Origin of the sequence: Microbacterium sp. B19(2022), assembly GCF_012030385.1 — a bacterium.
GTDB lineage: Bacteria > Actinomycetota > Actinomycetes > Actinomycetales > Microbacteriaceae > Microbacterium > Microbacterium oxydans_B.
Genome location: NZ_JAAUVO010000005.1, coordinates 55,847 through 113,517, shown reverse-complemented (window position 1 = coordinate 113,517; position 57,671 = coordinate 55,847). Strand labels below are relative to the sequence as shown.

48 protein-coding genes (2 of these 48 running past the window's edge) are annotated in these 57,671 nt (G+C 68.7%); 12 read left to right on the top strand and 36 right to left on the bottom strand.

The window, feature by feature from the left end:
- The 5 genes from HCX50_RS05990 to HCX50_RS05970 form a co-directional block, all read right to left on the bottom strand.
- Nucleotides 1-1,428 carry the 5' portion of a peptidoglycan D,D-transpeptidase FtsI family protein gene (locus tag HCX50_RS05990; RefSeq protein WP_091037320.1) on the bottom strand. Its footprint begins 342 nt before the window's first position, so 1,428 of the gene's 1,770 nt are visible here — the first part of the coding sequence; the start codon lies at nucleotides 1,426-1,428; the stop codon falls past the left edge of the window.
- A gap of 25 nt (nucleotides 1,429-1,453) precedes the next feature.
- The gene (locus HCX50_RS05985) at nucleotides 1,454-2,020 is read right to left on the bottom strand and encodes a hypothetical protein (RefSeq protein ID WP_167633327.1); all 567 of its coding nucleotides are present in this window, start codon (nucleotides 2,018-2,020) and stop codon (nucleotides 1,454-1,456) included.
- Nucleotides 2,017-2,955: a 16S rRNA (cytosine(1402)-N(4))-methyltransferase RsmH gene (rsmH, locus tag HCX50_RS05980; RefSeq protein WP_029261554.1), complete on the bottom strand. Its 939-nt coding sequence runs from the start codon at nucleotides 2,953-2,955 to the stop codon at nucleotides 2,017-2,019. Before rsmH ends, HCX50_RS05985 begins: the two co-directional genes overlap by 4 nt.
- A gap of 102 nt (nucleotides 2,956-3,057) precedes the next feature.
- Complete coding sequence (mraZ, locus tag HCX50_RS05975) at nucleotides 3,058-3,489, bottom strand: division/cell wall cluster transcriptional repressor MraZ (protein ID WP_029261553.1); 432 nt, start codon at nucleotides 3,487-3,489, stop codon at nucleotides 3,058-3,060.
- Between the two features lie 243 nt (nucleotides 3,490-3,732).
- Nucleotides 3,733-4,107 (bottom strand): DUF3040 domain-containing protein, encoded by a 375-nt coding sequence (locus HCX50_RS05970; protein ID WP_029261552.1) that lies wholly within the window; start codon nucleotides 4,105-4,107, stop codon nucleotides 3,733-3,735.
- Between the two features lie 97 nt (nucleotides 4,108-4,204).
- Between HCX50_RS05970 and HCX50_RS05965 the strand changes: the two genes are divergently transcribed.
- Nucleotides 4,205-5,293 carry a polyprenyl synthetase family protein gene (locus HCX50_RS05965; RefSeq protein WP_337749001.1) on the top strand — a complete coding sequence of 363 codons (1,089 nt, stop codon included), beginning with the start codon at nucleotides 4,205-4,207 and terminating at the stop codon, nucleotides 5,291-5,293.
- Nucleotides 5,294-5,306: 13 nt separating this feature from the next.
- Here the strand turns inward: HCX50_RS05965 and HCX50_RS05960 are convergent, their stop codons facing one another.
- A complete protein-coding gene (locus HCX50_RS05960; RefSeq protein ID WP_337749000.1) occupies nucleotides 5,307-5,675 on the bottom strand; it encodes an Rv2175c family DNA-binding protein in 369 nt (122 codons plus the stop codon).
- A 121-nt stretch (nucleotides 5,676-5,796) separates the two neighbouring features.
- On the opposite strand from HCX50_RS05960, the gene HCX50_RS05955 reads away from it, so the two are divergent.
- Together HCX50_RS05955 and pknB are read left to right on the top strand one after the other, a co-directional pair.
- Entirely contained in the window at nucleotides 5,797-7,005 is a 1,209-nt protein-coding gene (locus HCX50_RS05955; RefSeq protein ID WP_237682370.1) for a LysM peptidoglycan-binding domain-containing protein, read from the top strand.
- A gap of 77 nt (nucleotides 7,006-7,082) precedes the next feature.
- On the top strand, nucleotides 7,083-9,038 hold the full coding sequence (gene pknB, locus HCX50_RS05950; protein WP_167633325.1) for a Stk1 family PASTA domain-containing Ser/Thr kinase: 1,956 nt from the start codon (nucleotides 7,083-7,085) through the stop codon (nucleotides 9,036-9,038).
- A gap of 59 nt (nucleotides 9,039-9,097) precedes the next feature.
- On the opposite strand, the gene HCX50_RS05945 is transcribed toward pknB, so the two are convergent.
- Nucleotides 9,098-10,438, bottom strand: coding sequence for a class II 3-deoxy-7-phosphoheptulonate synthase (locus HCX50_RS05945; RefSeq protein WP_091037330.1), 1,341 nt, complete (start codon nucleotides 10,436-10,438; stop codon nucleotides 9,098-9,100).
- A gap of 48 nt (nucleotides 10,439-10,486) precedes the next feature.
- Nucleotides 10,487-11,176, bottom strand: coding sequence for a lysophospholipid acyltransferase family protein (locus HCX50_RS05940; protein WP_029261546.1), 690 nt, complete (start codon nucleotides 11,174-11,176; stop codon nucleotides 10,487-10,489).
- A gap of 150 nt (nucleotides 11,177-11,326) precedes the next feature.
- On the opposite strand from HCX50_RS05940, the gene HCX50_RS05935 reads away from it, so the two are divergent.
- Nucleotides 11,327-13,159, top strand: coding sequence for an AMP-binding protein (locus tag HCX50_RS05935; protein WP_167633324.1), 1,833 nt, complete (start codon nucleotides 11,327-11,329; stop codon nucleotides 13,157-13,159).
- 53 nt (nucleotides 13,160-13,212) lie between these two features.
- Here HCX50_RS05935 and def read toward each other — a convergent pair whose 3' ends face one another.
- The 3 genes from def to HCX50_RS05920 form a co-directional block, all read right to left on the bottom strand.
- Entirely contained in the window at nucleotides 13,213-13,704 is a 492-nt protein-coding gene (gene def, locus HCX50_RS05930) for a peptide deformylase (protein WP_091037337.1), read from the bottom strand.
- Nucleotides 13,704-15,551, bottom strand: a complete 1,848-nt coding sequence (locus tag HCX50_RS05925; RefSeq protein ID WP_167633323.1) for a nucleotide-binding protein — start codon at nucleotides 15,549-15,551, stop codon at nucleotides 13,704-13,706. Before HCX50_RS05925 ends, def begins: the two co-directional genes overlap by 1 nt.
- A gap of 67 nt (nucleotides 15,552-15,618) precedes the next feature.
- Nucleotides 15,619-19,026, bottom strand: coding sequence for a pyruvate carboxylase (locus HCX50_RS05920; RefSeq protein WP_167633322.1), 3,408 nt, complete (start codon nucleotides 19,024-19,026; stop codon nucleotides 15,619-15,621).
- A gap of 93 nt (nucleotides 19,027-19,119) precedes the next feature.
- Between HCX50_RS05920 and HCX50_RS05915 the strand changes: the two genes are divergently transcribed.
- Nucleotides 19,120-19,932, top strand: a complete 813-nt coding sequence (locus tag HCX50_RS05915) for a ParA family protein (RefSeq protein ID WP_029261541.1) — start codon at nucleotides 19,120-19,122, stop codon at nucleotides 19,930-19,932.
- Between the two features lie 74 nt (nucleotides 19,933-20,006).
- Here HCX50_RS05915 and HCX50_RS05910 read toward each other — a convergent pair whose 3' ends face one another.
- From HCX50_RS05910 to HCX50_RS05900, 3 genes are all read right to left on the bottom strand, one after another.
- Nucleotides 20,007-20,552, bottom strand: coding sequence for a MerR family transcriptional regulator (locus HCX50_RS05910; RefSeq protein WP_167633321.1), 546 nt, complete (start codon nucleotides 20,550-20,552; stop codon nucleotides 20,007-20,009).
- A gap of 100 nt (nucleotides 20,553-20,652) precedes the next feature.
- Nucleotides 20,653-21,339, bottom strand: a complete 687-nt coding sequence (gene ftsR / locus HCX50_RS05905; RefSeq protein ID WP_091037347.1) for a transcriptional regulator FtsR — start codon at nucleotides 21,337-21,339, stop codon at nucleotides 20,653-20,655.
- Nucleotides 21,339-21,824, bottom strand: coding sequence for an FHA domain-containing protein (locus HCX50_RS05900; protein WP_091037349.1), 486 nt, complete (start codon nucleotides 21,822-21,824; stop codon nucleotides 21,339-21,341). The genes ftsR and HCX50_RS05900 overlap by 1 nt, the downstream gene beginning before the upstream one ends.
- Before the next feature lie 101 nt (nucleotides 21,825-21,925).
- Between HCX50_RS05900 and HCX50_RS05895 the strand changes: the two genes are divergently transcribed.
- Together HCX50_RS05895 and lpdA are read left to right on the top strand one after the other, a co-directional pair.
- Nucleotides 21,926-22,576: a copper resistance protein CopC gene (locus HCX50_RS05895; RefSeq protein WP_167633320.1), complete on the top strand. Its 651-nt coding sequence runs from the start codon at nucleotides 21,926-21,928 to the stop codon at nucleotides 22,574-22,576.
- A gap of 9 nt (nucleotides 22,577-22,585) precedes the next feature.
- The gene (gene lpdA / locus HCX50_RS05890) at nucleotides 22,586-23,983 is read left to right on the top strand and encodes a dihydrolipoyl dehydrogenase (protein ID WP_091037369.1); all 1,398 of its coding nucleotides are present in this window, start codon (nucleotides 22,586-22,588) and stop codon (nucleotides 23,981-23,983) included.
- Between the two features lie 96 nt (nucleotides 23,984-24,079).
- On the opposite strand, the gene HCX50_RS05885 is transcribed toward lpdA, so the two are convergent.
- The 6 genes from HCX50_RS05885 to HCX50_RS05860 form a co-directional block, all read right to left on the bottom strand.
- Nucleotides 24,080-25,201 carry an FAD-dependent monooxygenase gene (locus HCX50_RS05885; RefSeq protein WP_167633319.1) on the bottom strand — a complete coding sequence of 374 codons (1,122 nt, stop codon included), beginning with the start codon at nucleotides 25,199-25,201 and terminating at the stop codon, nucleotides 24,080-24,082.
- Nucleotides 25,188-25,913, bottom strand: coding sequence for a methyltransferase domain-containing protein (locus HCX50_RS05880; RefSeq protein ID WP_167633318.1), 726 nt, complete (start codon nucleotides 25,911-25,913; stop codon nucleotides 25,188-25,190). The genes HCX50_RS05885 and HCX50_RS05880 overlap by 14 nt, the downstream gene beginning before the upstream one ends.
- Nucleotides 25,910-27,070 carry a type III polyketide synthase gene (locus HCX50_RS05875; RefSeq protein ID WP_167633317.1) on the bottom strand — a complete coding sequence of 387 codons (1,161 nt, stop codon included), beginning with the start codon at nucleotides 27,068-27,070 and terminating at the stop codon, nucleotides 25,910-25,912. The genes HCX50_RS05880 and HCX50_RS05875 overlap by 4 nt, the downstream gene beginning before the upstream one ends.
- 63 nt (nucleotides 27,071-27,133) lie before the next feature.
- Nucleotides 27,134-27,748, bottom strand: coding sequence for a CYTH domain-containing protein (locus HCX50_RS05870; protein ID WP_091037382.1), 615 nt, complete (start codon nucleotides 27,746-27,748; stop codon nucleotides 27,134-27,136).
- Nucleotides 27,741-27,956: a hypothetical protein gene (locus HCX50_RS05865; protein ID WP_029261531.1), complete on the bottom strand. Its 216-nt coding sequence runs from the start codon at nucleotides 27,954-27,956 to the stop codon at nucleotides 27,741-27,743. The genes HCX50_RS05870 and HCX50_RS05865 overlap by 8 nt, the downstream gene beginning before the upstream one ends.
- A 51-nt stretch (nucleotides 27,957-28,007) precedes the next feature.
- The gene (locus tag HCX50_RS05860) at nucleotides 28,008-28,478 is read right to left on the bottom strand and encodes a prepilin peptidase (protein ID WP_167633316.1); all 471 of its coding nucleotides are present in this window, start codon (nucleotides 28,476-28,478) and stop codon (nucleotides 28,008-28,010) included.
- 131 nt (nucleotides 28,479-28,609) lie between these two features.
- On the opposite strand from HCX50_RS05860, the gene HCX50_RS05855 reads away from it, so the two are divergent.
- From HCX50_RS05855 to HCX50_RS05845, 3 genes are read left to right on the top strand one after another with little or no spacing between them, the layout of a single operon-like run.
- Nucleotides 28,610-29,392, top strand: coding sequence for a hypothetical protein (locus HCX50_RS05855; protein ID WP_167633315.1), 783 nt, complete (start codon nucleotides 28,610-28,612; stop codon nucleotides 29,390-29,392).
- Complete coding sequence (locus tag HCX50_RS05850) at nucleotides 29,389-30,927, top strand: DNA polymerase Y family protein (RefSeq protein WP_167633314.1); 1,539 nt, start codon at nucleotides 29,389-29,391, stop codon at nucleotides 30,925-30,927. The genes HCX50_RS05855 and HCX50_RS05850 overlap by 4 nt, the downstream gene beginning before the upstream one ends.
- Nucleotides 30,927-34,391, top strand: coding sequence for an error-prone DNA polymerase (locus HCX50_RS05845; protein ID WP_167633313.1), 3,465 nt, complete (start codon nucleotides 30,927-30,929; stop codon nucleotides 34,389-34,391). The genes HCX50_RS05850 and HCX50_RS05845 overlap by 1 nt, the downstream gene beginning before the upstream one ends.
- Nucleotides 34,392-34,407: 16 nt before the next feature.
- Here the strand turns inward: HCX50_RS05845 and HCX50_RS05840 are convergent, their stop codons facing one another.
- The 3 genes from HCX50_RS05840 to HCX50_RS05830 form a co-directional block, all read right to left on the bottom strand.
- Entirely contained in the window at nucleotides 34,408-34,791 is a 384-nt protein-coding gene (locus tag HCX50_RS05840; RefSeq protein ID WP_091037394.1) for a hypothetical protein, read from the bottom strand.
- A gap of 297 nt (nucleotides 34,792-35,088) precedes the next feature.
- A complete protein-coding gene (locus HCX50_RS05835) occupies nucleotides 35,089-35,463 on the bottom strand; it encodes a DUF2255 family protein (RefSeq protein ID WP_167633312.1) in 375 nt (124 codons plus the stop codon).
- Between the two features lie 23 nt (nucleotides 35,464-35,486).
- Nucleotides 35,487-36,071, bottom strand: a complete 585-nt coding sequence (locus HCX50_RS05830) for an NADPH-dependent FMN reductase (RefSeq protein ID WP_091037401.1) — start codon at nucleotides 36,069-36,071, stop codon at nucleotides 35,487-35,489.
- A gap of 162 nt (nucleotides 36,072-36,233) precedes the next feature.
- Here HCX50_RS05830 and helR point away from each other — a divergent pair, with 162 nt between their 5' ends.
- A complete protein-coding gene (gene helR, locus HCX50_RS05825; RefSeq protein ID WP_167633311.1) occupies nucleotides 36,234-38,366 on the top strand; it encodes an RNA polymerase recycling motor ATPase HelR in 2,133 nt (710 codons plus the stop codon).
- Nucleotides 38,367-38,384: 18 nt separating this feature from the next.
- Here the strand turns inward: helR and HCX50_RS05820 are convergent, their stop codons facing one another.
- Nucleotides 38,385-39,053, bottom strand: a complete 669-nt coding sequence (locus tag HCX50_RS05820; protein ID WP_167633310.1) for a FadR/GntR family transcriptional regulator — start codon at nucleotides 39,051-39,053, stop codon at nucleotides 38,385-38,387.
- A 275-nt stretch (nucleotides 39,054-39,328) separates the two neighbouring features.
- Between HCX50_RS05820 and HCX50_RS05815 the strand changes: the two genes are divergently transcribed.
- A complete protein-coding gene (locus tag HCX50_RS05815; protein WP_237682369.1) occupies nucleotides 39,329-41,032 on the top strand; it encodes a 2-isopropylmalate synthase in 1,704 nt (567 codons plus the stop codon).
- A gap of 60 nt (nucleotides 41,033-41,092) precedes the next feature.
- Here HCX50_RS05815 and HCX50_RS05810 read toward each other — a convergent pair whose 3' ends face one another.
- The 12 genes from HCX50_RS05810 to HCX50_RS05755 form a co-directional block, all read right to left on the bottom strand.
- Entirely contained in the window at nucleotides 41,093-42,193 is a 1,101-nt protein-coding gene (locus HCX50_RS05810) for an ATP-binding protein (protein WP_237682368.1), read from the bottom strand.
- Between the two features lie 128 nt (nucleotides 42,194-42,321).
- Nucleotides 42,322-44,652 carry a discoidin domain-containing protein gene (locus HCX50_RS20155; protein ID WP_167633308.1) on the bottom strand — a complete coding sequence of 777 codons (2,331 nt, stop codon included), beginning with the start codon at nucleotides 44,650-44,652 and terminating at the stop codon, nucleotides 42,322-42,324.
- Nucleotides 44,649-46,157, bottom strand: a complete 1,509-nt coding sequence (locus tag HCX50_RS05800; RefSeq protein ID WP_140403386.1) for a glycosyl hydrolase family 28-related protein — start codon at nucleotides 46,155-46,157, stop codon at nucleotides 44,649-44,651. The genes HCX50_RS20155 and HCX50_RS05800 overlap by 4 nt, the downstream gene beginning before the upstream one ends.
- A gap of 73 nt (nucleotides 46,158-46,230) precedes the next feature.
- The gene (locus HCX50_RS05795) at nucleotides 46,231-47,361 is read right to left on the bottom strand and encodes a GDSL-type esterase/lipase family protein (RefSeq protein ID WP_237682378.1); all 1,131 of its coding nucleotides are present in this window, start codon (nucleotides 47,359-47,361) and stop codon (nucleotides 46,231-46,233) included.
- A complete protein-coding gene (locus tag HCX50_RS05790) occupies nucleotides 47,354-49,996 on the bottom strand; it encodes an alpha-L-rhamnosidase (protein WP_167633306.1) in 2,643 nt (880 codons plus the stop codon). The genes HCX50_RS05795 and HCX50_RS05790 overlap by 8 nt, the downstream gene beginning before the upstream one ends.
- Nucleotides 49,993-52,596 (bottom strand): alpha-L-rhamnosidase, encoded by a 2,604-nt coding sequence (locus tag HCX50_RS05785; protein ID WP_167633305.1) that lies wholly within the window; start codon nucleotides 52,594-52,596, stop codon nucleotides 49,993-49,995. The genes HCX50_RS05790 and HCX50_RS05785 overlap by 4 nt, the downstream gene beginning before the upstream one ends.
- Nucleotides 52,593-53,393, bottom strand: coding sequence for a class II aldolase/adducin family protein (locus HCX50_RS05780; protein ID WP_091037426.1), 801 nt, complete (start codon nucleotides 53,391-53,393; stop codon nucleotides 52,593-52,595). Before HCX50_RS05780 ends, HCX50_RS05785 begins: the two co-directional genes overlap by 4 nt.
- A gap of 32 nt (nucleotides 53,394-53,425) precedes the next feature.
- Nucleotides 53,426-54,817: a rhamnulokinase gene (locus HCX50_RS05775; RefSeq protein WP_337748993.1), complete on the bottom strand. Its 1,392-nt coding sequence runs from the start codon at nucleotides 54,815-54,817 to the stop codon at nucleotides 53,426-53,428.
- A 37-nt stretch (nucleotides 54,818-54,854) separates the two neighbouring features.
- Nucleotides 54,855-55,418: an RpiB/LacA/LacB family sugar-phosphate isomerase gene (locus tag HCX50_RS05770; protein WP_167633303.1), complete on the bottom strand. Its 564-nt coding sequence runs from the start codon at nucleotides 55,416-55,418 to the stop codon at nucleotides 54,855-54,857.
- Nucleotides 55,419-55,489: 71 nt separating this feature from the next.
- Nucleotides 55,490-56,323 carry a carbohydrate ABC transporter permease gene (locus HCX50_RS05765; RefSeq protein ID WP_091037430.1) on the bottom strand — a complete coding sequence of 278 codons (834 nt, stop codon included), beginning with the start codon at nucleotides 56,321-56,323 and terminating at the stop codon, nucleotides 55,490-55,492.
- Nucleotides 56,320-57,249, bottom strand: a complete 930-nt coding sequence (locus tag HCX50_RS05760) for a carbohydrate ABC transporter permease (RefSeq protein WP_140403387.1) — start codon at nucleotides 57,247-57,249, stop codon at nucleotides 56,320-56,322. Before HCX50_RS05760 ends, HCX50_RS05765 begins: the two co-directional genes overlap by 4 nt.
- 88 nt (nucleotides 57,250-57,337) lie before the next feature.
- Nucleotides 57,338-57,671, bottom strand: the 3' end of a protein-coding gene (locus HCX50_RS05755; protein WP_091037436.1) for an ABC transporter substrate-binding protein. The gene runs 992 nt beyond the window's last position; 334 of the gene's 1,326 nt are visible here — the last part of the coding sequence; the start codon falls outside the window, past its right edge; its stop codon occupies nucleotides 57,338-57,340.

The following is a 57,671-nucleotide window of genomic DNA, read 5'->3' as shown; positions in this document are numbered from 1 at the left end:
GGCTGCGGTCTGCTTCTCGATGATCTGCTCGTGCTTCGGCTTGTCAGGCGTGGCGACGGTGCCGTCCGCCTTCGTGCAGGACTCGACCAGGGAGAGATCGATCTTCTCGCCGCCGTTGGCGATCGCCTGATAGGCGCCGGCGAGCTGTGCGGCGGTGACCGTGTAGTACTGGCCGAAGGTCGTCGTGTAGAGCGACTGGCTGTCCCATTCGCTGACCGGGTGCAGTGTTCCCCCGACCTCGGAGGGGAAGTCGATCGTCTTGTCGCCGACCCCGAACCGCTCCAGGTAGTCGTAGCGCACCTCGGGACTCACCTTGGTGCCGAACTTCGACAGCGCCACGTTCGAGGAGTCGATGAGTCCACCGGCGAGGGTGTAGTTGTACGCCGGGTGGTTGAACGCATCGTTGATCACGGCGCCGTTGGGGAACGTCTCCCGCGACGACGCGGTGACCGTGCTCAGGGGCGTCAGTCCCGCGCCCTCGATGACGGCGGCGGCGGTGATGGCTTTGAACGTCGATCCCGGCTCGAAGTCCCGGTGGAAGATCTGGCTGTATCGCGTCTCGGGCGTCGAGGAGTCGAGGTCGTTAGGGTCCAGGGACGGCCACTCCGCCGCCGCTCGGATCTTCCCCGTCTTCGCCTCGACGACGGTGACGGTGCCACCCTTCGCTCCTTGCTTGCGCGCCTCTTCGCCCACCATCTGCTGCAGGTACCACTGCAGATCACTGTTGATGGTCAACTGCACCGAGCCGCCGTCGACGGCATCCACCGTGCGCTCGCTTCCCGGGATCACGACGCCGTTCGCGCCGCGGCGATAGGACTCCTCGCCGTCGATCGGCGCCAGGCACCCTTCGCCCAGCTGCTCGACACCGGCCTGCGCCGTTCCCGAACCGTCGAGGAAGCCGAGGATGTTGCCGGCGACCGCGCCGTTCGGGTAGACCCGGGTCTCCCGTCCCTCCATGTGGAGGTAGGCGAGCTTCAGGTCGCGCAGCTCGATGTACTGCTCGGTGGTGAGGGACTTCTTCAGCGGTGCGTACTGACTCTGCGAATCCTTCGCGAGTGCATCGGCGACGAGCGCGCGGACCTCGTCGCCGGTCTGCCCGGTGATCGCCGCGATCTTCTCGGACGCTTCCGCCCAGGGAACCTTCGGGTCCTTCTCCTCGAACTGGTTGATGACGAGCGGGCTGAGTTGCGCGTCGTACACGAGCACGCTCGAGGCGAGGACCGTTCCACCGGCGTCGACGACCGATCCGCGCTGACCGGGGATCTTGTCGCCCGCGCCGATCTTGGTGAGCGACTGAGCGACGTGCTCGTCAGCGCTCACGACCTGGATGTCGACCAGACGCACCACGAAGGCGGCCAGCACGGACAGGATGACGGCGAGGGCGACGACGGTGCGTCGCCGCGGTCCGCGGGTGGCTCGTGTCGTCATGCGTCTCTCCGTCGATCGTGGGCGTTCAGCGTGTGGTGGGGCTCGGGAGTCCGTCGGTGATCGCCGGCGGCAGATCTTGAGCGACCTCGCCCGACGCGCCGGCATCCGTCGTCGTCTTCGTCTCCGGTGGCGAGGGCTTGACGATCAGCGAGTTGCTCACGGCACCCGCTCCGCCCGGGTTGACGGTCGACGTCCAGTCCGCTCCGGCCCCGGTGCCGAACACCGCGCCATCGCTGAGGCGCAGGTACGACGGCGATCCCGCCACCACCATGCCGAGCCCCGCAGCACTGTTGGCGAGCACCTGCGGCGAGCTCAGACCGGTGAGCTCCTCCTGGAGAGCGTGCGTCTGCAGACTCAGCTCACGCTGCTGGGACGAGAGACCGGCGAGTGTGAACGAGTCCTGCGTGATCGCGAGCGACAGCGCGACCTGGGCCGCGCCGATCGCCAGCGCACCCCCCAATGCGACGAGTGCGTAGGCGAGCTTGGGCTTGCGGCGGACGGCAGGCGAGCTGACGGGCTGAAGTCTCCGCTGCGGCTCGCGGGCGGGTGCGACCGGCTGGACCGGTTTGCGGACGACGGCGTTCAGGCTCATGCGCTCTCCCGCAGCTTCTCGGCGGCGCGGAGCCGCACCGGTATCGCCCGCGGGTTGCGCGCGCGTTCTTCGTCGGAGGCGAGCTCTGCCCCCTTGGTGAGGATGCGGAACTTCGGAGCATGCTCGGGAAGCTCGACGGGGAGCCCTGCCGGAGCAGTCGAGGCTGCGGCAGCGGCGAACGCCTGCTTGACCAGGCGGTCCTCGAGCGACTGGTACGACATCACGACGATGCGTCCGCCGACGCCGAGCGCATCCATCGCGGACGGGATGGCATCGGCGAGCACGTTGAGCTCGGTGTTCACCTCGATGCGCAGGGCCTGGAACACACGCTTGGCCGGGTGCCCGGCGCGCTGAGCGGCTGCCGGAGTCGCGGCGATCAGGATCTCGACCAGCTGGCCGGAGCGGGTGATCGGCTGCTTCTGCCGGGCATCGATGATGAAGCGCGCATAACGGCCGGCGAGCTTCTCCTCGCCGTACCGCTCGAAGATGCGACGAAGGTTGCCCTCGTTGTACGTCGCGATCACGTCGGCCGCCGTGACGCCCTTGGTCTGATCCATACGCATGTCGAGCGGAGCATCCTTCGAGTACGCGAATCCTCGCTCGGCCTCATCCAGCTGCAGCGAGGAGACGCCGAGGTCGAAGAGGATGCCCGCGGCCCCCTGGGCGTGCAGGCCGATCTCGTCGTACACCGTATGCACGAGCGTCACGCGGTCTTTGAAGCGCGCGAGCCGCTCCCCCGCGATACGCAGGGCGTCGGTGTCGCGGTCGAGGCCGACGAGGCGGATGTTCGGGAAGCGCTCGAGAAGCGCCTCCGAGTGGCCGCCCATGCCGAGCGTGGCATCGACGAGCACCGCGCCGTCCGCCTGGAGGGCGGGAGCGAGCAGCTCGACGCAGCGGTCGAGCAGTACGGGGGTGTGAATGTCTCGGAGGTTCATGATCTTTCTCGGGGTGACCTTCGGCTCTGATCCCCCTCCGCTTCTCGACCCGGCACCGGGGAAGTGTGTCGGGGCGGGAGCGGCGGGGCATCACAGCCGTGGTCAGAAGAGTCCCGGAATCACCTCCTGCTCGAGGTCCGAGTAGGTCTCCTCGCCGGCGGCGAGGTAGGTGTTCCAGCTCTCGGCATCCCAGATCTCGGCGTGTGCGCCGACTCCGGTGACGATGAGCTCTTTCTGCAGACCTGCGTACTGACGCAGGTGCGCGGGGATGGTGATGCGGTTCTGGCTGTCGGGCATCTCCGCACTCGCACCGGAGAGGAACAGTCGCATGAAGTCACGCGCCTGCTTGTTGGCGAGCGGGGCCTGACGGATCCGCTCGTGCATCGCCTCGAACTCGGCCGTGCTGAACACGTAGAGGCAGCGTTCCTGGCCTCGGGTGACGACGATGCCGCCGCCGAGGTCTTCGCGGAACTTCGCAGGAAGGATGACCCGTCCCTTGTCGTCCAGCTTGGGTGAGTGCGTACCCAGCAGCATCGGCCACCACCCCCTCTCCGTCCGGCCAACTCGAGGTGCGCCCCACTTTACTCCACTTTCCTCCACATACCTACGACCAATCCGCAGATATCGCGCCATCGGCCCGAAGGGCGCGCCGAAGAACCGCGGAATTCCGCGGTGGAGGAAGGTGGAGGCTCAGTGGAGGAGCAGAGCGGCGCGCGCGTTAACGACAGAAGCCCGGATGCTCAGCATCCGGGCTTCTGTCGTGAAAATCTGTGGGGGTCAGTGACCGTCCTGGCGCCGATCCCAGCGATCGTTCATACGGTCCATGAACGAGGCGGAATCCTGACGCTTCGGGGCGGAACGCTCTCGCGGCTCGGCGGGAGTCGCTCGACGCACGGGTGTGACGGCGACCATGACTCCGGCGAGCATCGCCGCGAATCCGATCACACCGACCACGATGCCCCACACGCCGCCGAGGATGACGCCGGCCACGAGGCCGCCGACTCCGGCGAGCAGGAGAAGAGCTCCGTAGACCAGATTTCGGTAGCTCAGTGCACGGTCGCCGGACGGCGCGGTGACCACGTCGGCATCGTTGTGAAGGAGATGGCGTTCCATCTCGTCGAGCAGACGCTGCTCCTGTTCGGAGAGTGGCATTTCGTCCCCCTCGGGTATCGTGCGTTCCATTCTACGCGCGCCCGGGCGTCGGGGGCTAGCAGTTCGACGTCCCCTTGCTTTACGTATGCTGGGAGTCGTGCCGTCTTCCTCCCCCGTTCCCGGTGCGGTCGCCGCACGTCTCGACCGATTCCTCACCCGTATGCGCGAGGAATCCACGGAGTACGGCCCGGATGCCGCCTCCTTCCTCGATGCCGCTGCCGGCACGCTCGAAGGCGGGAAGCGATTGCGTGCCCGGTTTTGTCACGCCGGTTGGCGCGCCGTCACCCGGTTCAGCGATCGCACCGCGACCGAGACGGATGCCCTCTGGGACATCTGCACCGCGCTGGAGATCTTCCAGTCGGCCGCACTCGTCCACGACGATCTGATCGACAACTCGGACACGCGCCGAGGGCGCCCGGCCGCCCATCGCGCCCTCGAGACGTCGCATCGCTCTGCCGGCTGGTCTGGAGACGCCGAGGCCTTCGGACGCGCCTCGGCCATCCTCCTAGGCGATCTCCTCGTCGCCTGGAGCGACGACCTGCTCGAGTCCGCCCTCGAGGGGCTCCCACACGCACGCGACGTGCGCTCCGAATACGCCAGGATGCGCCGCGACGTGACCACGGGCCAGTTCCTCGACATCGCCGAGGAGTCGGCCTGGAGCGTCAACGACGGGCGGCTCCATGCCGAGCGAGCGTTGCGCGTGGCGTCACTCAAGTCCGCCAGGTACAGCATCGAGCAGCCGCTGATCCTGGGCGCAGCCCTCGCCGGCGCCCAGTCGGATCAGACGGCGGCACTGCGTCGCTTCGGCCACCCGATCGGCATGGCCTTCCAGCTCCGCGACGACGTGCTCGGGGTCTTCGGAGACGCGTCCGTCACGGGCAAACCGGCCGGGGATGATCTTCGAGAGGGAAAGCGCACCGTTCTCATCGCCCTCACCCGACAGGCCCTGGACCCGTCGGCGCGGAATCTTCTCGACGAGATGCTCGGCGACCCGGAGCTGACGGCGCAGCAGGTGTCATTCCTGCAGGCCACTATCACCGACTCCGGTGCGCTGGACCAGGTGGAGGCGATGATCGCCGACTATGCACGCGAAGCAGATCGCGCCCTGTCGGGTGCACGGCTCGACAACGCCGCCGTCGGCGAGCTGCGCGAGCTGGCGCGAGCCGCCACCGTCCGCTCCGCCTGACGCGGGATTCGTCTCAGGCGAGGGTACGCGCGAGTCGCCGGACCGCGCTCTTGTGCCCGGCCAGCAGCGCATCCATCGGCGATCGGCCGAGGGACTCCTCCTCCGTGAGGAGCCAATCGATGAGCTCATCGTCGGAGAAGCCGGCGTCCTGCAGCACGATGATCGTTCCCCGCAGCGAGCTGAGCGGATGCCCGTCGACGATGAACACCGCCGGCACCGCGAAGGCCCCACTGCGGCGCGACCCGACCAGATAGTGGTCGTCGATCAGACGGCGGACACGACCGAGGGACTCGTCGAGCACCTCGACGAGATCGGGCATGGTCAGCCACTCGACATCAGCGGCGGCAGGGGTTCCAGCAACGTTCTCAGACACGTTGCCCACTATCTCATCTCTGCACGGGCATCGCATGTCGCCTCTCCAGTCACATCCTTCACTTGCGTCACTTCTGTTGACTTCCGTTTACATCCGTGTCAGCGTGAAGTGCTCGAAAAGGGGGCAAGCCTTGAGAACCAAGACCGCCACGCGTCGCACGCGAAACCTGCAGTTCGGAGTGCCCGCCGCCGTGCTCGGCGCTCTCGCCGCCACTCTCACCGCCGCGCCAGCCGAAGCCGCCGCGACGACCACCGATCTCGCTCCGGTCGAGCGCCAGCGCAGCACGCCCGTGCGCGTGGTACCCGCCCAGGCCGCACCGGCGAACTATGTCGTGCGCCCGGGCGACACCGTCTCGTCCATCGCCTCGAGGTTCGGACTCCGTACCGTCGACGTGCTCACCTGGAATCGTCTCTCCTGGCGCTCGGTGATCTACCCCGGCCAGACTCTGACGCTGCGGACGGCAGCCACGGCGCCCGCTCCTGCTCCTGCTGCTGCTCCTGCTCCTGCTCCCGCTGCCTCGCACAAGGTGGTTGCGGGCGACACCGTGTACGCCATCGCGCAGAAGTACGGAACCACCGTCGATGCGGTCCTGGCCGCGAACGGACTCACGCGCGCATCGGTGATCTACCCCGGTCAGAGCCTGTCGGTGGCCGGATCGGCTGCGCCCGCCGCCGCACCGACGTCAGCGCCGGCACCAGCACCGGCGGCGGCGCCCGCGCCTGCCCCCGCGGCATCGCACACCGTCGTCGCCGGCGACACCGTGTTCGGGATCGCCCAGAAGTACGGCACCACGACGCAGACGGTGTTCGCCCTGAACGGACTGGGCCCGTCTTCGATCATCTACCCCGGGCAGAAGCTCGCCGTCCGTGCGGCACCGACTGCCGCACCTCCCGCGGCGGCAGCAGCCACGACGGGCGGACAGCGGTCCGCGACCCTCGACAGCGAGCAGGCGGCGAACGCGTCGCTCATCATCCGCGTCGGTCGAGAGCTCGGCGTCCCCGATCGGGCGATCGCCCTCGCACTCGCGACCGGCATGGTGGAATCGGGACTCCGCAACCTCGACTGGGGCGACCGCGATTCGCTCGGCATCTTCCAGCAGCGTCCGAGCACCGGGTGGGGAACGCCGGCGCAGATCATGGACGCCGACCGGAGCACCCGCGTCTTCTACGGCGGCCGGAACGACCCCAACGGACATGTGACGCGCGGCTTGCTCGACGTCGCCGGATGGGAGAGCATGCCGTTCACATCCGCCGCTCAGGCCGTGCAGATATCCGCCTATCCGGACAAATACGGGCAGTGGGAGACGCAGGCCTACAGCTGGCTCGCCCTCCACGGCTGACCACTTCCATAAAATCCGCAGGGCCGAGAGGTGAGCCGCTCCCCTGTCTTTCAGGCAGTTCTCAATAGAATTCTGACGTGACGACCAATCAGCAGGCCGACCCCCTCATCGGGCGGCTTGTCGACGGTCGCTACCGAGTCCGCGCTCGGATCGCACGGGGAGGGATGGCGACGGTCTACGTCGCCACCGACCTCCGCCTCGAGCGGCGCATCGCGCTCAAGGTCATGCACGCGCACCTCAGCGACGACTCGGCCTTCCAGAGCCGCTTCATCCAGGAGGCCCGCGCAGCCGCCAGGCTGGCGGATCCGCACGTCGTCAACGTCTTCGATCAGGGGCAGGACGGCGAGCTCGCCTACCTCGTGATGGAGTATCTGCCCGGCATCACCCTGCGCGAGCTCCTGCGCGAGCAGAAGCGACTCACCATCCCGCAGACGATCACGATCATGGATGCGATCCTCGCCGGACTCTCGGCAGCGCACCGCGCCGGCATCGTGCATCGAGACGTCAAGCCCGAGAACGTGCTCCTCGCGGAGGACGGCCGCATCAAGATCGGCGACTTCGGACTGGCCAGAGCGACCACGGCGAACACGGCGACCGGGCAGCAGCTGCTCGGGACGATCGCCTACCTCGCCCCCGAGCTGGTGACCCGCGGGACCGCCGACGCCCGCAGCGACATCTATGCCCTGGGCATCATGCTCTACGAGATGCTCGTCGGCGAACAGCCGTACAAGGGCGAGCAGCCCATGCAGATCGCGTTCCAGCACGCCACCGAATCGGTGCCGCGTCCGAGCGTGCGCAACCCCTCCGTGCCGGAACAGCTCGACGAACTCGTGCTGTGGGCGACCGAGAAGTCTCCCGACGAGCGCCCGGACGACGCCCAGCAGATGCTCGAGCGCCTGCGGGCGATCGAGCGTGAACTCGGCGTCACCCCGACTGCGGCGAGAGCGACCGCTCCGCAACACAGCCAGGCCGACTCCGGCGACCTCACCAAGGTGATGCCGGGGACGATGGTCATCCCGGATCCGACCGCGCCGGTTCCCGCCGAGATCGACAACGCGACGCTCCTTCGCCGACGAGCCTCGAAGCGGCGCGCCCGCGGAGCGTTCCTGCTCACCCTGGTGCTGCTGTTGGCGGTGCTCGCCGGCGGCGTGGGCTGGTGGTTCGGATCCGGCCCCGGCTCACTCATCGCCGTGCCGGGCGTCGCGGGCAAGACCTACGATGAAGCCGCCGCCCTCCTGGTCGACGCGGGCTTCGTCCCTACTCAGAAGGACGAGTCGTCCGTAGATGTCGAGGCCGGGGCGGTGATCGAGACCGACCCCGAAGAAGGTGCGCGCCTTGACAAGGGGACCACGGTCACGGTCGTCGTGTCGTCGGGGCCGGCGTCCCACGACATCGCCCCGGTCGCCGGCGTGGCGTCCGACGACGTCCGCGCCGCGCTGCAGGCAGCCAACCTCGAACTCACGGACGACGAGGAATACTTCGGTGACCTCGACGACGGCAAGGTCATCAACGTCCGCATAACACCGCGCGACGGCGGAGACGCATTCGGCTGCGCCGAGGGCTGCACGGTACATGAGACCGACACGGCGACGATCCAGGTGTCGCGCGGCGCGGTCCCCGATGTCAGCGACCTCAGCGTCGCCCAGGCCACGGACGCGCTCACGGGCAAGGGGCTGAAGGTCAACCCGGACAGCCTCTACCAGACCAGCGACGGCATCGGGAAGGACCGGGTCATCGGGATCGCCGACCGGCCGACGGAGGGCGCCTGGCGCCCCGGCGAGACCGTGCAACTCATCATCTCCGAGGGTCCCCCGCTGTTCGACGTGCCCGATGTGTCCGGAAAGACCCGCGACGAGGCGACGCGCGCGCTGAACGACGCCGGCTTCAAGTGGTCGTACACGAGCGGCACCGGACTCCCGGATTCGGTGTGGGACCTCTTCGCCAACGAGAACACGAAGGTCGAGTCGTACAGCCCGACCGACGCCCAGCGCAAGGGGACGACCATCACCCTCACGATGAGCTTCTCCGGCTGAGGCCGGACACACGAAGAGGGGGCCGGAATACGATTCCGGCCCCCTCTTCGTCTACAGCGTCAGCGCTTCTCGAGCTCCTCGGCCACGAGGAACGCCAGCTCCAGCGACTGCATGTGGTTCAGGCGCGGGTCGCACAGGCTCTCGTAACGGGTCGCCAGCGCGGCCTCGTCGATCTGCTCCGACCCGCCGAGGCACTCTGTGACGTCATCGCCGGTGAGCTCGACGTGGATTCCGCCGGGGAACGTACCGACCGCACGGTGCGCCTCGAAGAAGCCGCGCACCTCGTCGACGACGTCGTCGAAGCGACGGGTCTTGTATCCGGTCGGAGTGGTGATGCCGTTGCCGTGCATCGGGTCGGTGACCCACAGCGGCTGTGCGCCGGAGTCACGGACCGCCTCGAGCAGCGGCGGCAGCGCGTCGCGGATCTTGCCCGCACCCATCCGCGTGATGAAGGTGAGCCGACCCGGCTCGCGCTCGGGGTCGAGCTTGTCGATCAGGGCCAGAGCAGTCTCGGGCGTCGTCGACGGCCCGAGCTTCACTCCGATCGGGTTGCGGATCTTGGAGAAGTAGTCGACGTGCGCGCCGTCGAGCTCACGCGTGCGCTCGCCGATCCAGAGGAAGTGCGCGGAGGTGTTGTACGGGGTGTCGGTGCGCGAGTCGATGCGCGTCATCGGGCGCTCGTAGTCCATCAGCAGACCCTCGTGGCCGGTGAAGAACTCGACCCGCTTGAGCTCGTCGAAGTCGGCGCCCGCGGCCTCCATGAACTTGATCGCACGGTCGATCTCGGCCGCCATGCGCTCGTAACGCTGGTTGGCCGGGTTCTGCGCGAAGCCCTTGTTCCACGAGTGCACCTCGCGAAGGTCGGCGAATCCACCCTGCGTGAACGCGCGGATCAGGTTCAGCGTGGACGCCGCCGTGTGGTACCCCTGCAGCAGGCGAGCAGGGTCGGCCGTGCGGGAACCCTCGGTGAAGTCGTAGCCATTGACGATGTCGCCGCGGTACGCGGGCAGGGTGACCTCGCCACGCGTCTCGTTGTCGCTGGAGCGCGGCTTCGCGAACTGACCGGCCATGCGGCCCATCTTGACGATGGGCATCGACGCGCCGTAGGTCAGCACCACAGCCATCTGCAGCACCGTCTTGATTCGGTTGCGGATCTGCTCGGCAGTCGCTCCCGCGAAGGTCTCGGCGCAGTCTCCGCCCTGCAGGAGGAACGCCTGCCCGGAGGCCGCGCGCGCGAGCCGGTCGCGGAGGTTGTCGACCTCACCCGCGAACACCAGCGGCGGGAGGCCCGCGATCTGACGGGAGACGTCGGCGACGCGGTCCGCGTCGGGCCACTGCGGCTGCTGCTTGATGGGAAGCGAGCGCCATGCATCAAGGGCTTCGATGTGGTGCGGGAGCATGCGTTCCAGCCTAGTGGTCGCGCGTACCGCCCAGACGCGCGCCGAGGGCTATGTGACGCGGGTCGGGAGGCGGTCTTTGACCGTCGACGCGTAGACGTCCTCGTAGGTCTGCTCGCCGAGCCGCTGCAGGGCCACCATGATCTCGTCGGTGACCGATCGGAGGATGTAGCGGTCGTTCTCCATGCCCGCGTACCGGGAGAAGTCGAGCGGCTCCCCGATCACGATGCCGACGCGGACGATGCGCGGCAGGCGCCTGCCGATCGGCATGGCCGTGTCGGTGTCGACCATGATCACGGGGACCACAGGGACCTTCGCCTCGAGCGCCATCCGGGCGATCCCCGTTCGACCGCGATATAGCTTGCCGTCGGGGCTGCGCGTGCCCTCGGGGTAGATACCCAGCAGGTCGCCACCGCCGAGGACCTGAAGCCCCGTGTTCAGGGAGGCCTCAGAGGCCTTGCCGCCGGATCGGTCGATCGGGATCTGGCCGGTGGCCTTCATGAAGAACTTCGTCGCCCAGCCTTTGAGGCCGCGACCGGTGAAGTAGTCGCTCTTCGCGAGGAATGACATCGAACGGTCGATGACCAGCGGCAGGAAGATGGAATCGGCGAAGGAGAGGTGGTTGCTCGCGAGGATCGCCGCACCGTTCGCGGGCACGTTGTTCCGCCCCACGATCCAGGGGCGGAAGACACCCTTGACCACGGGGCCGATAACGACGTACTTCATCAGCCAGTAGAACATCGAGGTGAAGTCTAGCGCCGCCGTGCCCCGCGCCTGGAAGTTCTCGACTTCTCCGCCGCAGGAGCGACTGAGTCTCACCTCGGGCGCGACTCGATTCCATGCCCTACACTCGAAGGACACCCGTGCCCGACCGGTACCGAAGGAGCTGCCGTGGTCCAGTTTGAAGTCCCCGCGATCGTCCCCGCCGATCCCGACGCGAACGTCGCCGACCTGCTGGTGAAGCGCGTCGAAGCCACTCCGGATCGTGCGCTCTTCTCCGTGCCCGACGGCGACGGCTGGCGCGACATCTCCGCAGCCGACTTCCAGACGGCCGTCGTCGCTCTGGCGAAGGGCTTCGCCGCGGCCGGCATCCAGCCCGGCGAGAAGGTCGGCTTCCTCGCACGCACGACGTACGAGTGGACGCTCGTGGATTTCGCGCTCTTCTACGCCGGCGCGGTGATGGTGCCGATCTACGAGACCAGCTCACCGTCGCAGATCCAGTGGATCCTCGAAGACTCCGGTGCGATCGCTCTGATCGTGGAGACCTCCGAGCACTTCGCCCGCGTCGATGAGGTGCGCGGGGACCTGCCGCTGCTCCGCGAGGTCTGGCAGCTGCACCTCGGGGCCATCGACACCCTGACCGCCCAGGGCGCCTCGGTGACCGATGCAGAGATCGACCGACGCCGCACCCTCGCCGTCGGTTCCGACATCGCGACACTCATCTATACCTCCGGCTCGACCGGGCGGCCGAAGGGGTGCGTGCTCACGCACAGCAACTTCGTCGAGCTGTCCCGCAACTCGGCCAAGGCGCTCGATGCCGTCGTACAGACCCCCGGCGCTTCCACGCTGCTCTTCATCACCACGGCGCACGTGTTCGCGCGCTTCATCTCGATCCTCGACATCCACGCCGGGGTGCGCACCGGTCACCAGCCGGATACGCGCCAGCTCCTGCCCGCGCTCGGGTCGTTCAAGCCGACCTTCCTCCTCGCCGTGCCCCGCGTGTTCGAGAAGGTTTACAACTCCGCCGAACAGAAGGCCGAGGCCGGAGGCAAGGGCAAGATCTTCCGCGCCGCGGCCGACGTCGCCATCGAGCACTCGAAGCTGCTGGAGGCCGGCAAGAAGATCCCGTTCGGGATGAAGCTCAAGTTCGCCCTCTTCAACAAGCTCGTCTACAGCAAGCTCCGCGAGGCGATGGGCGGCAACGTCGTGTACGCCGTCTCGGGCTCCGCTCCCCTGGGCTCGCGCCTCGGCCACTTCTTCCACAGCCTCGGCGTGGTCATCCTCGAGGGATACGGTCTGACCGAGACGACGGCACCCGCGACGGTGAACCTGGCGGACAAGTCGAAGATCGGCACCGTCGGCCCTGCGCTCCCGGGTGTGGGCGTGCGCCTCGCCGACGACGGCGAGATCGAAGTGCGCGGCATCAACGTGTTCAAGGAGTACTGGAACAACCCCGAGGCGACGGCGGAGGCCTTCAGCGAGGGCGGCTGGTTCCACACCGGCGACATCGGCAGCTTCGACTCCGAGGGCTTCCTCACGATCACCGGACGCAAGAAGGAGATCATCGTCACGGCCGGCGGCAAGAACGTCGCTCCCGCCGCGCTCGAGGACCCGATCCGCGCCAACCCGATCATCGGTCAGGTCGTCGTGGTGGGCGACCAGCGTCCGTTCATCTCGGCGCTCATCACCCTCGACCCCGAGATGCTCCCGACCTGGCTCGCGAACAACGGTCTCGAGGCGAAGATGTCGCTCGAGGACGCGTCGAAGAACGCCGCTGTCCGCGCCGAGGTGCAGCGAGCGGTGGACATCGCGAACGCCCACGTCTCGCGTGCAGAGTCGATCCGGAAGTTCACGATCCTCGACTCGGAGTGGACGGAGGCTTCCGGCCACCTGACGCCGAAGCTCTCGATCAAGCGCAACGTCATCATGAACGACTTCGCCGACGAGATCATCGCGATCTACGACGAGCCCGTCGCCACGACGAACGTGGCAATCGGCGGCTGACACTCCGACGCACGAAGAAGGGCCCCGCTCGCGCGGGGCCCTTCTTCGTGCGTTCAGAACCAGGCGCTCTCGCGGACCTCTCGCATGGCGAGCTTGCGGGTCTCCGGGTCGAGCCGGGTCAGGAACAGCTTGCCATCGAGGTGATCGGTCTCGTGCTGCAGCGCCTGGGCGAGTAGACCCTCACCCTCGAGCACCACCGGCTCGCCGTCGAGGTCGATGCCCTCGACGCGGGCCCACGGGTAGCGCTGGGCATCATGCCAGAGTCCGGGAACCGAGAGGCATCCCTCCCCCGTCGGCTGGGGCTCACCACGAACCTCGGTGAGGACGGGGTTGAGAACGTATCCGATGTCGCCGTCGATGTTGTAGCTGAAGGCGCGGAGCGCGACACCGATCTGCGGCGCGGCGACGCCTGCACGTCCGGGGAGCTCGACGGTGTCGACGAGGTCGGCCACGAGGGCCCGCACACCGTCGTCGATCTCGTCTATCGGCGCGCAGACGCTGCGCAGAACCGGGTCGCCGAAGATGCGGATCTCACGTACCGCCATCAGGCAGCCTTCGCCCGCAGGCCCTCGACCAGGAGTGCTGCCAACTCACGGGCCGCGATCCGGGTCTCCGGGAGCAGGTTCGCGAACACGATCGTGCCTCCGCCGGCGATCTGCGGGTCGTAGGGGACGCGGACGACGCTGCGGGCACGGGTGGCGAAGTGCGCCTGCAGTTCGTTCAGCCGCACCAGCGGGGTTCCCGGCGTCGACTGGTTGAGAACCACGATCGCGTCGCGCGCCTGCTCCGCATAGCCGTTGGTCTCGAGCCAGGTGAGCGTCTCGGAGGCCAGCCGGGCCTCGTCGACGCTGAGCCCCGAGACGATGACGATCTGATCCGCGAGATCGAGGGTCGCCGACATCACGGAGTGGACGATGCCGGTTCCCGTGTCCGTCAGGACCAGAGAGTAATAGTGTGCGGCGACACCGGCGACATCGCGGTAGTCGCTGTCGCTGAAGGCCTCGGCGATACGCGGGTCGGAGTCGGAGGCGAGCACGTCGAGTCGTGTCGCGTCTCTGGCGACGATGGCCGAGATGTCGTGGTATCCCTTGACGTCGTCGTGGATGCGGACGAGGTCGCGCACGGACTTGCTGTGGTGCGGACGCACGATGCGCTCAGCGAGCGTGCCCCGATCGGGGTTGGCGTCGACAGCGATCACACGATCCTCGCGCGCGTCGGCCAGAGCCATGCCGAGCAGCGCGGTGATCGTCGTCTTGCCGACTCCCCCCTTGCGCGACAGCACGGGAACGAACCGCGCTCCGCCGGCGAGCGGAGCGGCGATCCTCGCCGACAGGGCCTTGCGCTCGCGTGCACGACGTCCGTCTCCGATGTTGATGCGACGCCCCGAGACGGCATAGAGGAAGTGGCTCCATGCGCCTTCCGGTTCGGGCTTCGCGAGCCGGTGCGGGTCGAGCAGCCGGTCCGCGGTCAGAAGGTCGGCGGATTCCCTCGAGGCGTCGCCCAGGTCGTCCAGGCGTTTGGATGTGAGCGTGACGTCAACTCGCGGAGCGGGCCGGACCGGCTGGGATGCGACGGACTTCTTCTCATCGGGAGTGGACACGGACCTGTTCTCCTTCTCGACGGATGCTCGCGCGGGCACGGATGCCGCGGGCGCGGATGCCGCGGGCGCGGATGCGGCAGGCGCCGGTGCGACGTCGGCCTTCGCTCTCGCGAGGAAGCGCTCCGCCGTCGCCGCCTCTTGGGACTGCTCGCCGTCGTCGTCCGGCGTATCCACGAGCGCGGTGGTGTCGGGCTCATCGACGACCACGGCATCGATGATGTTCTCGGAGCGCGGATGGACGAGCGGAGGCGAAGCCACCGGGGTCTCGTCGATCGCGGCGGCATGGACGACCGACGGCTCGACGACCTCGGCCTCGGGCTCGGGCTCGGGCTCGAGCTCAGCCTCGTCGACCCCAGGCTCCTCTACCGCGGTCTCGTCGGCCGCCCTCGCGGGACGCCCGAGATCTTCGACCTTCTTCGGAGCCGGGACCGGGGTCAGAGTCGGGGTCTTCGCCGCTGCCTTCTGCTTCTTCGGCTTCTTCGCGGCGTCCGGACGCTCGGTCCGAGCAGCGGTCACCTCCGCGGCGGGCGCTCCCGATGCCAACGGCTTCGCCGTGGACGCCGGCTCCACCTCGGACTGCACGGCAACGGGCGGGTCGATCACGAGGTCGCCGACGACCTCTCCCTCGACGACCCCGTCGTCGGTGAGGTCGTCGTCCTCGTCCTTGGGCAGCGTCACACTGACCTGTGCGGTCCCGCCGAGGATGCCGATACCGGCCGTGTCGAGCGACGCGGCCTCATCGAGCACCCCCAGCGGGCTCTCCTCGGGGTCGGTGATGTTCTTCGGTGTCACGATGTCGCTCCCAGCCTGTGCGGGCCTCGGGTTGCGCACACGGTGCGCAGGCCTCGCCCGCACAAGGTTAGTGCGCGGGGCGGATCACGACCAAAAGATCTCCGGCATCCACCTGCTGCGTCTCGGCGATCGCATGGCGCTCGATGACGCCGTCGACGGGCGCGGTGATGGCCGCTTCCATCTTCATCGCCTCGATCGACGCGACCGGCTCCCCGGCCCGGACGGCCGCGCCGACCTCGGCCTTCAGGGTCACGACGCCGGAGAACGGCGCCGCGACCTGCCCGGGAACAGAGGTGTCCGCCTTCTCGACCTCGTGCGCGTCGACGACGATGGAGCGATCTCGCACGAACACGGGGCGGAGCTGTCCGTTGAGCGTCGTCATCACGGTCCGCATGCCCTTGTCGTCCGCCTCACCGATGGCCTCGATGCCGACGTAGAGCTGCACACCGCGATCGATCTCGATCATGTGCTCCTGCCCCGCCACCAAGCCGTAGAGGTAGTCGCTGGTGTCGAGCACCGAGAGATCGCCGAACAGCTCGCGGCGCTCCGCGAACTCCGCGCTCGGTCCGGGGAACAGCAGGGTGTTCAGTCGTGTCCGTCGTTCGGCACTGGTACCGGCGAGTGCCGCCTCGTCCTCCGCGGTGATGTCCGTGAGGCCGACCCGCACCGAGCGTCCGGCGAGGACCTTCGTCCGGAAAGGCTCCGGCCACCCTCCGGGCAGGTCGCCGAGCTCGCCCGCCATGAAGCCGACGACCGAATCCGGCACGTCGTACTTCTCCGGGTTGGCCTCGAAGTCGGCGGGATCCGCCTTCACGGCTGCGAGGTGAAGGGCCAGGTCGCCCACGACCTTCGAGGAGGGAGTCACCTTGGGCACGCGCCCGAGGATCCGGTCGGCGGCGGCGTACATGTCCTCGATGAGTTCGAAGTCGTCCGCGAGACCCAGCGCCTTCGCCTGCTGACGCAGATTCGACAGCTGACCGCCGGGGATCTCGTGGTGGTAGACACGTCCCGTCGGTCCCGGAAGCCCGGACTCGAACGGAGCGTACGCCCGACGCACGGCTTCCCAGTACGGCTCGAGGTCGGACACGCCGTCGAGCGAGATCCCGCTGTCCCGCTCGGTATGCGCGAGAGCTGCGACGAGCGACGACAGGGACGGCTGGCTCGTGGTGCCGGACAGTGGTGCCGCCGCGGCATCCACCGCATCGACGCCGACGGCGCTGGCGGCGAGGAGCGTGGCCAGCTGCCCGCCCGGAGTGTCGTGCGTGTGCAGGTGCACCGGGAGGTCGAACCGCTCACGCAGCGCGGCGACGAGCTTCGCGGCGGCCGCCGGGCGCAGCAGACCCGCCATGTCCTTGATCGCGATGATGTGCGCGCCCGCCTCGACGATCTGGTCGGCGAGGCGCAGGTAGTAGTCGAGGGTGTAGAGGTCTTCTGCGGGGTCGAGCAGATCACCGGTGTAGCAGAGCGCCACCTCGGCGACGGCCGTGCCGGTCTTGCGGACGGCCTCGATGGCCGGACGCATCTGCTCCACATCGTTGAGCGCGTCGAAGATGCGGAAGATGTCGACGCCACTGGCGGCCGCCTCCGCGACGAATGCCTCGGTGACCGCCGTCGGGTACGGCGTGTAGCCGACCGTGTTGCGCCCACGCAGGAGCATCTGGATCGCCACGTTCGGCAACGCGGCACGCAGCTTGTCGAGGCGCTCCCACGGGTCCTCGCCGAGGAAACGCAGGGCGACGTCGTAGGTCGCGCCGCCCCAGGCCTCGACGGACAGCAGTCCAGGGGTCAGCCGCGCCAGGTACGGAGCGGCCGCGACGAGGTCCTTCGTGCGGACCCGCGTCGCCAGGAGGGACTGGTGCGCATCGCGGAAGGTGGTGTCGGTGATCGCCAAGGCGGTCTGCTCGCGAAGGCTGCGCGCGAAGCCCTCCGGCCCGAGTTCGAGAAGCCGCTGACGAGAGCCGGCCGGCGGTTCCGTGGTCAGATCGACCGTCGGCAGCTTCGACGCGGGATCGATCACTCCCGGGTGGGCGCCGTGCGGCTTGTTGACGGTGACGTCGACCAGCCAGTTCAAGTACTTCGTCCCGCGGTCCTTCGACACCCGCCCACGCAGCAGCTCGGGCCTCTCGTCGATGAACGAGGTACTCACATCGCCCGCGATGAACGCGTCATCCTCCAGCAGTGCCTGCAGGAAGGGGATGTTGGTGGAGACGCCGCGGATGCGGAACTCCGCCAGTGCGCGACGCGCGCGGGCGACAGCTGCGGGGAAGTCGCGACCACGGCAGGTCAGCTTCGCCAGCATGGAGTCGAAGTGCGGGCTGATCTGCGCACCCTGATGGACAGTTCCACCGTCGAGGCGGATGCCGGCGCCACCGGGCGAGCGGTAGGTCGTGATCTTTCCGGTGTCGGGACGGAAGCCCTGCGTCGGGTCCTCCGTCGTGATCCGGCACTGCAGCGCCGCGCCCCGCAGATGCAGGTTCTCCTGCTGCAGGCCGAGGTCGGCGAGGGTCTGACCGGAAGCGATGCGCATCTGGCTCTGCACGAGGTCGACATCGGTGACCTCCTCGGTGACCGTGTGCTCCACCTGGATGCGCGGGTTCATCTCGATGAAGACGACCTCGCCCGTGCGCTCCCCCGCCGTCTCGAGCAGGAACTCGACCGTGCCGGCGTTCTCGTAGCCGATGGACCGTGCGAACGCGACCGCGTACCCGTGCAGCGCGGTGCGGACGCTGTCGTCGAGGTTCGGAGCCGGAGCGATCTCGACGACCTTCTGGTGACGCCGCTGCACCGAGCAGTCGCGCTCGAACAGGTGCACGGTCTCGCCGGTCTTGTCGGCGAGGATCTGCACCTCGATGTGCCGCGGGCGCATGACCGCCTGTTCGAGGAACATCCGGGCGTCTCCGAAGGCGCTGGCTGCCTCGCGCATGGCCTCGGCCAGCGCGGGGGCGAGATCGCCGGAGGTCTCGACACGGCGCATGCCGCGACCGCCGCCGCCGGCGACCGCCTTGGCGAAGAGCGGGAATCCGATGTCCTCCGCCTGGGCGACGAGAGCGTCGACGTCGTCGGAGGCCTCGGTGGAACGGAGGACGGGCACGCCCGCCTCGATCGCGTGACGCTTCGCCTCGACCTTGTTCCCCGCCATCTCCAACACGTTGGAGGGCGGACCGATGAAGACGATGCCGTTGGCTGCGGCCTTCTCTGCCAGCTCCGGATTCTCCGAGAGGAAGCCGTATCCGGGGTAGATCGCATCCGCCCCAGACTCGAGAGCGACGCGGATGATCTCGTCGACGTTCAGGTATGCGCGCACCGGATGGCCGCGCTCGCCGATCTCGTAAGCCTCATCGGCCTTGAGCCGATGCACGGAGCCGCGGTCCTCATGAGGGAACACCGCGACGGTGCGCGCCCCCACTTCGACTGCCGCACGGAATGCGCGGATCGCGATCTCGCCGCGGTTCGCCACAAGGATCTTCTGGAACATGCACACCTCTGAAAGCTCGATGCGCAGCGTTTTCGATGCGCATGGGGCGGGGCTGAGTGTTCCCTCAGCCTAGGGGAAGGTAACGTGGTGTCCGTGCACGTACTCAGCGTCAGCTCTCTCAAGGGGGGCGTCGGCAAGACGACCGTGACACTCGGGCTGGCCTCCGCGGCTTTCGCTCGAGGAGTCCGGACTCTCGTCGTCGACCTCGATCCGCAGTCCGACGTCTCCACCGGGATGGACATCCAGGTGGCCGGACGACTCAACATCGCCGACGTCCTGGCGAACCCGAAGGAGAAGGTCGTCCGTCAGGCGATCACCTCCAGCGGCTGGGCGAAGGTCCACCCCGGCACCATCGACGTGCTGATCGGGAGCCCTTCCGCCATCAACTTCGATGGACCGCACCCGAGCGTGCGCGACGTCTGGAAGCTCGAGGAGGCGCTCGCCTCCGTCGAGGCGGACTACGACCTCGTGCTCGTGGACTGCGCGCCCTCGCTGAACGCCCTGACCCGCACCGCCTGGGCCGCGAGCGATCGCGTCATGGTCGTCACCGAGCCCGGCCTCTTCTCCGTCGCCGCAGCCGATCGCGCCCTCCGCGCCATCGAGGAGATCCGTCGTGGTCTCTCCCCCCGCCTGCAGCCGCTCGGCATCGTCGTGAACCGCGTGCGCCCGCAGTCCATCGAGCACCAGTTCCGCATCAAAGAGCTGCGCGACATGTTCGGCCCCCTCGTGCTCTCGCCGCAGCTGCCGGAGCGCACCTCCCTGCAGCAGGCACAGGGTGCGGCCAAGCCGCTGCACATCTGGCCCGGTGATTCCGCCCAGGAACTGGCGGCCGACTTCGATTCGCTGCTCGACAGGATCATCCGCACCGGTCGGATCGCCGTCCCCGAGAGCGGTCCGCAGAGCTGACCCTCACCACGTGCACAGCAAAACGGCCATCCTCATCGAGGACGGCCGTTTTCTGTATGACGCGGAGGCGCGATCTAGGCGGAGCGCTTGGTCCGACGGGCGGAGAGCTCGTCGACCGGATCCGGAGTGGTCGCGTCGAACGCGACCAGCGTCGACTCCACCTCGCGGAGGACCTTGCCCACGGCGATGCCGAAGACGCCCTGGCCGCGGCTCACGAGGTCGATGACCTCGTCGTTCGACGTGCACAGGTAGACCGATGCACCGTCGCTCATGAGTGTCGTACCGGCGAGGTCGCGGATGCCCGCGCGTCGGAGCTCTTCGACGGCCGTACGGATCTGCTGCAGCGAGATGCCCGTGTCGAGCAGGCTCTTCACGAGCTTCAGGACGAGGATGTCGCGGAAGCCGTAGAGACGCTGCGACCCGGAGCCGTTCGCCCCGCGAACGGTGGGTTCCACCAGCTCGGTGCGCGCCCAGTAGTCGAGCTGACGGTAGGTGATGCCGGCGGCGCGAGCGGCGACCGCGCCACGGTAGCCGACCTCGTCGTCCATGGCCGGAAGACCATCGGTGAAGAGGAGTTCGGGTACGAACCGCGGGTCTCCTGCGAGCTCATCCGCATTCATCTGAAATCCTCCCTGGAACGGTTATCTTCCACGGTAGAGCAGTGCCTGGGCACCGGCAATCACATCCGCGGGACCGCGAAGGTGTGTCGCAACCAGTTCGTTACGAAAGCACTCGCGACAGCGCGTCTTTGACGAAGAGCGAGCGCACCTCGTCGATCTTCGCGGCCAGTTCGGGCGCCAGCTCGCTGGCCTTGGCCCTGGACGGAGCATCCGTCCGACGCAGCAGCGCGGACATCGCCGATTCGATGAGCGCGACCTCGCGATCTGCTCCCTGGCGCAGCGAGCGCAGGTGCCGCGGCTCGATGCCGTGGCGGTCGAGGGCGACGAGGCCGCGCAACAGCGTGACCGTCGTCTCCTGGTAACTCTCCTGGGCGATGATGACACCGGTGCTGATCGCGTCGTTGAGCAGCTGCGGGCCCGCGCCGGCTGCTGCCAGCAGCTCGTCGCGTCGGTATCTGCGCGGCGCCGGCGTGATCGAGGGCGGCGGAGCGAACGGAGTCGCCTCCCCGCCGGCATCGACGTCGTCGAGCTGCTCGCGGATCACGCTCAGCGGAAGATAGTGGTCGCGCTGCAGAGTGAGGCCGAGACGCAGTCGTTCGATGTCCGCCGTGGAGAACTTGCGATAGCCGGACTCGGTGCGCGAGGGGCTGACGATGCCCTGCACCTCGAGGAAGCGCAGTTTGCTGGAGGTGAGGTCGGGGAACTCCGGTGTGAGCCGAGCGAGGACCTGGCCGATGCTCAGCAAGCCCGCGGACGCGGAACGTTCGCGGGCGGGAGTAGCCGCCATCAGTCGTTCGCCGCCGCGCGATCGCGAGGGGAGGCGAAGAAATTCAGGCGGAACTTGCCGACACGCAGTTCCGAACCGTCGACGAGCGGGCTGCGGTCGACGCGCTCCCCGTTGACGTACGTTCCGTTGAGCGAGCGCTGATCGATGATCTCGAACGCCGACCCGGTGCGGGTGATCTCTGCATGACGACGGGACACGGTCACGTCGTCGAAGAAGATGTCGGCCTCCGGATGCCGGCCGACCGTGGTCACGTCGGTGTCGAGGAGGTAGCGGGCACCGGCGAGAGCGCCGGAACGGACCAGCAGCAACGCCGATCCTGCGGGCAGGGCGCTGATCGCACTCTGCTCGACGTCGGTGAGTTCCACTCCGAACGGCACGAAAGACAGGTCGGAATCGTGCCCGAACGTCTGCGTCACGTCGTGTCTCTGCTCACCGGAACGGTGGATCGCGGCTTCTCCGGCCGGTCGGCTGTCGCTGTCAGTCACAGTGCCCTCCTTGGCTTTCCAGACTAACGGATGCCGAGGCGCTCGCGGGAGGCCGGTTGCATACTCAGCCATCACATACCGGGTATTCATAGGGTGGAACCGTGAAGACCAATGTCCTGCGGCGCCCGGCGACCCCGATCGCCCTCGCCGCCACCCTGCTCGCTGCGTTCCTCGTGCTCTTCTCTCCGCTCTCGGCCTCCGCGCACGACGCGCTCGTGTCGTCGTCTCCGGCCGCAGACGAGTCCGTCGAGACCGTGCCGTCGGAGCTGACGCTCACCTTCAGCGCCAAGCTCATCGACGGCGAGGGCGCGACCGAGGTCGTCGTCACCGGCCCCGACGGCTCCTCGGTCACCGACGGCGCAGCGACGGTCGACGGCGCGATCGTCACCCAGCCGCTGCAGGGCTCGGGCCCGGCCGGCGAGTACCACGTCATCTGGAAGGTCGTCTCGAGCGACGGCCACCCCACATCCGGCGAGTACTCCTTCACCGTGACCGTCGGCGACGATGCGACACCGACCGAGGAACCCACTGCTGCGCCCACCACCGCGGCACCGACGGCGGAGCAGACCGCAGCGCCCGAGGCGACCACGACGCCGCCGGCCGATTCCGGTGACGGCGACGCCGGATCCCCGTGGATCTGGGTGCTCGCGATCGTCGCCGTCCTGGTGGTCGCCGGCGTGGTCACATGGATCGTCCTGAGCCGTCGCCGCGGCGGTTCCGCGACCGGTTCCGACGCCCCCACGGAGCGATAGGCTTAAGGCATGCCACATTACGACGTCGTCATCCTTGGTGCAGGTCCTGGCGGATACGTCGCTGCGGTTCGCAGCGCGCAGCTCGGTCTGTCCACCGCCATCATCGAGGAGAAGTACTGGGGTGGTGTCTGCCTCAACGTCGGCTGCATCCCCTCCAAGGCGCTCCTGAAGAACGCGGAGCTCGCGCACACCCTGAACCACAAGGCCGAGTTCTTCGGAATCTCCGGCGAGTTCACGATCGACTTCGGCAAGGCGTTCGATCGCAGCCGTGAGGTCGCCGAGGGTCGCGTCAAGGGCATCCACTTCCTGATGAAGAAGAACAAGGTGACCGAGTACAACGGTCGCGGCACGTTCACCGGCCCGAAGGCGATCTCGGTCGCCAAGGCCGATGGTCAGGTCGAAGAGGTCACCTTCGACAACGTCATCATCGCCACCGGCTCCAAGGTCCGCCTCCTCCCCGGCGTGACGCTCAGCGAGAACGTCGTGACGTACGAAGAGCAGATCATGACCCGTGAGCTGCCCGAGTCGATCGTCATCGTCGGTGCCGGCGCGATCGGCATGGAGTTCGCCTACGTCCTCACGAACTACGGCGTGAAGGTCACGATCATCGAGTTCCTCGACCGTGCGCTCCCCAACGAGGACGCCGACGTGTCGAAGGAGATCACGAAGCAGTACAAGAACTACGGCGTCGACATCCTCACCTCGACCAAGGTCGAGTCGGTCGTCGACAACGGCTCCTCGGTGACGGTCACCTACACCGGCAAGGACGGCCAGCAGTCGTCGATCGAGGCCGGCAAGGTGCTCATGTCGGTCGGTTTCGCCCCGAACATCGAGGGCTTCGGCCTCGAGGCCACCGGCGTGAAGCTGACCGAGCGCGGCGCGATCGACATCGACGACCACATGCGCACCAACGTCGAGGGCATCTACGCCATCGGCGACGTGACCGCCAAGCTGCAGCTCGCCCACGTGGCCGAGGCTCAGGGCGTCGTCGCTGCCGAGACGATCGGCGGCGCGGAGACCCAGACGCTCGGCGATTACCGGATGATGCCGCGCGCGACGTTCTGCTCCCCGCAGGTCGCGTCGTTCGGTCTCACCGAGCAGCAGGCCAAGGACGAGGGGCGCGAGATCAAGGTCTCGACCTTCCCGTTCATGGCCAACGGCAAGGCGCACGGCCTCGGCGAGCCGGTCGGCTTCGTCAAGCTGATCGCCGACGCCGAGCACCTCGAGCTCATCGGCGCCCACATGATCGGCCCGGATGTCTCCGAGCTGCTGCCCGAGCTGACGTTGGCCCAGAAGTGGGACCTCACGGCTCTAGAGCTGGCCCGCAACGTGCACACGCACCCGACGCTGTCGGAGGCGCTGCAGGAGGGCTTCCACGGCCTCGCCGGCCACATGATCAACTTCTGATCCGCTTTCTCGAAGGCCCGGTCCCGCGCGCAACGCGGACCGGGCCTTCGTGCGTCAGAGGCCGTGCGTCAGAGGCGGTGTGTCAGAGGCCGCGCATCAGAGGCCGCGCATCGTGAGGAGCCCGGCCGTCCATGCCCGCAGCGGCGGCGAGCCCAGCGCGCGCATCAGCAGCTCCCGGCCGCGGACCACGGGCGCCGGCGCCGGAGCACCCATCGACATGTAGAACGCCGAGCGCCGCTGTGCGCGCGAGGCGGACCGCAGCACGTGCCACTCGAACCTCGCCAGCTCGGGCATCCGATGCGGCAGCGACCGCGCGAGCTCGGACGCGAGACGAGCGGCATCCACCCAGCCCAGGTTCATCCCCTGCCCGCCGATAGGACTGATCTCGTGCGCGGCGTCTCCGAGGAGCACCACCCGACCCCTGGTCAGCCGTGTCGCCCGGTGCTGTGCGGCGACGAAGGAGGTCGGCTCCGCATCGGGCGGGAGTTCGATGGCGATCCCGGTGCGCGCCTCGATCACGGCACGGAAGTTTTCGGCAGTACCCAGAACCCCGTCGGACCCTTCGCGCACGACCCAGCGCCGCACTCCACCGGGAAGCGGGAAGGACTCGACGAGACCGGCGGGTTCGCAGTGCAGGACGGCATGCTCACCCGGTGAGGCGTCTGCGACGTCGAGCATCGAGTACGACGCGCGTCCCGGACGACGGTGCCAGCCGAGGTCGAGCTCATCGCGCAGACGGCTGCGCACACCGTCTGCCACCACGACGATCGACGCGGTGAACGTGCGCGGTCCCGCCCCGGTCTGCGCCGAGACCTGAACCGCATCGGCGGTGCTCCGAAGCGCCTGCACCGTGCATCCGGAGATCAGGGCATCCGGGGAGAGTGCCTGCAGTCGGGCCCGGAGCAGCGCACTCGTCCGCGGCTGCGGGAGGATCAGGACGGGGCGATCCGGCGCGAAGGTCAGCGTGGCCAGGGTCCTGCGGCGACTGCGCACCTCTCCGCCTTCGAGCCGCAGCGCTTCCGACCGGACGTCCGTCCCGATTCCGACCGCATCGAGAGCGTCCAGCCCCGGCCGATGGATGCCGATCGCCCTGGTCCGATCGTCGGCATCCGTGCGCCGCTCGCAGACCACCACCCGCAATCCGTCCTGCAGCAGCAGGCAGGCCAGGAGCAGACCGACGGGCCCTGCTCCCACGATCAGCACGTCATGATCGGGCACTGCCCTCCTCCCACCGCAGCTCCAGTCGCGAGGGCAGTCCCCCGCGGACGGTCCACCCGGTCGGAGCGATCGCCGTCAGCTCGGCGACCGTGTACGAGCGTCGGATGCTGATGAGACCGTCTTCGCGGATGAACGAGTCGGCGAGAAGGGTGCGCGAGATCGGCAAGGTCGCCGCGGCGAACAGCACGTGGGCGGTCCGGCTCCGGGCGATGTCGTGGTGGGACACCAATCCGCCCGGCGCGACGAGCCGCATCGAGTCGCTGAGGACCGTCTGGAGCTCGTCCTCGTCCAGATGGTGCAGCACGTGGTTGGACAGCACGACGTCGTAGGTGTCGCCCGCTTCGACCAGCTCGGTGGTCAGCGCCCGTCGATAGCGGATGCCGGCGCCGCGGTCGTGCGCCGAGGCCCACCGGATCGCCCGCTCATCGGCATCGAGGGCGGTGATCTCGGCGTCGAACCCGTCGTGACGCAGCCGCCCGGCGAGCAGACGGCAGAGGTCTCCGCCGCCGGCTCCGACATCGAGGATGCGCAGTCGCCCTGCCCTCTCCGCACGAGGCCGGATGTCGCGGCGATAGAGCGTGCCCGGACGCGAGACCAGCGCGTTCACGAAGCCGAACCGCCCGTAAGTCCGCGCCAGTAGGCGCGCATCGGCGTGCGGGTCGTCCATCAGCTCACGGGTCTCGACGTCCCTGACCGCCAGGGCTGGACTCATGAGGCCGAAGGGGCGACGACGGTGAGCAGCGCGCTCTCGGCGGTCAGCCCCGGCCCGAAGGCCATCGCGGCAACACGCTCGCCCGCTGCCGCGCCCTCCTCCTCCAAGATGCGCTTGAGGACGAAGAGCACCGTGGCGCTGGACATGTTGCCGTTCTCGCGCAGGACCTCGCGGGCGGGGTGCAGCTGCGCATCGCTGAGATGCATCCGCTCCTGCACCCGGTCCAGGATGCTGCGACCCCCGGGGTGGATCGCCCAGTGCTCGACCTTCTCCCCCACCCGCCCCGCCTCGAAAGCCTCGGCCATCTCCGCATCAGCGGAATACAGCGGCCGGAGCGCACCGATGATGGTCTCACCGATGATCTGCGGGACGGCGGTGGAGAGGATCATCTCGAACCCGGTGTCGCCGATCGTCCAGGCCATGTCCTTCTCGCCCTCCGGCGCGATGGCCGTGTGGAACCGGTCCAGCCGCAGGGCGGTCGACGCCGACGGAAGGTCACGGGCCGTGACGATGCCGGCCGCCGCACCGTCGGCGAACAGGGAGGAGGCGACGATCGTGTCCGGGTTCTCCGAGGAACGCAGATGCAGGGTGCACAGCTCGACGCTGACGACCAGGACGACCGCGTTCTCGTCGGCGATGCAGAACTGGCTCGCCGCCCGCAGCGCCGGCATCGACGCGTAGCAGCCCATGAACCCGAGATGGAAGCGCTGCACCGCATCGGAGAGCCCGAGAGCGCGCACGATCTCGTACTCCGGTCCGGGAGCGTGGAACCCGGTGCAGGACACCGTGATGACGTGAGTCACATCCTCCGGGCCGATCTCGGGGTCGGCCTCGAGGGCCAGCCGCGCGACGTCGACGAAGAGTCGGGCAGCCTCCCGGGTGTAGATGTCGTTGCGCGCCTTCGTGCCCGGAGCCAGCAGCTCTCCGGAACGCCGGTCGAAGAAGACGGGATCGGCCACGTCGGATTCGAGCGACAACTCGTCGATCACGGTATGGCGGCGGTCGATGCCCGAGACATTGAACGACGTCGTGACGATCCGCTGCGCCAAGCGCCCGAGGTCGGGCTGCTGGGCGAAGACGTCGCGCACCTGCTCCTGCACGAGAACGGTGTCGGGGACGATCGTCTGCAGCGATCGGAGCACAGGCGGTCGACTCATGCTGTCACTCAAGCACGCGGTGTCGTCCCGGGGAAAGGGGTTGCGTTCGACTCGGCCGTCTGACTAGAAGCCGAGGGCACGGGCGAGCTTGGAACCGGATGCCGATTCCCGGCCTCCTGCGGCCAAAACCGCGCGCTCCACCGCATCGAAGAAGGCGGCGCGCGCCTCGTCGTCTGCCGGGGCCGCGGGACCGAGTTCCATCTCCCACTCCCGCCATTCGCGCTGCACGTCGCCTCGGAGATCCGTCGCCTGCACCCGGTCGTCGACGAACTCGGCCACCACTCCGCCGGGGCCGGTGAGCAGGTAGGCGGTGCGATCGTTCCGGATGCGGGCGAGCGGGGTGAGCGGCGCGGTCGTCCAGGCGGACACGGTGTCGGCCACGGCCGCGGGGAGCTCGTCATCCTCACCGAGCGGCCACCCGAGTTCGAGCCGACCGTCGCCCTGCCGCGGTCCCTTCACGTGCCAGCCCTCGTCCGGGCCGCCGGTGCGACGACGCAGCGCCACTCCCGCGCGGGCGAGTTCGCCGTCTGCCGTGTCGAAGTACTGCGCGTCGAGCGCCCTGGCCTCCCCGGTGGTGACGGCGTCGACCCCGGGGATCGCTTCCCAGACCGGCAGCGGGGTCTCGCCATCGACGTCGTACTTGCGCTCGACCTCGACCGTGCGGGACGGTTCAGTCATCGTCGTTGAGAGTGAGATCCTCGAGAGACTCTTCGAACCAGTAGTCGACCTCGGTCGGCCCATCGTTCGGGCCGGTGTTGTGCGGTTCGCTGCGGCGGTTGTACACCACCTGCGTCTCGCTGTAGGGGACGATCAGCTTGTCGTCCGCGTCGCCGAGGGGGATGATCTGCCCGTCCAGCGGGCCGCCGTGAAGCCGTGCAAGTGCCATGTGCTTCAGGGTAGCGCCGACATCGGACTATCCGTGCGAGACCCGGCGGATTCAGCCGAGGACGACGCCGAGGAGCGCACCCGCGATCATCCACGGGCCGAAGGCGATGCGGGTGGCCCCGTCGGCTCGGCGCAGGAGGATGAGCACGAGCGCGTAGAGCGCCCCGAGCACGAAGGCCGAGGCGGCGCCGATCGCGAGCGACTGCCAGCCGTGCCAACCCAGCACGAACCCGATGACCGCGGCGAGCTTCACATCGCCGCCGCCCATCCCGGCACGACTGATCCCCCGCAGCACCGCATAGAAGCCGCCCAGGATCACCAGGCCGAGGAGGGCGCGGAGGAACGCGATGCTGTGCCCCGTGACCAGGACGTCGAGTGCGCCGAGCACGATCAGCGCGGCGAGCGTCGGCAGCACGATGCGATTCGGGAGGCGGTGCGTGCGTGCATCGATGACGATCAGCCATCCGCCGATGCCCGCCAGCATCACGTGCACGAGCAAGATGAGGGCGAGCCGCGGGTCCATACGCGCAGGTTAGGAGATCCGCAGGCCCGGTGCCGACGCCCTGTGGAGAACTCCACTGATGTCCGATGTACGAACTATCGTCATCCACAGGACTTGGTATATTAGAATATATCTTCGAGAAAGGATGCAGGGTGATCGGTCTCGATGCGCTGGCCTCCCTCTCGCCGGCGAGCGACTCCCGCGCGGGAGAAGTGCTGCGACTGCGCCGCGAGATCAGCCGGATGCAACGGCGGCGCAGCGAGCATACGCTGCTCCCCCTCGACCCCGCCTTCTCCGCACTCCTCCCCGAGGAGGGACTGCAGACCGGCACCTCCTACACCGTCTCCCCCTCGCCGAGCCTGGTGCTCGCACTGCTCAGCGCCGCATCGCAGAAGGGGCACTGGTGCGCCGTCGTCGGCATGCCGACACTCGGCGTCGAAGCGGCGGCCGCATTCGGCATCGATCTCGCCCGTCTGATCCTCGTCCCCGACCCGGGAGAGCGCTGGCTCGCGGCGACCTCCGCACTGGCCGAGGTCGTACCCCTGATCGTCGTGAACCCCGCCACTCAGGCGCGGGATGCCGATGTCTCCCGTCTGAGCGCACGCCTGCGCGATCGCGGATGCACGCTCCTGGTCACCGAGACGCCCGGCATCGGACGGTGGCCGCAGAGCGAGGGGACGATACGCCTGCATGACCCGCACTGGCACGGCCTCGGCACCGGCTGGGGACTGCTCTCCGACTGCACCGCGACCGTGACCGCGCAGACCCGGCACACCTCTCGACCGTCGAGCGTGCAGGTGCGCCTGCCGGGAGGACACGGCGCCGTCGAGACCGTCGCGACCGAGCTCACCGCACTGCCCGCACTCTCGCCCGAGATCATCGGCCGGGGCGAGGATGCTCCCCCCGAACTCCTGCGATGGGCGGAAGCCGGATGAACAGTCCGCTCCGCGTGCTCGTGCTGTGGTTCCCCGACTGGCCCCTGCGGGCCGCGCTCGGCAGCCCGCCTCCGCACCCGCCCACCGCCCTGGTGCAGGCGAACACGATCGTCGCCTGCACCGCCTCCGCCCGCGAGCACGGCGTGCGCACCGGTCAGCGCCGCCGCGTCGCACAGGGCCATCTCTCCTCGCTGCGCGTGCTCCCCCACGACCCCGACCGCGACGAGCGCGCCTTCCTCCCCGTACTGCACCTCATCGAGAAGCAGGCACCCGGGGTCACCCTGCTGCGGCCGGGACTCGCGATCGTCCGCGCCCGGGGCATCTCCCGCTATCACGGCGGAGAGGCGGAAGCGGCCGAGGCGCTCACCGCCGTCCTCGCGGAGGCCGGTTTCCCCGAGGTGCGCATCGGCGTCGCGGACGGCCCGTTCACCGCCGAGATCGCCGCGCGGGGCCCCACCCCCTGCACGGTCGTGCCGCCCGGAGGATCCCGGGAGTTCCTCGCCCCCTACCCCGTGCAGGTGCTGCGCGACGAGCAGATCACCGGCCTCCTCGTGCGACTCGGGGTGCGCACCCTCGGCGAGTTCACCGCGCTCGCCCCGCTCGACGTGCGCGACCGCTTCGGCGAACACGGCGCGCGCCTGCACGCACTCGCCGCCGGTGCCGACTCCCGTGCGCTGACGCCGCGTCCGCCCGACCCCGAGCTCGTTCGAGACATCGAGTTCGACTCACCGTTGGCCGGAGCGGACCAGGTCGCCTTCGCGGTGCGGCAGACGGCGGATGCGGTCATGCTCGCACTCGGCGACGCCTCGGTCGTGTGCACGGAGGTGCGGATCGATCTGACCGACGACAACGGCGTGGTCTTCTCCCGGTCCTGGCTGCATCCGACCTGCTTCGACGCCTCCGACCTCGTCGACCGGGTGCGCTGGCAGCTGGAGGCCCTGGCCGCGCAGTCGGCGAAGGAGCCGGTCGATGAGGCACGGGCGTTCGGCGGCATCATGGCGGTGCGCATCGTCCCCGCCGCCGTGGACGACGCCGCCCATCACCAGCCGGGGCTCTTCGGATCCGGCACCGATGAGCGCCTGCACCATGCGGTCTCCCGCGTGCAGACCATGCTGGGACATCAGGGTGTCGTCACCGCCGCGGTCTCCGGCGGCCGCTGGCTCGCCGATCGGCAGGTGCTCACGCCCTGGGGCGAGCGCACGGTCCCCCCGCGCGACCCGGAATCGCCCTGGCCGGGGAGCCTGCCCGATCCCCTCCCGGCAGAGGTGTTCCGTCCCCCGCGTCCGATCGGAGTGCTCGCCACTGACGAGACCACGATCACCATCGACGAGCGCGGGGCGCTCTCGAGCGATCCCGCCCGCATCGACGGGGCGGCCGTGCAGGCGTGGGCCGGCCCCTGGCCCATCCACGAGCGTCGCTGGGCGTCCAGCGGCGGCAAGCGCGGGCACCGGCTGCAGATCGTCGACGACCGCGACCGCGCCTGGCTGGTCTTCCATACCGGCGAGCGCTGGTGGGCCGAGGGGAGGTATCGCTGATGGGCTGGCACAACCCGCCCCTCTCCTGGAAAGACCTGGAGCGCACCCTCAGCGGCGACGAGTCGCCCCCGCCCCCTCCCGGCGCCGAGCCGCGAGGCCAGCGGACGGATCCAGGTCCGGTGAGTCGGCGCCGCAAGCGCACTCCTCCCGCTGCCTCCCCTCGCCCCGAGAACGCAGTGCCCTACGCCGAGCTGCACGCACACTCCTCGTACTCGTTCCTCGACGGCGCCTCCTCCCCCGAGGATCTCCTCGCCGAGGCCGACCGCCTCGGCCTGACCGCCCTCGCCCTCACCGACCACGACGGCTTCTACGGCGCGGCCCGCTTCGCCGAGGTCGCCGACCTCATGGAGAGCCCGCTGCAGACGGTGTTCGGAGCCGAGTTGTCTCTCGACCTGCCCGCACCGCAACGAGGCTCCGCCGATCCCGCCGGGGAGCATCTGCTGGTCCTCGCTCGCGGGATGGAGGGCTACCACCGGCTCTCGGGCGCGATCTCCGCCGCACAGCTGCGCGGTGGAGAGAAGGGGCGTCCCGTCTATGACCTCGACGATCTCGCCGCGCGCGCGGGCGGGCACTGGACGATCCTGACCGGATGCCGCAAGGGTGCGGTGCGCCGTGGGCTCGAGGCCGGAGACGCGGCCACTCCGCTGCGCTCCCTCGTCGACCTGTTCGGAGCCGACAACGTCGCCGTCGAGCTCTTCGACCACGGAGACCCCCTGGACACCCGCCGCAATGACGCCCTCGCCGACCACGCCCGTCGGATGCGGCTGCCGGTGGTCGCGACCAACAACGTGCACTACGCCACCCCCGCACAGGCGCCGCTCGCCGAGGCGGTGGCCGCGGTCCGCGCGGTGCGCAGCATGGATGAGCTCGACGGCTGGCTGCCCGCGCACGGCGGCGCGCATCTGCGCAGCGGAGCCGAGATGTCGGCCCGCTTCCGGCGCTACCCCGGCGCGATCTCGTACGGGCTCGAGCTGGCCGCGGCATCCGCCTTCCCGCTGCGTCTCGCACGACCGGCGCTCCCCCAACAGCAGGTACCGGAGGGGCACACGCCGATGAGCTGGCTGCGTCACCTGGTCTGGGAGGCCGTGCCGTCGAAGTACCCCCGACTGGACGACGCCGGCCACCGCCGCATCGAACGCGAGCTGGACGTGATCGAGGAGAAGGACTTCCCCGGATACTTCCTGATCGTGCACGGCATCGTCGCGGAGGCGCGCAGACGCGGCATCCTCTGCCAGGGCCGGGGGTCGGCCGCGGCGAGCGCGGTCTGCTACCTGCTGGGGATCACCGCGGTCGATCCGATCCTCTACCGCCTTCCCTTCGAGCGCTTCCTCGCGACCACGCGGACGGAGGAGCCGGACATCGACGTGGACTTCGACTCCGACCGCCGTGAGGAGATCATCCAGTGGGTGTACCGGGAGTACGGGAGGGAGCGGGCCGCCCAGGTGGCGAACGTCATCCAGTACCGTCCGAAGAACGCGGTGCGCGACATGGCGAGAGCGCTCGGCCATTCCCCCGGGCAGCAGGACGCCTGGTCACGCCAGGTGGACGGCTGGGGTGTGGGGCTCGAACCCGTCGAGGGTCATGACATCCCGGAGAACGTGCTCGCCTACGCGGGTGAGCTGCTGAAGGCACCCCGCCACCTCGGCATCCACTCCGGCGGGATGGTGCTCACCGCACGCCCGGTCGGCGAGGTCGTGCCGGTGGAGCATGCCCGCATGGAGAACCGCACCGTCATCCAGTGGGACAAGGACGACTCCGCCTTCATGGGCCTGGTGAAGTTCGACCTGCTGGGCCTCGGGATGCTCGCCGCCCTCCAGCACTGTTTCGACCTGATCCGCGAGAACACCGGCGAGGAGTGGACGCTGGAGAGCATTCCCAAAGAGGAGGCGGGGGTGTACGACATGCTCTGCCGCGCGGATTCGATCGGCGTCTTCCAGGTGGAGTCCCGCGCGCAGATCGGTCTGCTCCCCCGGCTGCAGCCGCGCTGCTTCTACGACCTCGCCATCCAGATCGCGCTCATCCGTCCCGGTCCCATCCAGGGTGGGGCCGTGCACCCCTTCGTGCGGCGCAAGATCGCGAAGGATCGTGTCGACGAGGAGAACCGGGAGCGCCTGGCCCGGGGCGAGGAGCCGGTGGACTTCACGATCCCCTACCCGCACAGCGACCTGGAGGACATCCTCAAACGCACGCTGGGCATCCCGATCTTCCAGGAGCAGCTCATCCAGATGGCGACGGCCATCGGCGACTGCACGGCCGACGAGGCCGACCTGCTCCGCCGGGCGATGGGGTCGAAGCGCGGCCTGGAGAAGATCGAGAAGGTCAGGGACAAGCTGTACGCCGGCATGGCCAGGCGCGGCCTCGTCGACGAAGCGGCCGATCGCATCTACGCCCAGATCCAGGCGTTCTCGAACTTCGGCTTCGCGGAGTCGCACTCGCTGTCATTCGCCCTGCTCGTCTATGCCAGCTCCTGGCTGAAGCTGCACTACCCCGCCGCGTTCCTCGCCGGCCTGCTGCGTTCGCAGCCGATGGGCTTCTACTCGGCGTCGACCCTCACCGCGGATGCCCGACGGCACGGGGTCGAGGTCCGTCGTCCTGACCTGCACGTCTCCGGGGCAATGGAGATGCTGGAGCCTCTCGACGAGGGCGCGTCGCACGGGCCGACGGGGCGGGACGACTGCCTCGACGATCCGCAACCGACCCCGCTCCGGTTCGACAGGCGGGCCCCGGACGAGTCCGCGTCACATCGGAGGGACGGCCGATCAGCGGTGCGACTGGGGCTCAGCGGCATCCGCGGGATCGGTGTGCCGATGGCGGAGAAAATCGTCGCCGAACGCGAGGCACACGGGCGCTACCGCGATCTGCACGATCTGGTGCGCCGGACGGATGCCACCGCCACGCAGTTGGAGGCGCTCGCCACCGCCGGCGCTTTCGACTGCCTGGGGCTGGAGCGCCGAGAGGCCATCTGGCTCGCCGGCGCCGCGGCGGACGACCGCTCCCGCTTCCTTCCGGGGACCACCGTCGCCGTGCAGCCGCCCCTGTTCGCGGATCAGACCAGCTACGAGCGGCTCTCGGCGGACCTCTGGGCGACCGGGGTGTCGACCGACGACCATCCGATGGCGCACTTCCGGGAGGCACTGCGCACCCGCGGGGTGCTCACCGCCGCCGATCTGCAGGGCCACGAGGTCGGTCGCCGTATCGAGGTCGCCGGTCTCGTGACCCATCGCCAGCGACCGGCGACGGCATCCGGGATCACCTTCGTGAACCTCGAGGACGAGAGCGGCCTGGTGAACATCGTCTGCTCGGCCGGGGTCTGGAACCGTTACCGCCGTGTCGCCAGGGAATCACCGGCGCTCATCATCCGCGGCATCTTGGAGCGGTCGGCCGAGGGCGTGGTCAACGTGCTCGCCGACGGTTTCGAGGATCTGCGCACCGGCGTCACGCATCGGTCTCGGGACTTCCGTTGAGGGCGACCGCCCCGCATCACCAGAAGCGCTCGGGCTCCTCCACCGGGGGACGATCCGCGCCACCCCATCGGTCGGCTTCGGCCTTCGCCGCATCGGCGGCCGCGTCGGCGCCGCGCAGCGCGATCTTGGCTCCGGTCGCTCCGGGGCCGATGGGATCGACCAGCAGAGTGGTGCGCGCCCCGATCCCGCCGATGGTCACCGTGCACTCCAGCACCCGGCCGATCCATCGCGAGAAGTCGCCGCCCGGCTCCTCCGTGCGGCGGTAGCGGATGCCCGTGTCGAGGTCGACGAGAGCGAGGACGACGGGTTCATCGGTGAGCGGATCGACCTGCTCCGTCACCTCGACCCGGTGGCCGTGGGTGATGGCGACCTGAGCGGGGAGCACGAGCATTCTGTCCATGAGTCCACCCTAGGCATCGCCGCCGGGAAGACAACAGGCGACCGGAATCGCAACATTCGTAAATTTCTTTGTCCCCCAAATGGCGGACAAGCCGATTAAGCGGTACTCTGCTCAGGTAGCGGGGGCTACAGGCTGAGATCTGGGGAGATCAGCCGAGAGCGCAGCGAGAACTTCGCCGCCTCCCCAACCGTCCGGGAAGGACGGTCAGCCCTCTCGGCGGTACCGTCTGGGGCGGATCGTTCGGGAGGGCATACCCCCGCCGAACCGCCGGCCAGTCGACGCGCTCAGTCAACCAACTCAGTCGAGCGGGATCACCTCGAGGGTGTTCGAGCGCACCGGCTCCTGTCCCATCTCGGGGGCGTACGGGCTCGGCGTGTACTTGGCGAGGTACTCGGCATCGATCGCCGTGTTCGTCGCCTCATCGGTGACGCGCTCGAAGCGGACGTCCTTCGTGACGCCACCGGCCGACACGCGGCCGCGCAGACTGGCGAGTGCCGGGGCATACCACTTGCCCTCGAGCCCCGTGTAGGAGCGCACGAACAGGCGCCCGTCCACGGCGACCGCCCAGATTCCCACGGTCTTCGGCATCGTCCCATCGTCGAGCTGTGCGGAGAGATCGAACATCTCCGGCGCCGCGATCGTCGCCAACTCGTCGGCGTCCCACATCGTCATCCCCCTGTCGTCAGACGCCACGACTAGCCCTGATCCCCGACGTGGCCCGGCGCGGTGAGCGACAGCACCCGCTCGACGAAGGCGGCGTACTCGTTCATGTAGTGCTGGAGGAACTCGCGCGTGCGGGCATCCTTCACCTCGCCATCCGGACCGAAGGCCTCGGGATCGAACGTGATGTACGCCTCCGGGGCGTTCAGCTGCGGGGCGTTGAGGAAGCTCAGGACGCTGCGCATCGACGACTGCATGACGGCCGTGCCGATGGCACCCGTGGATGCTCCGATGATGCCGGTGGGCTTGCGGGCGAAGGAGTTGTGGCCCCAGGGGCGGGAGCCCCAGTCGATCGCGTTCTTCAGCGCACCGGGGATGGAGCGGTTGTACTCGGGCGACACCAGCAGCAGCCCCTCGGAACCCTCGATGGCGCGCTTGAACTCCGTCACCGCGGCGACCGGATCGAGCTCGTCGTCGCGGTTGTAGAGCGGCAGGTCCCGGATCGGGATCTCGACGAGCTCCAGGCTGGGCGGCGCGAGCCCCACGAGCGCTTTCGCGAGGATCCGATTGATCGAGTCCTGAGCGAGACTTCCGACGAGATAGCCGATGCGATGCGTCATGTGTGCTCCGCAGGGAGGGCAGTCGGTCGAGTGCGTCAGCGTGATCCCCGCGTCCTTCCATTTCCAGGATATCTCCGAGAAGGGGGCTTGCCGCAAGACCCCACCCATGCGGCAGAATCGACCCTCGCTCGTGCGATCCGGCCCTCGCGCGTGAGGAGACCCATGTCTTTCGACCCCTTCCACCTGCCTGCGAATCTGGGCGCGAAAGCGACCACCGCCCTTCTCGACGCCGACCGCGATCACCTCGGACGGATCGCCGACACCCTGGAGGAGCAGCGCAGCGAAGTCACCAGACGCCTCGCCGAGGTACGCCGCCAGCGTGCGGGATTCGGCGACAGCGCCGTGAACCGCGACCTGGAGATCCGACGCCTGAGCGGAAGGCTCCGGATCCTGCAGCGGTTCGGCATCGACATCTGCCTGGGCAGGATGACGCCGGCAGAAGGCGAACCGATCTACATCGGTCGCACGGGTCTGGCTGCGGCCGACGGCACCCGTCTGCTCGTCGACTGGCGGACCCCGGCGGCCGAACCGTACTTCGCCGCGACCATGGAGGATCCGCGCGGCATCGTCTCGCGCCGGCGATACCGCTGGACGGACGGACGCATCAGTGACTACTGGGACGAGGCGCTCACGCCCGCCGGGTTCGACGGCGCAGCGTCTCTCGACGATCAGTCCGCATTCATCGCCAGCCTCGGCACGCATCGCACATCACGGATGCGAGACGTGCTCGCGACGATCCAGGCCGACCAGGATGCGATCATCCGCACTCCCTCGCCCGGTGCGCTCGTCGTGGACGGCGGTCCCGGGACAGGGAAGACCGTCGTCGCTCTGCACCGGGCCGCGCAGCTGCTGTACGCAGAGCCGCGCCTGACCCAGAGCGCCGGAGGCATGCTGCTCGTCGGGCCGAACGCGCACTATCTCGCATACGTGGAAGATGTGCTGCCGAGTCTCGGCGAGGACACGGTGCGACTGTGCACGCTGCGGGACCTCGTCCCGGAGGGTGCGACCGCCGTCGACGAGCCGGATGCGCGCGCGGCCTCGCTGAAGGCCTCGCTCTCCCCCGACCTGATGCTCGACGCCGCGGCGCGGTCGTTCGAGCGTCCGCCGCAGCATGCCATGCGCCTGGAGTCCCCCTGGGCTGACCTCTGGCTGAGCCGCCAAGAGTGGGTCGAGGTGTTCGCCGCCGCCGACCCCGCAGCGTCGCACAACGAAGCGCGCGACGAGGTGTGGGAGGAGATCCTGGAACTCCTGGTCGATCAGGTCGACGACGACGAGGTGCCGCCGCACGTGATCCGGCGCTGGCTGCGTCAGGACGACGACCTCACCGGGACGTTCGTGCGTGCCTGGCCGCTGCTGTCCCCGACCTCCGTGGTGGGGCGGATGTGGAACTCGCCCGCTCTGCTCCGGCAGTGCGCCCCGGCCCTGTCCGCGGACGACATCGCGCTGCTGCACCGGGAGGAGACGGCGCCGTGGACCACGGCGGACCTCCCGTTCCTCGACGCGGCGCGGCGCCGCATCGGCGACCCGGAGGCGGTGCGCGAGGAGCACCGCCGTCAGGCCGTGATCGCCTCGGCGCAGGAGCAGATCTCCCACGTCGTCGATCATCTGATCGAAGACGACGACAGCGAGATGAAGGTGATGTCGATCCTGCGCGGGCAGGACGCACGGAACGTGCTGCTCGGCGTCGACGCCCCGCCGGCACTCACACCCGACGAACTGGCGGGCCCCTTCGGACACATCGTCGTCGACGAAGCCCAGGAGCTGACGGATGCCGAATGGCGGATGCTCGTCGCCCGCTGCCCCTCGCGCAGCTTCACGGTCGTCGGCGATCGCGCGCAGGCACGGCACGGCTTCACCGAGACCTGGGAGGAGAGGCTCATGCGCATCGGTCTGCGCGATGTGCGGATCACCCACCTCGGCGTGAACTACCGGACACCGGCGGAGGTGATGGAGACGGCGGCACCCCTGGTGCTCGCGGCGATCCCGGACGCGAACGTGCCGACGTCGGTGCGCGAGAGCGGGGTCCCGGTCCGGTTCGGCGAGGCCGCATCGCTGCCGGCGGTGCTGGATGCCTGGCTCGACGCGCATCCCGACGGCGTGGCGTGCGTGATCGGCGACCCCGGCTTCGCACCGACCGACAGAGTGCGGTCATTGACCCCCGAGGGCGCGAAGGGGCTCGAGTTCGACCTGGTCGCCCTCGTGCGGCCGGAGCAGTTCGGCGACGATGTGACCGGCGCTGTCGACCGCTACGTCGCCATGACCAGGACCACTCGAGAGCTGGTCATCCTGCGGTGAGCGGCGGAACCGCCGCCGTCAGGCCAGCGCGTCACGCAGCGCGAGGAGGTGGGCGCGGCTGAGGTCGGCCGCGCCTTTCGCGTCACGGTCGGCGATCGCCTGGGCGAGCACGGCGTGCGCCTCGTGGTCCTCGTCGCCGCCGTACACGCGGCGGATGCGGAGCATCTCGATCATGGCCTCCCGCAATCGCGGGGTGAAGCTGTCGAACAGGTCGAGCAGGACCGGGTTGTGGGCTGCGGCGACGATGGATCGGTGGAAGACCGTGTCAGCGTCGACGTGGCTCTCGATGTCGGAGCGGCGCGCGGCGCGCTCGGCCAGAGCGCGGCGGAGGGCGCGCAGATCGGCGGGCGTCCGTCGTGACGCGGCGAGCGCCGCTGCCTCGGTCTCGATCGCGACCCTCGCCTCGATCACCGCGACGACTCCGGCCCGGCGGAGGACGGAGTCCCAGTCCTCCGGGGCGTCGAGGGCAGTGACGAAGACCCCCGCCCCCTGCCGCGACGCCAGCACTCCGCGCCCGGCGAGCTGACGGATCGCCTCACGGACGGTGGAGCGCCCCACCCCGAGCTGCGGTGCGAGCGTCGTCTCTCCGGGCAGCTTCTCCCCCAGCGTCCACTCTCCCGCGCGGATCCGTTCCAGCAGCAGCTCGGCGGCCTGATCCGCCAGCGGTGCGCGCTTCACCTGTGCCATCGGCCATCCGATCTCTCGCCTCGACGCCTCGTCTACTTGTCTGAGGAGTTCTGCTACAGTCTAGCCATGTTCATGTCAGAGCACCTTCTTCTTCGCCGCCACGGCGGGGCATAGCCGGACCGGCTCCCCGTCGTGGAGTCGAACATGCGCCGGTCGCCTCTCTGAACGAAGAAAGCAGCACCGCCATGACCACGACACCCTCCTCCCGCATCTCCACGCCTGCCGGCCCAGTACCTTCACACGCACCATCCTGGAACCGGCAACGGCACTCGCAGATGCCCTCGCATCGCTACCGCGATGTGTTCTCGCGAGTGGAACTTCCCGTGATCGAGCGGGACTGGCCCACGCACCGCCTGACGGCTGCTCCCCTGTGGGTGCCGGTCGATCTGCGCGACGGCAACCAGGCGCTCGCCGAGCCGATGGACCCCGAGCGGAAACGGCGCTTCTTCGAGCTGATGGTCTCGATGGGCTACAAGGAGATCGAGGTCGGGTACCCCTCGGCGTCGCAGACGGATCACGACTTCGTCCGCCTCATCGCCGAGAGCGACATCGCGCCCGACGACGTGACCATCGTCGTCTTCACCCCGGCTCGCCGTGACCTCATCGAGCGCACGGTCGCCTCGATCCGCGGCATCCGCAATCCGGTCGTGATCCACATGTACACCGCGACGGCTCCGGCCTGGCGCGACATGGTCCTCGGCTACGGCGAAGCCGATCTGAAGCAGCTCATCCTCTCAGGCGGTCGCGACGTGCTCGAGTTCGCCGGCGATCTGCCGAACGTGCGGTTCGAGTTCTCGCCCGAGGTGTTCAACCTCACCGAGCCCGACTACGTCCTGGACATCTGCGACGCCATGACCGATCTGTGGGATGCGACACCCGAGCGGCCCGTGATCCTGAACCTCCCCGCCACGGTCGAGGTGGCGACTCCCAACGTGTACGCCGACCAGATCGAGTACATGCACAAGAACCTGGCTCGCCGGGATGCGGTGATCCTCTCGGTGCATCCGCACAACGATCGAGGCACCGGGATCGCCTGCGCAGAACTGGCCGTGCTCGCCGGAGCTCAGCGGGTCGAAGGGTGCATCTTCGGCAACGGGGAGCGCACCGGCAATGTCGACATCGCGACCCTCGCCCTCAACCTGCACGCCCAGGGCATCGACCCGATGATCGACTTCTCCGACATCGACGAGATCCGCCGCACGGTCGAGTACTGCAACCGGATCGAGGTGCACGCCCGGCATCCGTACGTGGGCGACCTCGTGCACACGGCGTTCAGCGGAACCCATCAGGACGCGATCAAGAAGGGCTTCGCCGAGCACCGCGCCCGTGCGGCGGCGAACGGGCGCCCGGAGCACGAGGTCGAGTGGCGGGTTCCCTACCTGCCGATCGATCCCGCCGACATCGGACGCGACTACGACGCGGTGATCCGTGTGAACTCGCAATCCGGCAAGGGCGGCATCGCCTACCTGTTGGAGACCGAGTACGGCGTCGAGCTGCCCCGGCGCCTGCAGATCGACTTCGCCCGCCACGTGCAGCGCCACGCGGATGCGACGGGAGCCGAGATCACGGCCGCCGAGCTGTGGAACGTGTTCGGGAACACGTACATCCGGCAGGCCTCCACGGCCGTCGACCTCGTCTCCTACGACATCGCCGAGAACGGCGGGCGCACCCACACCGGCATCACGCTGCGCATCGACGGACGCGAGCACGTCACGGACCACACCGAGGTCGGCCCCGTCGAGGCGCTCACCGCCGCACTCGACGCCCACGGCATCCGCGTCGATGTGGTCAGCCTGCATCAGACGAGCGTCGGCTCCGGCAATGACAGCGACGCGCTGACCCTGTTGGAGCGACGAGACTCGGGCGGAAGCAGATGGACCGCCGGTCAAGGGCGCTCGGTGCTCGCCGCCACCATGTCTGCGGTGATCGGGGCCGCGAACAGCCTCCGCTCCCCCATGCTGGTGGGTGGCGTCGGCTGACGGACGACGACGTGAGGGCCTGCGCCGCACGGGGGGATTCCGCGCCGGCGGTGATTCCGGTCAGGCGTCCGCTCGCAGCGGGACCTTCACGTCGCCGCCGGCCTCTTCGGTGAGCCGCTCGCCCATCTGCACGAACGTGGGCTCGGCGATGAAACCCCCGGCGAACAGCGCCTGCCCCTGCACGAACTGCGCGGAGCGCCGGATGGCCTCCTCCGAGGCGAAGCCGAACACGTCGGCGAGTTCGGCGAGGTCTCGGGGTGCATTGACCCGCATCAGCGCGAGGTTGTCGCACTGCGAGAGGACGTTGGGGTGGATCTTCGTCGGCCGCTGGGTGGAGAGCAGCAACCAGAGCCCGAACTTGCGCCCCTCGGCGGCGATCTGCACCAGCTGCTCCGTGAGGGCTCGCTCGACCGCCGTCTCCGGATTCGGCGAGCAGAGGTTGTGCGCCTCGTCGATCACGATGAGTATCGGCCGCCGCTCCTCGCGCCGGGACCACAGGTGCTCGAGCACGGCGAGCGCGGCGACCTTGGGCTCCGGCCGGTACTCGAAGCCGCCGAGGTCGAGGACCGTCGCACGCGGACGCTGGTCGATCGTGTCCACCACCGATACGGCACCGCGCGACCACAGCTCCCAGTCCAGGACCTGCAGGTTCTCCATCCGGTTCGCGAGTCCCACCCGGGCCGGGTCGTTCGAGGCGCGCAGATCGGGGAGCATGTCGCGCGCATCGAAGCTCTCGGCCTCCTGTTCGACATGGATCAGGGCGTTGTACTCCTCGGCGTCGGCGATGGGATCCATCCGCAGCACGGCCGCCTTCGATGAGGGCACCAGATCGACGAAGCGCACGTGCAGTCGATCGCCGTCGCCCGCGCCCGCGCCCGAACGGAAGACCCGGATGTCGGCCTCGGCGATCCGTGACGCATCCGCCTCGTTCGCCGTGGCCCTCGTCTCGCGCAACCGGGTGAAGTCGCCGTTCGGGTCGAGGATGAGCATCGGCAGCTCGGTCTCCAGCAGCAGCTGCTCCAGGAGCACACCGAGCGCATAGGTCTTGCCGCTCCCGCTCTGACCGACCCAGAAGGTGTGGCGGTTGAAACGCCGCGCGTCGAGGTCGGCCTTTGCGTCGGCATCGCCGAGAACAGTCCCGATCGTGAGGTTCGTCATCATGGCAGTGCGCCCTTTCGTTCACGGTGTCGAGGCGATGATCGACATCATCCTCGATCCCGCGCGTGGGCGCCAGAGTCGGCGGCGGTGGCGCACCGCAGGGCGCAGGTCCGAGCGCACCGCCACGTGCCTCACAGCTCCACGACGCTGACGGTGTCGATCGATGCTCCCTCCACCGCGGTGTCGGCTCGGAATCCGATGTTCCCTCGCACGTGCGCCGTGTGCGTCGTCACATCGACCACCGTGCCGTTGATCCGCGTGGTGAACGTCGAGCCGACCGCATCGACGCGAACGGTGAAGTCACCGCTCGGCACCACGCCGGTGACGGTCTTCAGCAAAGTCCACGCACCGGCGATCTTGACGTGCGGACGCAGCGCCCCGTCTGCACCCAGCTGCCACATGTAGAAGTTGGCCGCATCGCTGCATCGGAAGACGAGCCCGATCCGCGCCCGGTCGACCCTCAGCGTCGCCTCGACCGCATAGTCCGTCCAGTCGAGCCCGCCGTTGGCGTTGCGGATGTCCTCAGCCGCAGTGACGGTGAGCGTGCCGCCCGACACCGAGCAATTGCGCGCGTTGACCCATTTCCGCAGGTCGCCCGAGAAGTCATCCGAGAACAGTCCCGCACCGGGCGACAGTACGACCCGGTGGTAGACCTCGATCTCCGAGAGCTGCAGACGGTAGTGGTTCGCCTCGATAGCGAGCGGCCGCAGCTTCGTGCCCCGCACCCGCACGTAGCGGGCGGGCTGACGTCCGAAACCGTACTCGACGGCGGCCGTGGGCTGGGGCACCGCGACTCTGTTGACCACGCCTGTCCAGCTCGTCCCGTTCTTCGAGACCTCCACGACGAAGTCGAGGGGGAAGCCCTCGCCGGGGGTGTCCATGCGAGGAGTTAGCCGGATCGCGTTCACCACGTGCACGCCACCGAGGTCGACCGAGACCCACTCCTCGTGATCCGTCAGGACGTTTCCCTCGCTGGACCAGCACGTCGCCGTGTTCCCGTCGACGACGCCTGCCTTCGAGAAGCTCCACGCTTCGACGGAGGTCGAGGCGGAGACCGGCCGGCCGGCCGCAAGGTTCCAGTCTCGGGAGAATCCCGCCGGAAGGGCGAACAGGCGGGCCTCGCCCGCCAGGAAGCTCGCCGTGACGACACCCGTGCCGGCGTTGTAGGCCGCCGGCGTCTCCAGACCGGTCGTCGAGGAGACCTCGTTGACTGCGGCGAGGTTCTTCTCCGTGGCGAACTGCAGAGTCTTCGACCCGGCGTCCAGGGTTCGATCCACGATCAGCACGTACCGACGGCCGCCGTCGCCGACGAAATGCGAGACGATCACGTTCGCCGCCGAGTTCACCGGACGCCAGTACGAGTTCCCTGGAACCGGGACCGTGCCCGTCGCCATGACGCCGGAGTGGTAGACGGCCTGCGAGGTCGCTGCGGCGGTGACGGCGCCCAGATTCGTCAGCGATCGCCCGATCGCCTGCACGGGTGCATACAGGTCGGTCTTCGTGCCATTCGGAGCGATGATGGCGTTCGTGAACGGCTCGGAGCGATTCTCGGGCGTCGCCCAGGTGAACCAGTACAGTGCACCGAATCCGTACGCGAGGTACGCATGGGCGTTGTAGCGCATCTCGATCTCGGTGGGCCTGCGCAGTCCGCCGGGGATGCCGACCGACTGGAGGTAGGCACCGGTCGGCAGGTTGTGCCGAAGCGCCGAGTGCCGCACGATCTCGACGTTCTCGAACCAGTCGCTGTGTATCCCACCCGTCGTGGGCCAGGGGTACCGGTCGTAGGCGAGCCGTTTGACGTACGAGGCGCCGACGGCGCCGATCCAGCCCTCGAGATAGTTCTCGTAGTCGGCGTTGTAGACCGTCATCGGAAGGAGGTTGAGCAGCGGCTCATACTGCGGAGCCTCCATGAGGAACCTCCGATACGCAGCGGCGTATGCGGCGAACTCCGTGTGCAGCGGCTCGTCCTTGACGTAGAAGCCGAAGAGCGCGGGATCGCCGCCGTACTCGCTCGCGATGGTGGCGGCGAACGCCGGATTCGTCTTCAATCCGGCGCTGTTGGTGTCGGCGACGACGACCTTCATCCCCCTGGCTCCGGCCAGGGTGAGCATCTGGTGGTTGAGGGCGGCGGAGTTCAGATCGTTGCCGACGACGTTCTGCAGCACGGTCACATACGCATCACGCAGCCAGTCGTACTGCGTGGCGTTCAGGAGCGCCGCGGGCGGCGGCCAGAAGGCACCGATCTGCAGAGCACGGGATGCGCCCGCCGGCAACCCTGCCGCTCGCACCGTCGTCGAGGCCGCAGTGGCACCCCCGCTCGGCGTGGCCGATGCGGCGGAGGGGAAGCCGATCGCGCCGATGACACCGGCGACGAGGGAGCCCCGAAGCACGGTGCGTCGGTCGATGCCGCGGCCCGGAGTACTGCCGCCGTCGGCATCCATGACGCCGCGCTCGCCGTTCACCAGGTCACCAGCGCGGGAGCGACGACGTTGTTGGAGCCCTGATTCAAGGTGGGCGTCGTGTTGCTCTTGAACATGTTGGTCGCGGCGATCGCGACCCGGTTCGCGGTCGGCGCCAACCAGATCGCCGTGTCGAAGAAGGCGAGGATGTTGTTGGAGATGAGGATCGAATCCTCCGACGCGCCTCCGGCGATCAGGATGCCGTTCTTCGCCGCGGTCGTGCTCCCCGCGTACTCGATGATGTTGTCGGCGATCATGCTGAGGTGCCCCACCCCGGAGCCGCCGCCGTTGGACACGCTCACGGCGAGGAACGCCACGGACGCACCGCCGGCGGGAAGGCCGTAGATCAGGTTGCCCGTGAAGAGGATGTTCCCGTAGTTGCTCGTCGAGATCGCGCCCTTGGTGCAGTTGAAGTGGGACTGCGAGACCTTGATCCACAGCGACTGGTCGGTCGGGGCCGCATTCGCCGTGACCCCGTAGGCGCAGGCCACCGCCGCGCACTTGTCCAGATGCACGCCCTCGAGACGACGGTCCGCCGTCCCGTCGACGAGGAATGCCGTGTTCATGAAGTACACGTTGATCTCCGAGAGATAGATCTCCACGGGAATCGATCCACCGGACAGCAGCACGCCGACGGTATCGCTCCCGCCCCCGCTGCGACGCCCCTGGATGCGAGAGCCGCGGAACCGCAGGGCACTCGCATCCACCAGATGGAAAGCGACCTTCGGACCCGTGGTGTCGCTGACACCGACGACTTCGACGTTCTCGATGATCGACGTCTGCGCCGTGGCCCCGCTGACGCGTGCGAACCGCGCGGTGACCGCGGTGATCGTCTCTGCGGAATCGCAGAGGACGGCGAAGTCACGCAGGACGAGATGCCCGTTGTCCCACTCCGAGCTGACTCCGAGGTCGAAGTCGAATCGACCCGAGGCGGAGAGACGGAACCGTGTCTGGACCTGGCCGGCCCCCTGGATGAAGAGCCGTCGGGAGGTCCCGACCGCCGGCACCGTCACGGTGCTCGTGATGCGGATGGTGCCGGCGGGCGCCATGAGCACCGCACCGGCGCGTACGGCGGCGTTGACCGCGCTCTGGAATGCCGCGGTGTCGTCGGCGGTGCCATCCGCCTTCACCCCGAACCACCGCGCACTCATCCGGTCGTCGCCGTCCATCTGACGCCGCCACACACCTGTCGTGGACGCCGTCGACGCAAGCCGTGTCCCTCCGTCGGCACTGCTCGCCGCAGCCGCCGCGTCCCAGACGAACACCCCCTCGCCACCGTCTCCGATCGCCGCCCTTCCGAGCACCACCACCGGCTCCATGGGTGCGGTGATCGGAAGCGCCGCGAGCGCCGCGAAAGACCCGATCGATGTCAGAGTGGTCGCTGCATGGGCTGCGGCGCCCCCGGTCCCAAGTGCGAGCGCAGAGGCTGCACCGCCGACGACGACTCCCAGTGCGGCCCGCCGAGCAATACCTGGCGACGTCGCCGTCGCTCGATCATCGTTTCTCATTGCAACTCCTTTGTTGTGAGAGTGAGCGACTCGGTCGAGCCGCTCGACGGCGCAGGGAGAACCGGCGCCGGAGTCAGATCAGGACGTCGAGATCGACGCCATCCGCCATCGCGCGGTACCCCTTCGAGTTCGGATGCGTGCCGTCCGCGTCCAGGTCGGGGCGCAGGCTCCCCGGCTCCTGCGGGTCATCGAGCGCAGGAACGAAATCGATCACGCCGTCGTAGACCGATTGCCGGTGGATCCAGGCATTGGCGCGCTCGCGTTCGCGTTCCATCGGCGCGGCCCAGCCGTAGCCGCCGCCTCGAGGGACGATGGTCGCGATCAGCGCGCGCATCCCGCGGACGTGGATGCGCTCCGCAATCCGTTCCCACTCCGCGATCAGGGCGTCGGCCGTTCCGCCGAGGTAGAGATCGTTCGAACCCGCCGCGATGATCACGGCCCGGATCCCGGACAGACTCAGGGCATCGCGTTCCAACCGGGAGACGACGTTGGGCCCGACCTCGCTGTTGCCGAAGCCGGCCACCGTGTTGCCCCCGATCCCCGCGTTCACGATGCCGAGCCGTCGGGGATCAGCCGCGTCGAGCGCCAGTGTCCGCTCCGACAACAGATCGGTCCAGCGAGTGTCCGTGCCGAAGTCCGCCCCGGCGCCGTCCGTGATCGAGTCACCGATCGCGACGATGGACCCGGCGCCCGAGGTGCGCACATCGATCGCATCCACCCACGCCGACCCCGTCGTCCACGGCCGGAAGGCCGCGCCCGCCGACTCGGCCGTGAGATCACCGACCGCACCCATCGTCGTCCAGGAGAAGCGGTTCCCCCACGGATGGGCGGAGACCTCCGTCGGGGCGCTCACGAGGATCGAGATCACGACCTCGCCGCGCGTCGGCACCTCCAGTGCTGCGGGATCGCTCCACACGGCGTCTCCCGGGTGCACGAGCACACCGGCGGCGCCGCGGAAATGCAGCGCGACGGGCTCCCCCGCGATGTCCGGGAGGGTGGATCCGGGGAGTCCGATCGAGACGGCATCGACCCGCAGCGGCGCGTAGGAGTAGGGGTTCGAGATGCGGATGCGGACGGCATCCCCGCCCCAGGCCATCCGCATCGTCTGCCGGATCGTCGCGTCGGGGCCGGCGAAAGTGCCTCCCGCCCCGCTGAGGGACGCTGTCCAGCCGGTGACCCATCGCAGCTCACCTCCGTCATGCATCGACACGAGTCAGCACCTCCCCTCGGAACGAGTACTGCCCTGAGCCGAGAACGAATGCCGTTCCCCCCTCCGCCGCGACCACGTCGCTGACGCCCGGGGCGTGTTCCAGCTCGACGCCATGTTCCACGATCGCGATCGCGGGGAGGACGACCTCGGCGGTCACGTTGGCGGGTACTCGGATGTCGCATTCGAACGCATCGGCCGTCAGCCGCCATTCCACGGTGATGAGGCCCCGCACCGATCTGAACTCGGCTGACGAGCTCGTCACCCCTTCCCCCGGCTGCGGGGCGATCCTCACCCGGGCGAAACCGGGCGCGGCCGGTGCGAGTCCACCCACCACCCGGAACAGCCAGTCGGTCACCGAGCCGAAGGCGTAGTGGTTGAAGGAGTTCATCAGCGGATCCTGGTAGCCGGACTCACTCCACCCGTCCCACCGCTCCCAGATGGTCGTGGCGCCGTGAGCGATCTCGTGACCCCACGACGGATAGTCCTCGTTCAGCATCAGGCGGTAGGCGAGGTCCGAACGCCCGATCGCGCTCAGCGTCGGCAGCAGGTGCGCGATCGACAGGAATCCGGTCGTCAGATGCCCGCGGCTCTCGACGTCGGCGGCCAGTGCTTCGGCGGCGACCGCGCGCTGATCGGGCAGCAGGAGGTCGAAGGCGAGCGCGAGCACGTACGCCGCCTGGCTACCGGCGGGCATCGTGCCGTCGGGCGCGACGAAGGCCGCGCGGAAGGCCGCCGCCGCGCGCACGCTGAGTTCCTCGTACCTGCGGGCGTCGTCGTGCCGGTCGAGAACGCGGGCCGATCTGGCCATGAGCTGCACGGCCAGGTTGAAGTACGCCGTCGCTGTGAGGTCTTTCGGCGTTTCGACCGGAGCGAGCCAGTCGCCGTAGTCCGTGTTGCGGTTCGTTCTCCAGACGAGATCGTTCAGGCGATGCTCCACGTAGGAGACCCAGCGGGCGCCCGCATCGTAGGCACGCGCGATGAGGGTCGCGTCCCCGTAGTACTCGTAGACCGCCCACGGGATGATCAGGACCGACTCGGCGTAGCCGGACGATCCGTCCTCCGTGTACGTGAGCCGCCCGAGCAGGCCCTTCGCGGGTGCGATGTCGGGAACGGCGCCGGAATCCGGCACGGCATCGAGGATGTCGTCCATCCATTTCGAGAAGAAGTTCTGTACGTCGGCGAGCCAGCATGCGGTCGATGCGAAGACCTGGCCGTCCCCGGTCCAGCCGACCCTCTCATCGCGGGCGGGACAGTCCGTCGGCACGTCCATGAAGTTGCTGCGCATGCTCCAGCGCGTGTTCCGCACGATCGTGTTCACCAGCGCGTTGTCGGTCACGAGTGTTCCCGTGTCATCGGTCGCCGATGACACGGCGACCCCGGTCACCGCATCGAGTTCCGGCGGCGTGGGCAGACCGGTGATCTCGACATAGCGGAAACCGTGCGAGGTGAAAGTCGGGGCGAACTCGTCGTCCGCGCCGCTCAGGATGAAGGTGTCGGCCGCGCGCGCTCCCCGGAGGTTCGCGAGGTACACGCCTCCTGCGTCATCCAGGACCTCCGCATGGCGCAGCCGGACGATCGTCCCCGGGGCGCCCCGCGTCCGAAGACGGACGTGCCCTGCGAAGTTCTGCCCGAAGTCATAGACGAAGCTTCCCGCGGTGCTCTCGTGCCGCGACAACGCGGGCAGCTCGGCGATGGGGCGAGGGGCGTCGATGGGCGAGGGCACGAGCTTCCCCGTGGGCCCGCGGTCGATGTCGACGGTCCTCCACCCGTGCCCTGCGCTCCTCGTCCAGTCGCCGAGATCCCTGCGGGCGTCGACGACCTCGCCCTGGATGAGATCCGCGGCCTGGATCGCGCCGAAGGATGCTTCCCAGGACTCATCCGTGACGATGACCTCCGTGTCTCCGCCCTCATAGTCCAGGACGAGCACGGCACGCCAGACGGGCCGCTTGCCCCAGAAATTCCTCCGGTGGAACGGTCCGACCCCACCGGCGTACCAGCCGTCCGCGACGACCGCACCGACGTAGACCGCTTCCTCCTCGTCGAAGAGTCGCGTCAGGTCGTAGGTGTGGAACGCCACGCGCGTGTCGTAGTCCGTCCATCCCGGAGCGAGGGAGCCGGGCGTGATGCGCTCGCCGCCGGCCCAGAGCTCGTAGATCCCGCCGGCTGTGGCGTGCATCCGGGCACGGACCACGCGCCCCCGCGGCGCGATGAGGCGGCGCAGATAGGGGACGGGACGATGATCGTCGTGCTGATGGTCGTCCCGACGCAGGGTGATCCACCGAGCGTCGGTCCACAGACCGCTCTCCGGGGATGTCTCGAAACGCGAATCGCCGGAGGCTGCCTCATCGGACGCGCCGTTGTGCCGCACCTCCACGCTCCATGCGTACGCGCGACCCGGCGCCAGCGCCTGCTCCGGCATCGACGAGTCCTGCGACATCGCGCCCTCGCGCATTCCCGAGTCCCAGACGAGGTCGTCCGACCTGTCGTCGCGGTACACCCGGATCCGGTAGGCGGTCTGCACGATTCCGCGCTCGGGAGAGACGAGCTGCCAGCTGAACACGGGAGCACCCTGAACGGCGAGCGCTTCGGCACGCCCTCCGACCCGCAGCTCCGAGACCTCGACCGTCATCGCACTCCTCCGAACTCGAACTCGTAATGTCCACTTCCGACGACGACCTGCACGGCCTCGTCGGTGTGCTCCGCGGAGAGCACGCCGTCCTCGCCCTCTCGCACCGTCACAGAGGCGGCGGGGATCTCGATCACGGCTTTCACGTTGGCCGGGATATCGACCGCGAGGCGCAGTTCGTCGCCCTGGCGGCTCCACTCGCAGCCGATCCGACCGGGCGGTGCCTCGAAGGCGAAGCGGGAGCCACGAATCGGTCCGGAGACGTACGGAGCGATCCGCAGCTCGGAGAAACCCGGGGCGAGAGAGGTGACGCCGCCAACGACCCTGTACACGCCGTCGAACCCGGAGCTCAGCGCGAAGTGGTTGAACGAGTTCATGGCGGGATCGATCAGGTGCCCGGCCTCATCCCACGCGGTCCAGTGCTCCCCGATCGTCGTCATCCCTCGCACGACCTGATTCGCCAGGGACGGTGCCTCCCGGCGGAGCAGCGTGCTGAGGACGAGATCAGGGCGTCCACTGTCGATGAGCACCGGATAGATCCATCGGATGCCCAGGAAGCCGGTGGTGATGTGACCACGAGCCTCGACGTCTGCCACGAGATCGGCGCGGGCCTGAGCTCGATCCTCCGGACGCAGCAGGTCGAACGCGAGCGCGAGAGCGAGCGCCGTCTGCGTGGCGTCCTTGATGCGCCCGTCGGCGTTCACGAACTCTGCGCGGAATGCCTCCGCCACGGCGTCCGCGAGCGCGGCGTGCGCGTCGGCTTCCTCGGTCAGCCCGATCACGCGCGCGACGTCGGCGGTCACTCGAGCTGCGTACCCCCAGTACGCCGTCGCGGTGAGCCCCTTGTCGGTGGGGACGGTGGCCAGCCAGTCTCCATAGTCGGTGTTGCGACGGTGCCGCCAGACGTGGTCGGGGTTGACCGTGCCGATGTACCGCAGCCAGCGGGTCATCCCCGGGTAGTGACGCTGCAGCACTCCGGGATCGCCGTAGTGGGTGTACAGGTCCCACGGCAAGAAAACACCGGCATCGCCGTAGCCCGCCGCGCCCTCTTCGGCGAAGTCGACCAGGGCGCCGGGCGCGATGTCGGCGAAAGCACCGTTGGGCTTCTGCGCATCGGCGATGTCGTCGAGCCACTTCGTGAGGAAGCCCTCGACGTCGCCGTTGTACATCGCCACGGGGGCGAACATCTGCGCGTCACCGGCCCATCCCAGGCGCTCGTCGCGGTTGGGGCAATCCGTGGGGACCTCGATGAAGTTGCTCAGCATGCCCCACTCCAGGTTGCGCTGAATACGGTCGAGCATCTCGTCGTCGGTACGCAGCTCGAGGGAGATCCCGTCGAGGCTCGACACGGCGACGGCCGTGGCATCCTCGATCGAGAGCTCCTGCAACGCACCGTCCACTTCGACGAATCGGAAGCCGTGGTAGGTGAAGATCGGGTCGAGCAGCTCTTCTCCCCCACCCGCGAGCACGATCTCGTCCGTCGCCGCCGCGCCGCGGAGGTTGTCGAGATAGAGCGCGCCGTCCTCGTCGAGGATCTCCGCGTGACGAAGCCGGACGATGGTGCCGCGCTCCCCGCGCAGTCTCAGTCGCACGCGACCCGCCAGGTTCTGCCCGAAGTCCAGGATCGGCGACCCCGTCGGACTGCGCAGCACCGCGACGGCGGGGACCTCTCGGACGATGCGGGCCACCGGGATGCGCGCGGGGACGAGATCTCCTGCCGGCCCCGCCTCGACCTGCACCGGATCCCACCCGCCGAATGCGGCCGACCAATCTCCCAGGGAGATCCTGTTGTCCTGCCGGTAGCCGTGCAGCAGCTCCGCCATGCGGATCGGACCCGTCGTGCACTCCCAGTCGGAGCCGGTGACCTCGTGCTGCACGGAACCGTCGGCGTACTCGATGATCACCACGGCCCGCAGCAGCGGGTACTCGCCCCAGACTGCTCGCTTGCCGAACGGACCGACATATCCACTGAACCAGCCTTCGCCGAGCATCGCTCCGAGGACGCTCGTGCCCGGTGAGAGAGAGGCAGTGATGTCGTGGCCATGGAAGGGCACGCGGACCCGGTAATCGGTCCACCCCGGCCCGAAATCGCCGGCGGAGATGCGGGTTCCGTTGCACCAGAGGTCGAACAGACCGCCGGCCGTGACATAGGCCCTGGCGCGCACGACACCGTCGCGCACGGTGAAGGCGCCGCGCACGTAGGGTGCCGGGTGGTTGTCGTGCGGTGTCATGACCTGACGATGCCTGCCGACCCATCGTGCACGATCCCACAGCAGCGATGACGGACCCGTCTCGAAGGCGCTCTCCGACTCTGCGGCGGTGCCGTCGCTCAGTCTGACAGCGACCCGCCACGTGAACCTCGACCCCGAAGGCAGAGTGCGTCCCTCGTACGGGATCCCGTGGCTCCGGGCGCTCTCAACCCACCCGGAGTCCCAGAGCTCGGCATCCTCACCCCGAGCTGTGGTGACGACGATCCGGTACGCGAGCTGCGTGACCGCGCGACGGGTGGATTCGATGCGCCAGGAGAGCACCGGCCGGGGGTCCGGGATCGCGAGCGGCTCCGCCCGTCCGCAGACCTGCAGATCGATCAGTGCGGCGCTCATGAGGCCGTTCCCTCCTGCAGCTGAGCTGCCTCCGCGGTCGCCGACAGCGCCGCTCGCCTGTCGGCGAAATCGGATCGTGCGAAGTAGTGTCGCGTCGCGTCTTCTCCCAGGCCACGGATCCCCCCGGCCTGCAGGGCCCCCAACCGGACCCTCGCGCTCTTCACCGCCATCGCCGAGATCGCATCCGCTCCCTCGACCGACTGCGAGATCGCGACGATCCCGTGGTTGCCGAGCAGCACCAGCGAGGGGACCTCGCCCCATTCATCGAGGTGCTCGCGCAGACGGCGTGCGAACAGTCGCCCGAGGGGAAGACCGGGTTCGGCGTACGGCACATGGAGCGAGCGCCCCAGGACCATCAGCTCGTCCGAGTAGACCGGCTCCGCGAAGGCGCTCTCCGAACGGACGCTCGCCAGCAGCGCCAGGACCGGCGTCGGATGAGTGTGCGCGACGAACCGCACCGACGACACCATCCGCACGGCGACGTGCACCATCGTCTCGATCGACGCCCGAACCGTCGATCCCCCGCCGTCCTCCTCCAGCGCACGGGTCAGCTGCTCCTGATCGCCGGACGGGTCATCGATGAGATCGGCGAGTGCCGCCAGGTCGACGGCGGCGAACGACGAGTGGTCGGCGTCTCGCATGGACGCCCCCGACGCCTTCACGACGATCTCGTCGCCGACGAGTTCGCTGGTGTTCCCCTCCGCCAGGATCACCAGATCACGCTCGGGAGCGCCGAGACGTCGGGTGAGATCGAGCAGCTCATCGCTGACGAGGTCGGGGGCGTATCTGGTGCTCACGGAGTTCCTTCGGTCGGGTGTACGGCAGCGGTTCACGGGAGATGGAGGGTCGGGGGGTGCGTGCGGCGCACGAGCGCGCGCATCTCCGGCACCGAGCCGTCGATGGCACCCGCGCTCATCGCCTGGACCAGCACATTGCCGATCGCAGTGGCCTCGGCCGGTCCGGCGAGGACGGGCAGTCCGGAGCGGTCCGCCAGGAGCCGGCAGAGCAGGTCGTTGCGCGCGCCCCCGCCGACGATGTGGATCGCCTCGATCCGGCGGGATGCCAGCCGGGCGGTCGTCCACGCCGCCTCGGCGAAGGCGCTGGCCAGAGACTCCAGCAGGCATCGCGTCACCTCGGCCGGGCCTTGTGGAGAGCGGATCCCGCGGAGGCCACACCACTCGCCGATCAGTGCCTCGACGTCGCCGCCGGCGCTGAAGAGCGGGTCGTCCAGATCCACGGTCGGGAGCCCCTCGGGCACGGCCGAAGCCAGAGCCACGAGTTCCTCCACCGAGAGCTCGGCCCCGGCCCGCCGCCAGCTCCGCTGCGCCTCGCTCAGCAGCCACAGCCCCATCGTGTTGCGGTAGACGAGGTATCCCCCGCCGACCGCAGCCTCATTGGTGATCCCTGCCCGCCGGGCGTCCTCGGAGATGACCGGCGTCGGGCTCTCCACGCCCACCAGGCCCCAGCTGCCGCAGGAGATGAATGCCGCCGACCCCTCGAGCGGAGTCGCGAGCACGGCGGAGGCGGTGTCGTGCGCGGCGACCGCGACCACATCAGGGCGGGTACTGAGCCCTGCGGCGTCCGCAACCCGACTCGTCACGCGTCCCACGACCGTCCCGGCCGACACCACCGGCGGCAGGAGCCGCGCAGAGACGGGGATCGCGGCGAGCGTCGCGGGATCCCACTCGCCGTCGAGGGCGAGCATGCCCGTCGTCGAGGCGATGGTCCGTTCCGCTGCGGGTGCGCCGCCGAGCCAGCCGGAGAACAGGGACGGGATCGGAAGCACCACATCCGCGAGCGCGAGCATCTCCTGATCGGCGGCGAGCTGGTAGACGGTGTTGATGGCCATGAACTGCGTACCGGTCCGTGCGTATTGGTCCGCATGCGGCATCCGGCTGTGCACCGCATCCACCGCACGTTCGTGCCGCGGATCCCGGTAGTGCGCGGGGGCGGAGAGCAGTCTGCCGTTCCGTTGGAGCCCGTAGTCGACGCCCCAGGAATCGACGCCGACGGAGCGGATGTCCGCCACCCGTCCCGCCACGCCCAGTCCATCCAGGATGCCCGCCCACAGCCCGAGCACGTTCCAGCGCAGCACACCGTCCGGCGCGGCCGGCCGATTGGGCATGCGGCAGACCTCGCGCAGCTCGAGGATCTCGGGCCCGACACGGCCGAGCATCACGCGACCGCTCGTCGCGCCGAGGTCGACGGCGACAACGTGCACGGGGGGATCCGTCGAGGACATGGGGCAACCTCGCTGATCAGTACGCCAGGCCGCGGGGCTCGGGGCCGAGACGCGCCGAACGGGGATGCGGGACCTCGAAGCCGTTCGCCTTGTACGCCTGGTAGTCGAAATCCTCGACCTCGTCATAGCCGATCAGGTGGTACTCGTAGAAGCCGTCCCACTCCTCGTAGTCGTCGCCGAGCGAGGACTCCAGGAAGGCATCCGCCATCGCCATCGCGAGGCGAGGACCGGTGTAGAAGGCTCCCATCGCGAGCAGATTGGCGTTGTTCGCGGTCGCGGCCCGTCGCGCCGAAGGAACGGTCTCGGCCACCGCGGCGTGCACATGCGGCACCTTCGATGCCGCGATGTGGATGCCCATACCGCTGCCGCAGAAGGCCAGCGCCTTGTCGTACTCCCGCTCCGCGATGCGGCTGCCCACCAGGAACCCGGCACGGTGGTACATCGGCGCCTCGGACTCCACCGGGGTGAGGTTCTCGACCGTCCACCCTCGCTCCTCGAGATGCGCCTTCACGGCCTCCTTGAGTGCGAATCCGGCGAAGTCGGATCCGACCACCACCTGCTTGTCTGCCGCGCGTTTCATTCCTGCATCTCCTTTTCCCGCTTCGATCTCATCGCCGGCGGAACCGGCGTCTTCCTGCCCGATGGCGGCGCTCACTCCAGGCCGCTTCCTGCGGCGATCCCGCGGACGTACCACTTCTGCATCGCCAGGAAGACGATCAGCGCCGGGAGCATCCCGAGGGTCGCGCCGGCGAGACCCACCGCCGGCGACACGTAGGTGTAGGCCGACGCTCCGGCGATCGGCGCGAGCGCGACGTTGATGACGGCGAGGTCAGGATCGGTCGCGACCACCTGCGGCCAGATGTACATGTTCCAGGCCGTGAGGAACGTCAGCGAGCAGTACGTCGCGATGATCGGCTTGGCCAGCGGGAGGGTGACCCACCAGAACACGCGGGGCCAGCTGGCTCCGTCGATCCGGGCGGCCTCGACGATCCCCGCCGGCAGTGAGGCGAAGAACTGCCGGAAGAGGATGACGGCGAAGGCGATCTGTCCGGCGATGGGGACGATGATGCCGGCGTAGCTCTCCAGCATCCCCAGTTGATATGTCACCACGAACGTCGGGATGAGCGTCAGGTTGCCCGGGATGAACATCGGCACGATGAGGATCGCCAGGATCGTCCCCGACCAGCGGAAGGGGATCAGCGCGAGCGCGAAGGCGACGGGGAGCGCGAGCAGCAGCTGCAGCAGGACGATCCCGATCGCAACGATGAACGAGTTCAGGATCGTCCGCGGGCTGAGGTACGCGAACGCTTGGATGTAGTTCTCCCAGTTCAGCCCGGCCGGGACGAACGTCGGGGGCAACGCGGATACCTCGGCCGGCGTCATGAAGGAGCGGGAGATCATGAACAGCAGCGGTGCCGCCATCACCAGCCCGCAGACGAGCATCAGGGTCAGTCGCGCGGCGACCGCCGACTTCTTGGTCTTCATCGGGCGGACCTCGTTCCCTTCATGACGGCGCGACCGATGAGGAACACGACGACGATGAGCACGAGCTGGAACATCGCCAGCGCGCTCGCATAGCCGATGTCCCTCCGCTCGAAGGCGATCTTGTACGAATAGAGGGCGAGCGAGGTCGTCTCCCCCAGCGGTCCGCCATCCGTCATCAGCAAGGCGTACTCGAGCGTGCCGCTGAGGAAGGTGAGGAGCATGAGGATGGCGACGACCATCGTCGTGGGCGTCACACTGGGCCAGGTGATGCTCCACAGCTTCCGCCACCGTCCGGCGCCGTCGAGGGCTGCCGCATCGAAGAGGTCTTCCGGGATCTTCTGGATCGCCGCGATGTAGAGGATGGTCACGATGGGCAGGGAGCTCCAGATCAGCACGACCACGAGCGCGGGGCGGGCGAGCATGGGATCGCTCAGCCAGTTCGGTCCCTCGATCCCCACCGTGGCGAGGAGTTGATTGATCAGTCCGGATCGCTGGTTGTAGATCGAGGACCACAGCACCGCGGCCACGGCGCTCGAGGCGACCATGGGGGCGAAGTACAGGGTGCGGATGACGCCCGCTGCAGGCACCTGCGCGCTGGCGATCACTCCCAGCACGAAGCCCCCGAGCACCGTGGGGATGACCCCCATCACGACGAAGAGCACCGACACGAGAGCGGAGTGCCACATGTAGGGATCCCCGAAGAGCCTGGTCACGTTCTTCATGCCCACGAAGGTCGGGGCGGAGAAGAGGTTCCAGTCGAAGAAGCTCAACGCGAGTCCGCCGATCGCGGGGACGATCACGAAGAGGACGAAGGCGAAGAGTCCGGGGGCGATGAACAGGGTGGCGGCGAGGGCGTCCCCCCGTCGCCCCCTGGCGCGGCGCGCCGGGGACGAGGGGGTTCGAGCAGCCTGCAGGGTGTGGGTCACGATCTCCGTCTCCGGGTCGGCGGGGGTCTGTCTCGGCGTCGATTCACGGATCGGACGGTCGCGCACGACCGTCCGATCCGCTGGCCGATCAGCCCGCTTCGGCGAGAGCGGCACGAACCTCGTCCGCGGCTTTCCCGAACGCCTCTTCGACGCTGACTCCGTTGAGCACCACCTCTTGGACCGCGCGCTTGGTGGCGTCGGTCATCACGCTTCCTGCGCTGCCAGGGAGCGCGACCAGCAGGGTCGCATCCTTGGCGGTCTGAGCGAAGACGCTCATGTTCGCGGGAACGTCGACGTCCTGCCAGCTTCCGGTCTCGAGACCGTCGACGGTGGGCGGGATGATGCCACCGGCATCCGGCTGCTGCGCCAGTGCCATCCCTCCGTCTGTGCTGTAGAACCACTCCATGAACGCCCACGCTGCA

Bases quoted from the DNA above. Each gene is read 5' to 3' on its own strand.
- HCX50_RS05985 (WP_167633327.1), bottom strand. From the start codon at position 2,020: ATGAGCCTGAACGCCGTCGTCCGCAAACCGGTCCAGCCGGTCGCACCC.
- rsmH (WP_029261554.1), bottom strand. From the start codon at position 2,955: ATGAACCTCCGAGACATTCACACCCCCGTACTGCTCGACCGCTGCGTC.
- mraZ (WP_029261553.1), bottom strand. From the start codon at position 3,489: ATGCTGCTGGGTACGCACTCACCCAAGCTGGACGACAAGGGACGGGTC.
- HCX50_RS05970 (WP_029261552.1), bottom strand. From the start codon at position 4,107: ATGCCACTCTCCGAACAGGAGCAGCGTCTGCTCGACGAGATGGAACGC.
- HCX50_RS05945 (WP_091037330.1), bottom strand. From the start codon at position 10,438: ATGCTCCCGCACCACATCGAAGCCCTTGATGCATGGCGCTCGCTTCCC.
- HCX50_RS05940 (WP_029261546.1), bottom strand. From the start codon at position 11,176: ATGTTCTACTGGCTGATGAAGTACGTCGTTATCGGCCCCGTGGTCAAG.
- def (WP_091037337.1), bottom strand. From the start codon at position 13,704: ATGGCGGTACGTGAGATCCGCATCTTCGGCGACCCGGTTCTGCGCAGC.
- HCX50_RS05920 (WP_167633322.1), bottom strand. From the start codon at position 19,026: ATGTTCCAGAAGATCCTTGTGGCGAACCGCGGCGAGATCGCGATCCGC.
- HCX50_RS05910 (WP_167633321.1), bottom strand. From the start codon at position 20,552: ATGAATGCGGATGAGCTCGCAGGAGACCCGCGGTTCGTACCCGAACTC.
- ftsR (WP_091037347.1), bottom strand. From the start codon at position 21,339: ATGGCGGCTACTCCCGCCCGCGAACGTTCCGCGTCCGCGGGCTTGCTG.
- lpdA (WP_091037369.1), top strand. From the start codon at position 22,586: ATGCCACATTACGACGTCGTCATCCTTGGTGCAGGTCCTGGCGGATAC.
- HCX50_RS05880 (WP_167633318.1), bottom strand. From the start codon at position 25,913: ATGAGTCCAGCCCTGGCGGTCAGGGACGTCGAGACCCGTGAGCTGATG.
- HCX50_RS05875 (WP_167633317.1), bottom strand. From the start codon at position 27,070: ATGAGTCGACCGCCTGTGCTCCGATCGCTGCAGACGATCGTCCCCGAC.
- HCX50_RS05870 (WP_091037382.1), bottom strand. From the start codon at position 27,748: ATGACTGAACCGTCCCGCACGGTCGAGGTCGAGCGCAAGTACGACGTC.
- HCX50_RS05865 (WP_029261531.1), bottom strand. From the start codon at position 27,956: ATGGCACTTGCACGGCTTCACGGCGGCCCGCTGGACGGGCAGATCATC.
- HCX50_RS05860 (WP_167633316.1), bottom strand. From the start codon at position 28,478: ATGGACCCGCGGCTCGCCCTCATCTTGCTCGTGCACGTGATGCTGGCG.
- HCX50_RS05850 (WP_167633314.1), top strand. From the start codon at position 29,389: ATGAACAGTCCGCTCCGCGTGCTCGTGCTGTGGTTCCCCGACTGGCCC.
- HCX50_RS05845 (WP_167633313.1), top strand. From the start codon at position 30,927: ATGGGCTGGCACAACCCGCCCCTCTCCTGGAAAGACCTGGAGCGCACC.
- HCX50_RS05840 (WP_091037394.1), bottom strand. From the start codon at position 34,791: ATGGACAGAATGCTCGTGCTCCCCGCTCAGGTCGCCATCACCCACGGC.
- HCX50_RS05835 (WP_167633312.1), bottom strand. From the start codon at position 35,463: ATGACGATGTGGGACGCCGACGAGTTGGCGACGATCGCGGCGCCGGAG.
- HCX50_RS05830 (WP_091037401.1), bottom strand. From the start codon at position 36,071: ATGACGCATCGCATCGGCTATCTCGTCGGAAGTCTCGCTCAGGACTCG.
- helR (WP_167633311.1), top strand. From the start codon at position 36,234: ATGTCTTTCGACCCCTTCCACCTGCCTGCGAATCTGGGCGCGAAAGCG.
- HCX50_RS05820 (WP_167633310.1), bottom strand. From the start codon at position 39,053: ATGGCACAGGTGAAGCGCGCACCGCTGGCGGATCAGGCCGCCGAGCTG.
- HCX50_RS05815 (WP_237682369.1), top strand. From the start codon at position 39,329: ATGCCCTCGCATCGCTACCGCGATGTGTTCTCGCGAGTGGAACTTCCC.
- HCX50_RS05810 (WP_237682368.1), bottom strand. From the start codon at position 42,193: ATGATGACGAACCTCACGATCGGGACTGTTCTCGGCGATGCCGACGCA.
- HCX50_RS05800 (WP_140403386.1), bottom strand. From the start codon at position 46,157: ATGAGAAACGATGATCGAGCGACGGCGACGTCGCCAGGTATTGCTCGG.
- HCX50_RS05795 (WP_237682378.1), bottom strand. From the start codon at position 47,361: ATGCATGACGGAGGTGAGCTGCGATGGGTCACCGGCTGGACAGCGTCC.
- HCX50_RS05790 (WP_167633306.1), bottom strand. From the start codon at position 49,996: ATGACGGTCGAGGTCTCGGAGCTGCGGGTCGGAGGGCGTGCCGAAGCG.
- HCX50_RS05785 (WP_167633305.1), bottom strand. From the start codon at position 52,596: ATGAGCGCCGCACTGATCGATCTGCAGGTCTGCGGACGGGCGGAGCCG.
- HCX50_RS05770 (WP_167633303.1), bottom strand. From the start codon at position 55,418: ATGAAACGCGCGGCAGACAAGCAGGTGGTGGTCGGATCCGACTTCGCC.
- HCX50_RS05765 (WP_091037430.1), bottom strand. From the start codon at position 56,323: ATGAAGACCAAGAAGTCGGCGGTCGCCGCGCGACTGACCCTGATGCTC.